Source organism: Nakamurella flavida (assembly GCF_030811475.1).
Lineage (GTDB): Bacteria > Actinomycetota > Actinomycetes > Mycobacteriales > Nakamurellaceae > Nakamurella > Nakamurella flavida.
The window spans coordinates 2,479,023-2,535,931 of sequence record NZ_JAUSQV010000001.1 but is presented as its reverse complement, the minus strand read 5'-3'; the positions used below and the strand labels follow the sequence as shown (position 1 = coordinate 2,535,931).

Genomic DNA, 56,909 nt, shown 5'->3' with positions numbered 1-56,909 from the left:
CGCGAGGTGATCGTGCAGGGCGGGCCGGCCGGGACGACGCTGCTCACCTCGCAGGAGTTCGCCCAGTACCAGGGCGGCACCGTGCCCGCCTCCACCCTGGCCACCGTCGTCTCCGCCGGTGAGCCGGTGCAGCAGAGCATCCCGACCGAGCTGCTGGGCGTGCCCGTCGAGGACCTGCGCGGCCTGCCCGTCGACCAGTCGCACCGCATCGTCTACACCGAGGAGCAGGTCGGTCAGGACTACCGGTTCCTGCTCAACGGGAAGGTGTTCGATCCCGACCGGGTCGACGAGACCATGCACCTGGGCGAGGTCAACGAGTGGACGCTGGTCAACGACAGCGACGAGTGGCACACGTTCCACGTCCACGCCTACGACTTCCAGGTCACCGACATCGACCTGCGCGACGTCCCCGACGTCACCGCCGGGACCGACGAGGACGTGACGGACGCACCGCTGGACCTGCAGGACACCGTGAAGATGCCGCCGCGGTCGACCGTCGTCTTCCGGGTCCGGCCCACCGACATCACCGGGAAGATGGTCTTCCACTGCCACATGCTCGACCACGAGGACCGCGGGATGATGGGCGTGCTGGAGGTCCTGCCCTGACGACTCCGGCGTGCCGCCCGGCCCGGCGGGGTGGGCGCCCGGGGGCCGCATAGGGTTCGCCCTGTCGGTGATCGGCCGGCTCGACGGGGGAGGACTGCACCGTGCCCATACCTGAGCGGCCCGCGAACGACAGGCGCCCGCTGCGCCTGAGGTTGGTCAGCATGGCGGTGACGGGGGTGCTCGTCGTGCCGTCGCTCGCCGCGTGCAGCAGCAACGGCGGGGAGGACCAGACCGCCTACTGCGTCAACGCCGAGAACCAGGTCGTCGACGACACCAACTGCGACGAGAGCCGCGGCTACGGCGGCGGGTCGTTCTTCCTCTTCATGGCGGCCGGCAGCTTCGGGCGCGGCTCCTACATCCCGACCGGCGGCGGCACCCGGATCAACCCGGCCGACGGTGCGGCCCGGGCGAGTGCGGGCCTGCCGAGCACCGGCAAGGCGGCCGGCACCACCGTCAAGTCCGGCGGCGTCGGGAAGGGCTCCGGCGGCAACACGGGCGGGTCCGGCAGCTGATGCGCCGACACGAGGACGGTGTGCTGCGCCCGGGGTGGCAGGCGCAGATCGCCACCGACGGGCTCGTCTACAACGAGACCCAGACCAACCGCGGGGCGTTCTCCTACTGGCGGGAGGCGCAGTACTACTCGCTGACCACCGCGGAGACCGATCTGCTCGCCGCGTCCGCGAACACCCTGCTCGGGCGCATGTTCGTCGAGGCCGGCGACCACGTCATCGCCGAGAAGCTCTACGACAAGCTGGCCATCCCCGCGTGGGCGATCCCGGCCATCGAGAAGTCGTGGAACGAGGAAGCGCCCAGCGTCTACGGCCGCTTCGACATCCGCTTCGGCCGGCCGGAGAGATCCGACGACGCCTCCCTGGACGTCCCCAAGCTGCTGGAGTTCAACGCGGACACCCCCACCAGCCTGCTGGAAACTGCTGTGGTGCAGTGGAACTGGCTGCTCGGGAACAACGCGGCCGCCCACCGCGACCAGTGGAACAACGTCTACGACGCGCTGGTGCAGGCCTGGACGCGCAACATGGCCCAGTTCACCAAGCGCACCGGCCGGGCCGTCCCCGCGATCCATTTCTCCTGGAGCTCGCTGGACCAGTCCGGCGAGGACAAGTTCACCGTGCTGTGCCTGGCCGACTCCGCCCGCGAGGCCGGCTTCGAGGTGAAGCTCATCCACACCGAGGACATCCAGCTCGCCGAGAGCCCGGAGCAGGTGCCGCTCAACGGGATCGCGGTGCACCCCGGCCGGGTGCTCGACCAGGAGAACCACCCCATCGACATGATCTTCAAGCTGTACCCGTGGGAGGACCTGGCCCGCGACCCGTTCGGCAAGTCGATCCTGTGGAACACCCTGCAGGCCGACGGCACCACCTGGATCCAGCCGCCCTACTCCATGCTCTGGAGCAACAAGGGCATCCTCGCCGTGCTGTGGGAGCTCTTCGGGGACGACCCGGAGCTCTCCCGCCTGCTGCTCCCCACGTACTTCGCCGGCGAGGAGCCCGCCGGGTTCACCAGCTACGCCGAGAAGCCGCTGCTGTCCCGCGAGGGCGCCAACGTCCGGCTCGTGCGCGACGGCGAGACCCTCGCCTCCCGCGGCGGCCCGTACGGCAGCGAGGGCAGCATCCGCCAGGAGCTCGCCCCGCTGCCCGACTTCCACGGCGTCGACGGCCCGCACCACCCCGTGCTCGGGGTGTGGATGGTCGACGGCGAGGCCGCGGGCCTGGGCATCCGGGAGAGCGACGGCCTCATCACCGACAATCTCAGCTGCTTCGCGCCGCACGTCATCCTCGATCCCGCCCCGTCTCTGATTAAGCCCGACCGACAGGACCGCCGATGAACCTCGACCAGTACGCCTCCGTGCCCACCTGGGGGGAGTACGGGCTGGCCGCGCTGAAGGTGCTCGTCTTCGTGCTGCTGCTCGTCGCGCTGTGGGAACTGATCAACGCGCTCACCCGGTTCGACGACGAGCACGAGCTCTTCGAGAAGCGCAACGCGCCCTACGCCGTCGTCCGCGTCTCCATCGTCCTCGGGCAGGCGTTCGCGATGACCCCGCTGCTCGGCGTCACCGCCGGCGGCTGGTCGGACGTGGGCACCCTGCTCGCCTGGGGCGTCGGCGTGCTCGTCGCCCTGCTGCTGGTCAACCTGGTCGTCGACCGGGTCGTGAAGCATCCGGGCGGCCTGTCCGCCGTGCACCAGTCGTCGATGGCCGCCGCGGTGGTCAAGGGCGGGGTGCTGCTGGCCTCCGGGCTAGTCTTCCGCTCCGCGCTCAGCGGGACGGCGCCGTCGATCGGCATCGCCGTCGCGTCCACCGCGGTGTTCGCCGTCCTCGGCCTGGCCGGGCTCGTCCTCGCGTACTGGGTGCTGGGCTTCCTCGGCCCGTTCCGCCGGCGCGGCCAGCAGGACGACGGCTCCGACCTGGCCGCCGCCATCATCAGCGCGGGCGTGCTCGTCGGGCTCGGCCTGGTCATGAACACCGCCATCGCCGGCGACTTCACCGGCTGGACGGACGGCCTCCTCGGCTTCGCCGTCACCTTCGTCGCCGGGTTCGTGCTGCTGGTCGCGGTGGTGTGGGTGATCGACCTGCTCATCATCCGCAGCCGGCACATGAACCAGATCGTGCAGAACAACGAGGTGCTGCCCGCCGTCGTGATGAGCGCGATGGTCGTCGCCGTGGCCCTCGGCGTCGGCTCCGTCGTCCTCTAGGGGACGCCTGCTCACACCGGCTCGGTGTGGGCGAGCAGGTCGTCGAAGATGTTGATCGGCACCACCCCGACGGCCCGACCCTCCTCGTCCAGCAGTCGGCCCATCCGCTTGACCTGCCGCAGCACGATCAGCCGGTCGATGATGTCCACGTAGGGCAGCCGGGCGGTGATCGCCACCTCCAGCCGGTGCACCTCCTCGACCGTCTGCAGCCAGGAGCACAGCGCCAGGCTCGGGCTGGCGGCCACCGTGGCGCACAGCCGGGCCTGCCGGAACCCGCTGAGCGTGCGGGCGGTCTCGGCCAGCTTGTCCACCGGGGTGTTCGCCCACAGGTACACCTGCACCGGCCAGCCGACGGCGGGCGCGCAGACGTCGGTCCGCAGGATGACGCTGCCCGAGCCCAACAGCCGGGAGACGATCCGCCGGGCCGTGGTCGGGCTGGTGTCCGCCCGGTCGGCGAGGTCGGTGTACGAGGCGCGGCCGTCCAGCGCGAGCTCGGTGAGCACGGCCTTCACCGCGTCCGTCGGGGCCAGCGCGGCCGGCTGCCGGTCGGCGGCCAGCTGCTCGTGACGCACCCGCTCGAGGCGGGCCACCTGGGCCGGGTCCAGTTCCCGGATGCGCCAGGCCGACCCCTCGGTGTAGACGCGGGTACCGAACCGCGCGCGGCTGCTGACGATCCCGTCGACCTGGCCGAGATGCCGCAACAGGTAGTGCGACAACGTGGTCAGGTCCGCGGCGGCCACGGTGACCAGCAGGTCGGCGCTGCCGCTGGTCACCTCGACGGTCAGCACCGGGGAGTGCCGGGCCAACGCGTCGGCCACCCGGAGCACGTCCGCCGGACGGCAGGTGATCTCCACGTACGCCATGCACTGGGCGTTGCGCTGCACCATGCCCGGGGCCGCCGTCACCCAGGCCAGGCCGGCGTCCACCAGGTTCTGCCAGCGCCGGGCCGCGGTCACCGCGCCCATGCCGAGGATCTCGCCGACAGCGGCCCACGGGGCCCGGGGGGCGACCTGCAGGGCGTCGACCAGTAGCCGGTCCTCCGCGGACGAGATGGCGGAATCCTTCACCACAGCCCCATTCCGGGTGGAATCCACCTCTGTCATCGCGTCGAAACACGTGAATCCTAGCGTCGCTCCTGGTTGTACGGAATACACACAGCAGGCCGACGGACGCAGGACGCCCGGCGCGGCCGGCCCGCCCGGACGTCCCCGGCACCCGACCCCGGACGTTTACCCGCTGACCCCAGGAGCCACCCGTGACCGCAGCAGTGCTGTTCACCAACGCCACGGTGATCACGCTCGACCCCGCCGCACCGGCGGACGGGGCGGACTCGATCGGGGTGGTGGACGGCCGGATCGCCTGGGTGGGTGCGCGCGCGGATGCGCGCTCCGGGTTCGACATCGCCGCCCGCGAGGTGGATCTCGGCGGCGCGACCGTGGTGCCGGGCTTCATCGACGCGCACCACCACCTGATGACGCTGGGCTTCTGGATGGCCCAGATCGACTGCGCCGCACCGGCGGTCGCGTCCATCGCCGAGATCGTCACCGCGGTGGGGGAGCGGGCCGCGGTGACCGAGCCGGGCGGGTGGATCCGCGGGCGCGGTTACGACGACAACAAACTCGCCGAACGGCGCCACCTGACCCGTCACGACCTCGACGCGGTGAGCCCGAACCACCCGGTGATGATCCGCAACGCCAGCGGGCACATGAGCGTGGTCAATTCGTTCGCCCTGCGCGCGGCCGGCATCGTCCGCGGGACGGCGAGCCCGTTCGGCGGTCACGTGGCCGTCGACGAGCAGGGCGAGCCGACCGGCCTGCTGCAGGAGACGGCCCAGGAGCTCCTCGGCCTGCCGTTCCTGCCGCACGACAAGGCCGAGCTGCACGGCTACCTGCGCACCGCCGGGCAGGCGTACCTGTCCGCCGGGGTGACCAGCGGACACGAGGCCGGCATCTTCGACCCGGCGGAATTCGCGGTGCTGCAGGAGGCCTGGGCCGCCGGCACCCTGGACCTGCGCACGTACATGATGATCCGCAACCCCATGCTGGCCGCCCTGGAGGGCGTCGGCCTGTCCACCGGGTTCGGCGACGACCGGCTCCGCGTCGGCTCCATCAAGATCATCTCGGACGGTTCGCTCATCGGCCGGACCGCGGCCGTCTGCTCCCCGTACGAGCACGCCGCGGACCCGGACGACCTCGGCCTGGCCATGTTCGAGCAGGCCGAGCTGGACGACCTGGTGTGGCGGGGCCACCGCGCGGGCTGGCAGATGGCGATCCACGCCATCGGCGACCGGGCCATCGGGATGTGCCTGGACGCCTTCGCCGCCGCGCTGGCCCGGATGCCGCGGGCCGACCACCGGCACCGCATCGAGCACTGCGGGGTGATGCGGCCGGACATCATCGCCCGGATGGCCGCGATGGGCGTCATCCCGGTGGGTCAGCCGCCGTTCATCCACGAGTTCGGGGACGGCTTCCTGCACCACCTGGGCCGCGAGCGCGCCCAGCTCACCTACCCGCTGCGCTCGCTGCTGGACGCCGGCATCCCGGTGGCCGGCAGCTCGGACTCGCCGGTGTCCTCGTTCGCCCCGCTCATCGGCGTGCAGGCCGCGGTCAACCAGCTCACCCGGGACGGCCAGGACTTCGCCCCGGCCGAGGCGCTGACCGTCGAGGAGGCGCTGACGATCTACACCCGCAACGCCGCGTTCGCCGCCTTCGACGAGAACCGCAAGGGCACCCTCACCCCCGGCAAGTACGCCGACCTCGCCGTCCTCGGCGCCGACCCGCGGCTCGTCCCGCCCACCGAGATCTCCCGGATCCCGATCCTGGCCACCGTTCTCGGCGGCGAGACGGTGTTCCAGGCCGCGTCATGACCGGCCCCGATCCCGGCTCCCGCCCCGGACGTCGCCGCAGCACCACCCCGCACACCGTCCCCGTCCGACCGTCCCGAAGGAGCGCACGATGACCACACCCGCCCCGACCCCCGGCACCGCCGGCAACCGGAAGGTCGCCGTCGCCCTGACCTTCGACTTCGACGCCGAGTCCGCGTGGCTCGGCTCGTTCAAGGTCGACACCCCGTCCGCACTGTCCCGTGGGGCCTACGGCGCCAACGAGGGCGTCCCGCGCATCCTCAAGCTGCTCGACAAGTACGACCTGCCCGCGACGTTCTTCATCCCCGGGGACACCGCCGACCGGCACCCCGCGGAGACCAAGGACATCGCCGCGGCCGGTCACGAGCTCGGCCACCACGGCTACCTGCACGAGCCCCCGCCCGGTCTCACCCTGGAGCAGGAGCGGGAGATGCTGGAACGCGGTTTCGACGCGCTCGATCGGCAGACCGGGCAGCGACCGCGCGGGTACCGCTCGCCGGCCTGGGAGCTCTCGCACAACACCTTCGCGCTGCTCGGCGAGATGGGCATCGAGTACGACGCCAGTCAGCTCGCCGCCGACCGCCCCTACTGGGTGCACGACCAGGGCGAGCGGACCGACATCGTGGAGATCCCCGGTGCCTGGGAACTCTGCGACTCCTCGCTCTTCATGTTCGCCTTCAGCCCGAGCTACCTGACGGGCCTGGCCGCGCCGTCCAAGGCGGAGGAGATCTGGCGCGGGGACTTCGACGGGATGCTCGCCGAGGAGTCCGACGCCGCCTTCGTGCTGACCATGCACCCGCAGATCATCGGCCGGCACCACCGGCTGCAGCTGCTGGAGCGGCTGATCGTGCACATGCTCGAGCAGGACGGCGTCTGGTTCGCGCAGATGGGCGAGATCGCCGACGACTTCCGGGCCCGGCAGGGCGTGACCGGCGATGCCTGATCTTCCCGAGATGCACAGCGTCGCACTGTTTCCCGACGGCACCCCCGCCGCCCGGGCCCCGATCCCGACCGCCGAACCCGTAGGAGCACAGCATGGCTGAACATATCGACGCCACCGCCCGGGCGGAGGCCCTGGCCCAGGGTTTCCTGGCCGGGCGCATCGACCGCCGCCGCCTGCTCCGCTCGGCGATGACCCTGGGTGGTGCGGCCGTGGCCGCGACCACCCTCGGCCCGTTGCTCGTCGCGTGCGGTGCCGGCGGGACCACCGCGAGCTCGGGCGCCGGCGGCGCCTCGAGTGCGGCGGCCGGGGAGCCCGTCGCCGGCGGCACCCTCACGGTGGCCCTCACCGGCAACCCGACCACCATGGACCCGGCCAGCGCCGGGGTGTACACCAGCCTGCAGGTCATCGACAACATCTTCGACAAGCTGCTGACCATGGACGAGAACGGCGAGTTGGTCGGTGTTCTCGCCTCGTCCTGGAAGCAGGACGACCCCAAGACCTACACCTTCGACCTGGTGACCACCACGTTCCACAACGGTGAGGCGTTCACCGCCGACGACGTGAAGTACACCTTCGAACGGATCCTGGACCCGGCGACGGCTTCGTCCTACGCCTCGGCCTACGCCGCGGTGGACACCATCGAGGTGGCCTCGCCGACCCAGGTCGTCTTCCACCTGAAGGACGCGTACGCCCCGTTCCTGACCAACCTGGCCCAGAACGGCGAGATCGTGAACCGCAAGGCCGTCGAGGCCGCCGACCCGACCCGCGCGCCCGTCGGCACCGGGCCGTTCACCTTCGTGGAATGGCTGGACGGGGATCACGTCACGCTGGCCAAGAACCCGAACTACCACCAGGCCGGCAAGCCCTACCTCGACCAGATCACCTTCCGGTTCCTGGACGTGGACACCAGCCGGATCGAGTCGCTGCAGTCCGGGGAGCTCGACTGGGTCGACGCCGTCCCGCTCAACCAGCTGACCACGCTCAAGGCGGATCCGAGCTACACCTACGCGACCTCGACCCGGGCCGGTATCCCGGACTTCCTGGCCCTGAACACCTCTCGTGCCCCGTTCGACAACCTGGCCCTGCGTCAGGCGGTGGCGGCCGCGGTGGGCCGACCGGACGTGCTGAGCCTGGCGTACTTCGGGGCGGGGGAGCAGGGCGTGATGGAGGTGCCCAGCGGTTCGGAGTGGTTCGGCGGGGAGCCGCCGTACTCCACCGGGCCCGACCTGGAGCTGGCCAAGAAGAAGATGATCGAGGCGGGCTACCCGGACGGGCTCACCGTCACCTATCTCGCGCTGCCGCAGTACCCCGAGCTGGCCAAGACGGGGGTGGTGCTGCGGGATCAGCTCAAGAACATCGGCATCACGGTGGAGATCGAGCAGCTCGAGGTCACCGTCTGGTTCGGCCGGTACGCCGACGCGGACTACGACATGACCTCGGCCTACTGGTCCGGGACGCTGGACCCGGACAACTTCTACTCCACCCAGCTGGTGAGCGGGTCGGCCAACAACACCACCAAGTACGCCAACCCGGACCTGGACGCCCTGGTCACCCAGGCCGCGCAGTCCTCGGACGATGCGGCCCGCAAGGAGCTGTACATCAAGATCCGCGACATCGTCTGGGAGGACGCCCCGCTGGTGTTCCTGCACTACGAGACGATCAACTACCTGATGCGGCCCGACGTGCAGGGCTCGGTCGTGAACCCGTTGCTGGAGTTGAACTTCAAGAACGTCTGGAAGACGGCCTGACCCCGGACGGTGAAGAGCCCGCCGACCGTGAAGACGGTCGACGGGCTCCTCGGGGGGGACCGGGTCACCGGTCCGAGCTCAGGTTCGTGCTGGGTGGTGCGGGTGCTGCCGATCGGTCAGTGGCCGAGGATCTCGCGGGCCTGCAGGCTGTAGCCGCCGTCGACCTCGACGATGTACCGCTCGGCCTCCAGGGCGCGGACGCTGCTGAAGTCGCGACGACCGCCGGTGGCCAAGTGGCCGACGTAGCCGAACACCGCGCCCCACAGGGCACCGATGGCCAGGCCGAAGACGAGCAGGCCGAACCAGTTGCCGCTGATGGAGAACAGCCCGAAGAAGAGCCCCAGGAACAGACCGAACCACGCACCGGACGCGGCGCCGGCCAGAGCGGCCTTGCCCTTGGTCATCCGGCCGGTCACCTGCTCCACGCTGCGGATGCCGGTGCCGACGATGCGGACGTGCTCGACCGGGAAGCCGGCGTCGGAGAGCCGGTCGACGACGGACTCGGCCTCCTTGTAGCTGCGGGTCTCGAGCAGGTGCGTGCGGCCCTCGACGGGGGACTGCGGGGTGGGGGCGGATTCGAAGCTGGTCATCATCTCTCCTGGTGTTGTGATCTGGGATCAGTCTACGACAACTGGTTGGAGCACTCCATGTGAATAGGTGGAGTATTCTCACCATATGGCCGATCACGGTGGGGTGACCCACTCGAGCGTCGTCGTGCACGAGGCGCTGTCCGCGATCCTGCGCTGGGGCAGTCGCCCCGACGTGCACAAGTCGCTGACCAGCGGTCCCGGAGCCGGATTGTCCTCCACCGATGTGTGGCTGCTGTCCGCCGTCCATGATCACGGGCCGCTGCGGATGCGCGATCTGGCCGCCTGGCAGGGCGTCGACAAGTCGACCGTCTCCACGCAGATCCGTCGGCTGGAGCAGCGCGACCTCATCACCCGGGCGCCCGACCCGACCGACGGTCGGGCCACCCTGCTCTCGGTCACCGCCACCGGCCGGACCCTCTCCGAGGGGCTGACCCGGACCGGCGCCGACGCGGTCGACGGGGTGCTGTCGGCCTGGACCCCGGACGATCGGCACCGGCTCGCCGAGCTGCTGGGGCGGCTGTCCGCCGCGCTCACCCAGGCGCCGCAGCCCCCCGACCGCGGTCGCGCGGGCTACCACCGGCCGGAATCCACCGGGCCCGATCCCGCCGCCCCGAGTCCCGCCGGCCCCGGTCCCGTCTGAGTCCCTCCCGCCGGCCCTCCGGTCGGCACCGCCTGATCGGGTGATCATCACCGGCACTCTCCCGGGACGTTCCGCCCCGCCACCTGCCCGGTTACTTTCGGTCAATGCCCGGTGTGCCCAGTGTGATCAGGTCGGTCCGGGGACGCCCCCGGGTGCGCATCCTGCTGCTGCTGTGCTCCGCGCAGATGATGCTGGGCATCGACCTGACCGTGGTGAACGTGGCCCTGGCCGCCATCGGGCGCGATCTCGGCGCCGGGGTCTCCTCGCTGCAGTGGACGATCGACACGTACGCGGTCGCCGTGGGCAGCCTGCTCATGCTCACCGGCTCGCTGGCCGACCGGCTCGGCCGGCGCCGGGTGCTGATCGCCGGCATCGTCGTCTTCGGGATCGGATCGGCCCTGTGCAGCGCGGCGTGGTCGGTCCCCAGCCTGGTGGTGGCCCGGGCGATCCAGGGCGCCGGTGCGGCGATGATCAGCCCCGTCGCCCTCGCCCTGGTCGCGGTGACCTTCCCGGTCGCCCGGGACCGGGCCCGCGCGCTGGGACTCTGGGGCGTGATCGTCGGCCTGGGGCTCGGACTCGGGCCGGTCGTCGGCGGGGTGCTCCTGCAGACGGTCGGCTGGCGAGGCATCTTCTGGATCAACGTGCCGCTGTGCGCCGCCCTGGCCGTCGCCATCGCGCGAAAGGTTCCGGAGTCGCGTCCCTCGACGGTCCACCGGGCCGATCCGGCCGGTCAGATCCTGGTCGCACTCGGCCTGGCCGGCCTGGTCTACGCCCTCATCGAGGGGCCCGCGCTCGGCTGGACCTCGGCCCCCATCCTGGCCGTGCTCACCGGCGTGGCGATCACGGTGCCCGTCCTGGTCGGGTACCAGCTGCGGCGGGTCGACCCGTTGATCGATCTCCGGTTCCTGCGCAGCGTCCCGTTCGCGGCCGCGATGATGCTGGGCGCGCTGGCGTTCGCGCTGCTGGGGGCATTCCTGTTCGTGATCCCGCTGATCCTGCAGGCGGCCCACGATCGTTCCGCCCTGGTCACCGGACTGTGCCTGGCTCCGTTCGCAGTGGGCATCGTGGGCGGGTCGCTGCTGGCCGGCCGACTCATCGCCCGGCACGGCATCCGCCCGTCGATCTGCCTGTCCGCGCTCTGCCTGTGCGTCGCCACCGCGATCATGGCGGACGTCGACATCACCGTGCCCCTGCCGGCCCTGCTCGTGGCCTTCGTGCTGTTCGGTCTGGGCTTCAGCCTGGTGCACGTCCCGGTGAACGCCGAGGTGGTGGTGGGGCTGCCGGCGCACCGCACCGGGCAGGCCGCGGCCATGGCTGCGACGAGCAAGCAGATCGGCCTGGCCGTGGGGGTCGCCGTGGCCGGCGGCATCGCCGGGACGGGCGGGACCGGCCCGCCCGGGACCGACTTCGATCTCGCCGCCCGCCCGGTCTGGTTCGTCCTGGCCGGGGTGGGCGTCACCGTGCTGATCGTCGGGCTCGTCGCGTCCTCGGCCTGGGCGCGCGGGACCACCGAGGCCATCGCGCACCTGTTCGACCATCCCGACCCGCGCCACCCCGAGCCGCGCCCCCGGCACCCGGCCACCGGACCCGCCGTGCCCACCGGCGCCGCGGTCGCCGCCCCCGCGCGACGCTGACTCCCGGAGCCCACCGCCCGGCGGCGCGGGAGCCGGGGCCCGGGCAGGCGAGAATGGTCCCCAGTCGGCACCGATCTCGCGGGGCCCCGGCTCGACCGAGGGAGTGGCCGTGGAGTCCGACGGGAACGGCTGGATCCACTGCGACCAGGGGCACCGCCACTGGGGGGTGCACGGCGCGGCCGGCCTGCTGCTGGTCCGCGGTGAGGCGAACGCGACCGAGGTGCTGCTGCAGCACCGGGCTCCCTGGACCGCCAACGGCGACACCTGGGCCCTGCCCGGTGGCGCGCGCGACTCCCACGAGACCCCGGCCCTGGCCGCGCTGCGCGAGGCCCACGAGGAGGCCGGGGTGGACCCGTCCACCGTCGAGCTGGGCGTCGAATTCGTCGACGACCACGGCGGCTGGTCCTACACCACCGTGCTGGCCCGGGCGCTGGCGCCGATCACGCTCGTGCCCAACGACGAGTCGCTGGAGCTGCGGTGGGTCGGCGTCGGCGCCGTCACCGATCTCGTCCTGCACGCGGGGTTCTCGCGGACGTGGCCGGTGCTCCGCGAGCGCGGCCTGCTCTGATCCGGCGCCGCTGAGCCGATGCCCAGGGACGGGCTCAGCCGTAGACGGTGAAGTGCACCCGCGGCGGGTCGGCGTCCGGGCCGCCGGTGGCCCGCACCACCTGTGCGCGGGCCTGCTCGTGCACCGGGTCGCCACTGAGCGCCTCGAGGTATTTCCGGTGCTCGGCCAGCGAGGCCACCGCCGCCTCGATCCCGTCGGCGACGTCGACGTGCCGGTCCCCGCCCGGGTGGTTGACCGCCGTCCATCGCACCCCGGCCCACGGCTCGAGCCCCTGCTGCGTCAGCTCGGGGAAGATCCACTCGTTGGCCGCGTCGCCCACCGCGTCCACCACCGCCCGGCCCAGGGCCCGGTGGTCGGCGCTGTTCCACGCCCCGGGGAACCAGGTGTCGCCGAAGTGCATGGTGACGACCAGCTCCGGCCGGTGCCGGCGGATCGCCGCGGCCAGGTCCCGGCGCAGGGCCACGCCGTACTCGATCCGGCCGTCGGGGTGGTCGAGGAACTCCAGTTCCCGCACGCCGACGTGATCGATGGCCCGCCGCTGCTCCCGCTCGCGCTCGGGCCCGCTCTCCGCGGGAGCCAGTCCGGCGATACCGGCCTCGCCGCGGGTGGCGAGCACGTAGCGGACGTCCCTGCCGGCCGCCGTCCACACCGCCACCGCGGCGGCCACCCCGTACTCGGGGTCGTCCGGGTGGGCCATCAGCACCAGGGCGCGCTGCCAGTCATCGGGCATGGGGGAGGTGGACACCGGTTCGGCCTGCATCGGGCCAGCGTCCCACCGGGGCGGTCGGATCGCGCGCACGGTCGCCGCCGGGACGGGCAGGCCGGCCTCAGCTCCGGCGGCGGCCGCCCCGCAGCCGGGTGAGGTGAGTGCCGGCGGCCAGCACGCGGGTGTACCCGACGGGCAGCAGGCGGGCCAGCAGGTCGAGCGCCTGCGCATCGCGGCCGACGACCACGCGGCCCCGGCGGCGCTGCACGGCCCGCAGGATGATCCGGGCCGCGTCCGCGGGCGGCATCCGGAGCAGGGTCTGCATGCCGGCCAGCCCGTCCCGCCAGCCGGCCTCGTCCAGACCGGCCCCGACCCGGGCGTGGGTGGCGATGTTCGTCGCGATGCCGCCGGGGTGGACCACGGTGACGCCGATGCCCAGCGGCGCGAGTTCCGCGCGCATCGCCTCGCTGAATCCGCGGACGGCGAACTTGCTCGTGGCGTAGGCGACCTGGCCGGCCGGGGCGACCAGCCCGAACAGGCTGGACAGGTTCACCAGGTGCGAGCCGGGGGAGGCGCGCAGGGCCGGTAGGAAGGCCCGGGTCATCGCGATCACCGCGTGCAGGTTGACGGTCAGCACGGCGTCGACGTCCTCCGCCGACACCTGGTCGAACGTGCCGCCCAACGCGATCCCGGCGTTGTTGATCAGTAGGGTCACCCGCGGATGCGCGGCCAGCACCGTCCGCGCGAGGGCCGGGATGGCATCGATGTCGGCGAGATCAGCGGTGTGGCCGGTGATCTCGACCCGGGGAAACCGGGTGCGCAGCTCGTCGACCCGGGCGGACAGCGCGTCGGCGTCCCGGTCGATCAGGGCCAGCGAGCAGCCCGACGCGGCCAGCCGGGTGGCCAGGGCGGCGCCGATGCCGCCGGCCGCCCCGGTCACCACTGCGACGCCGCCGGCGAAATCCAGATCACGCATGGTCGGCCTCCCGGTGCACGTGGTACTCGGTCAGATCCAGCCGGCGCACGCTGCGGGCGAACCTCCAGGCGCGATGCGGCCACAGCGTGCTGTTGCGGCCGGTGTCGTCCAGGTAGTAGCTGGTGCAGCCGCCGGTCACCCACACCGACCGGCGCAGCGCCCGTTGCAGCTTCTCGCTGTATGCCTGCTGCGCCGGTGCCCGGGCCTCCAGGGCGGTGACACCCGCGCCGGACAGTGCCGTCAGGGCCTGCAGCACGTACCGGACCTGAGCCTCGATGATGGCCACGATGCTGTTGTGCCCGAGGGCGGTGTTCGGCCCGACCAGCAGGAACAGGTTGGGGAATCCGGCCACCGCGGTGCCGTGCAGCGCGGACATGTGCGGGGTCCAGTGCTCGGCCAGGGTGCGCCCGTCCGCCCCGGTCAGCAGCCGGGCCACCGGTGGGTGGGTGGCGTCGAAACCCGTGCCGGCGATCAGCACGTCCGCGGGGTGGTGCCGGCCGTCGACGGTGACCACCCCGTCGGCGACCACCCGCTCGATGGGCGAGGTGACCACGTCGACGGTCGCCCGGTCCAGGGCCGGATACCAGTCGTCGGAGACGAGGATGCGCTTGCAGCCGATCCGGAACGACGGGGTGACCTGCTCGCGGAGTTCGGGATCGCTGAGCCGGCGGCGGATGACCCGCCGGGCTACGGTCTGGACGACCCGACCGACCACCCGGTGGCGGAACACGGTGAACTGCAGCTCGTTCCGCGCGAACACCGCGCCCCGGGCGATCCGCTGCAGTACGGGCAGCCGCCGGAACCACGTCTGGCGCCGGGCCGAGGTCGGCCGGTCCCCGCGCGGCAGCACCCAGGGTGCGGACCGCTGGAACACGGTGAGACCTGCGGTGAACGGGGCGATCTCGGGGACGAACTGGATGGCCGAGGCACCGGTGCCGATGACGGCGACCCGGCGGCCGGTCAGGTCCACGTCGTGGTCCCACCGGGCGGAGTGGAACTGCGGCCCGGCGAAGTCGGCCAAGCCGGGGATGTCCGGCCACCGCGGGCTGATCAGCGGACCGTGCCCGGACACCAGCACGCGGGCCCGGAAGTCCCCCCGCGAGGTGTGCACGTGCCAGCGCGCGTCGGCGGTGTTCCACCGCGCGTCGAGCAGCTCGTGGTGGAAGCGGATGTGCCGCCGGACGCCGAACCGGTCGGTGGTGCGTTCCAGATAGGCCCGGATCTCCGGCTGCCGGGCGTACCGGTGCGTCCAGTCCGGGTTGGGGGCGAAGGAGAACGAGTACAGATCGCTGCGGATGTCGCAGGCGCAGCCCGGGTAGGTGTTGTCCCGCCAGGTGCCGCCGACGGCCGACGACCGTTCCAGCACGACGAAGTCGTGCCGGCCGGCTCGCTTGAGCTCGCAGGCCATGGCCAGCCCGGCGAACCCGGCCCCGAGGACCAGCACCCCCACGTCCTCCGAGCGCCTCACGGGAGCTCGGCCACGAAGTCGGCGACGAGCGCGGCGACCTCGTCCGGGCGTTCGATCTGCGGCATGTGCCCGCAGTCGGGCAGCAGCCGGGTGGTGGCGTGGGGGAGGGCGGCCGCGGCCGCGGCGAGGTGCGCGGCGGGCAGGATGCGATCCCGCGCGCCCCAGACCAGCAGGGTCGGCAACGCGGCGGCCGCCACCTTCGTGAGCAGGGCGCGGCGCCAGGGACCACGCACTCCCCGCCAGTCCCCGAGGTCGTGCAGCACCTCGCCGAACACCGACGCTGCCCACGGGGCTTCCGCAGCGGTCAGGGCGGTGCGCACCCGGGCGGGGGTGGCCAACGCCGGGTCGTGGAACTGCGCCCGCTCCACGCGCGCGGCCACCGAGGGGTGCGGGGCGAGCAGGGCCCGACCCAGCCCGGGGACGGCCGCCAACCGCAGACCGGCCGTGGTGCGCCGGCCGAAGCCGGCGCTGCTGAGCAGGACCAGGCCCCGGCAGCGGTCCGGCCGGTCCAGCGAGGCCTGCATGGCCACGGCGCCGCCGAGGGAGTTGCCGACCAGCACGGCCGGTCCGTCCTGCGCCAGGGCGTCGAGGGTGCGCCACACCGCCCCGGCCAGGGCCGTCAGGGTGGTGGGAGGGGGGAGGCGGTCCGAGCCGCCGAAGCCGGGGAGATCCATGCTCACCACGCGGTGGCCGGCGGTCAGCCGGTCGTGCTGCTCGGCCCAGTCGGCCCCGGTTCGGCCCATGCCGTGCAGCAGCACCAGCAGCGGGCCGGAACCGCAGGTGCGGCACTGCATCACGGCGCCGCCGACGTCCACCCGGACGAACCGGTCCTCCGCCGCGGGGTCCTGCCGCGCGGCCTCGCGCTCCGTGCCGATCACGCCGACCACCCTAGCTCCGGCGGTCCGGCCGGAGCCGGGAGCCGCCGGGCGGGGGGACGGTTCCCGCGCCGACCGGTGCGACACCGGGCGCGTGTTGCGCGTTTGTAAATAACGCTGGCAAACCTTGCCGAGTGTTAGTTCGGGATGTTTACTAACCCGCATGCACCACACGTCGATCACACGAACCCCTGGCGAACAGGGGTGTGCGTGACCGGCGGTTCCGGGGGCAGCCACCGGCTGTTCCCGGACGCCCGCGTGCTGCGGCCGACCACCAAACGGCTGCCCCAGCACACCCGTTCGCACAACCGGGCGCTGGTGCTGCAGACGCTCTACAGCTCGGGGACGCAGAGCCGGGCGGACATCGCCCGCATCACCGGGCTGACCCGCGCGGCCATCTCGGACCTGGTCGGCGAGCTGATGCTCGAGGAGCTCGTCGTGGAGACGGGCCCGCGGGAGGAGACGCGCCCGGGCAAGCCCGCGACGCTGATCGAGTTGAACCGCACCCTGTTCCAGATCGTGGGGGTCGACCTGAGCGACGCCGACACCTTCACCGGCGGCCTGCTCGATCTCGACGGCACCATCCTGGACCGGGAGGAGATCGCTCTCGACGGCGGCACGGGGGAACGGGCGCTCGACCTGGTGCTGCAGCTCTGCGAACGCCTGGTCGCCCGGGCGTCGGCACCGCTGTTGGGCATCGGCGTCGGCTCGCCGGGCATCGTCGATTCACAGGGAAACGTCGAGACCGCACCGAATCTCGGCTGGACGGACCTGCCGCTGCGCACCCTGCTCGCGGAGAGGTTCGACCTCCCGGTCATCGTCTCCAACGACGCGGACGCCGCCCTGCTCGCGGAATTCTCGTTCGGCGACACCGACAACGACATGATGTTGGTCAAGGCGGGGCGCGGCGTGGGCGCCAGCCTGCTGCTCGGCGGCGCTCCGCTCGTGGGCACCATGAACGCCGCGGGCGAGATCGGGCACGTCGTCGCCGGTTCCGCCGGGGCACCGTGCGTGTGCGGGAAGAACGGGTGCCTGGAGACCTGGGTCGCCGTCCCCCGGCTCACCGCCGCGTTCGAGCACCGCGGCCTGGACTGGCGGACGGCCGACGGCCTGTCCGCCGGGCACGACATCCTGGCGGAGGCGGGGCGTCGGCTCGGCCTGGTGCTGGCCCCCGTCGTGGCCGCCCTCAACCTCACCGACGTGATCGTGAGCGGCCCGGAGCGGTTGCTCAGCGGGGCCTTCGTCGACGCCGCCGTCGAGACCGTCCAGCTCCGCACGATGCGCACCTACACCGGCGATCTCACCATGCGCATGACGACACTCGGCGAGGACATCGTCACCCGCGGGGCGGCGATGACCGTCGTCTCCCGCGTCCTCGGCTTCTCCTGACTTCCCGACCCCCTGACCACCGGCCCGTCCCGACCCCGGACGCCGCCCACCGCACTGCCGACCGTGGCCCCGCCACAGAGATGAGAACCATCATGCGACAAAGACTTCGGCTGGCCGCAGTGGTCGTGGCGGGAGCCCTGGCCCTGAGCAGCTGTGCCGGCTCGCAGGGCGGCACCGCAGCGTCCTCGGCACCCGCCGCCGGTTCCGACGCCGCCTCCGGGAGTGCCGTCGGGTCCCAGACCCTCGTCCTCGGCAACGCCGGGGACATCCCCACCTGGGATCCGGGGGAGATGAAGGAGGGCATGGTGATCCACTACGCCGAGGCCGTCTACGACCCGCTCCTGCGCAAGACCGCCGACTCGGAGATCGAGGGGAACCTGGCCACCGAGTTCACCTACAACGACGATCTGACCGAGCTCGACCTCACCCTGCAGGAGGGCATCACCTTCACCGACGGGCAGCCGTTCGACGCCGATGCGGTGAAGGCCAACCTGGAGGCCCGCAAGGCCGGGGCCGGCTCGGCCTCCGAGACGGCGAAGTCGATCTCGTCCGTCGAGGCGGTGGACGCGACCCACGTCAAGATCACCCTGAGCGAGCCCAATCCGGGCCTGCTGGCCGGTCTGGCCACCTACACCGGGTTCATGGTCTCCCCCGCGAGCATCACCGCCGGGACCGCCGGGACGGCGCCGGTGGGCACCGGGCCGTACACGCTCGACGCGGCCGCCACCCAGCAGGGGACGAGCTACCAGTTCGCCGCCCGCGCGGACTACTGGAACCGCGACGCCTTCCCGTTCGGCACGATCGTGATCAAGGTGATCGAGGACTTCACCGCCATGTTCAACGCGCTGAGCACCGGCCAGGTGCAGTTCATGTACGCCACGGCCGATCTGGTCGACCAGGCGAAGAGCGCCGGGCTGACCGTCGACACCGTCCCCGGCGAATGGCAGGGGATCATCCTGCAGGACCGGGCCGGTACCGTCGCCCCGGCGCTGGGTGAGGTCAAGGTGCGCCAGGCCATCAACTACGCGCTCGACCGCGAGGCCATCCTCAAGACCTTCTACGCCGGGCTTGGGCAGGTCTCCACGCAGACCTTCAACCCGTCCAGCGACGCCTGGGTCGACAGCCTGAACCAGGAGTACCCGTACGACCCCGCCAAGGCCAAGGCGCTCCTCGCCGAGGCCGGCTACCCGGACGGGTTCACCCTGCCGCTCTCCTACTCCGAGGGCTTCCAGACCCCGCTGATCCCGATCCTGGCGCAGTACCTCTCCGAGGTCGGCATCACCCTCGAGCCCATCTCGGTCGCCTCGTTCTCCAACGGCGGCCTCGACACCCTCGTCGGCGCACCGTCCTTCGTCCTGTCCTTCTCCACCAACATCCCGCCGTGGACGGACGTGCTGAACAAGCTGACCCCGACCTCGCTGTGGAACCACTTCGGGTACACCGACGACACGGTCGCGAAATTCATCGCGGACATCCCCAAGGCCTCCGGTGACGAGCAGAAGAAGCTCTACCAGGACTTCAACACCTACATCGTCGAGCAGGCCTGGTTCGCCCCGATCGCCACGCTCGAGAACATCTACCTGTCCGATCCCGCCATCAAGGTGACGATGCAGCAGGCGCAGCTGGTGCCCAGCCTCCGGTTCTTCGCCCCCGCGGCGTGAGCACGAGGGGGAGGCCGCCACGGGCTCGACGGTGAGCCCGCCGGCCTCCCCCTTCCCCCACCCCCCGCCCCCACGATCACGAGGACGCCATGATCCGTTTCATCGTCAAGCGCCTGCTGGGCGGCATCCTGCTGGCCTACGTGGTCGTCACGGGCATGTTCTTCTTCCTCAAGCTCACCGGCACCGACCCGGCTCGCGGCGCCCTCGGGCTGTACGCCACCGCCGAGCAGGTGGCCACCAAGCGCATCCAGCTCGGGCTCGACCGCCCGATCCTCGTGCAGTACCTCGACTGGCTCGGCCACGCGGTGACCGGCGACTTCGGTGTCTCCTCGGCCACCAACGCCCCGGTGATCGACCTCGTCGTGCAGAGCCTGCCGGTGACGGTGTCCCTGGCCATCGGCGCCGTGGTGGTGGCCGGGGTGCTGGGCACCCTGCTCGGAGTGCTGGCCGCGGTGAACCCGGGGCCGCTGGACAAGGTGCTGCAGATCGTCATGGTGCTGGGCTTCGCGCTGCCGAACTTCTGGGTCGCGATCATCCTGGCGCTGAAGTTCGGCGTGGAGCTCCGCTGGTTCCCGGCCACCGGCTACACCTCGTTCCTGTCCTCGCCGGGCGGCTGGCTGCAGACCATCACGCTGCCGGTCACCGCCCTGGCCATCGGCTCGATCGCGGCCATCGCCCAACAGCTCCGCAACTCCGTGGTCACCGTGTCCGGTCAGGACTTCGTCCGCACCCTGCGGAGCCGGGGCCTGTCCCGCACCGACATCCTGCTCACCCACGTGCTGCGCAATGCCGCGCCGCCGGCCCTCACCATGCTGTCGCTGCAGTTCATCGCCGCGCTCAGCGGCGCCGCCATCGTGGAACGGGTCTTCGCCCTGAAGGGCATCGGCTCGGTGGCCATCGCAGCCAGCGGGGCCAGCGACATCCAGGTGATCATGGGCGTCCTGCTCTTCACCGTGCTGATCGTGGTCGGCGTCAACCTCGTGGTCGACATCCTTTACGGCGCACTGAATCCGAAGGTGAGGGTCCGATGACCACGCTCCCCGCGGAGGCCGCGACCCTGCCCGCCTCGCCCGCCCGGCTCAAGCGGTTCCTGCGCAACCCGCTCGGCATGACGGCCGCGGTGATCCTGCTGCTCATCGTGCTGTCGGCCCTGTTCGCGCCGCTCATCGCGCCGTACGACCCGAACCAGGTGTCCCTCGGCGACGCGCTGCTGCCGGCGGGCGCCGACCACCTGCTCGGGACGGACGCCAGCGGCCGGGACCAGTGGAGCCGCCTGCTGTGGGCCGGCCGGACGAGCCTGGAGGCCGGGCTCATCATGGTCGTCACCGCGATCCTGGTCGGTGTGCCGTCGGGCCTGCTCGCCGGGTACGCGGCCGGCTGGTTCGACGGGCTGGCCTCCTGGATCGCCAACCTGCTGATGTCGCTGCCGCAGATCCTCATCCTGGTCGTGATCATCACCTCGCTGGGCAACGGGCTGTACCCGACGATGATCACCCTGGGCATCCTGTCCTCGCCCGACCTGTTCCGGCTCACCCGCAGCGTGGTGGTGAACGTGCGGAACGAGCTGTACATCGACGCGGCCCGGGTCTCCGGGCTCTCGCCCGCGCGCATCGTCTTCCGGCACGTGCTGCTGGTCGTCCTCGGCCCGGTGCTCGTGCGGTCCTCGCTCGTCTTCGGGCTCGCCATCATCGTCCAGTCCGGGCTGGAGTTCCTCGGGTTCGGCCAGTCCGATCGGCCGTCCTGGGGGCGGATGCTCAGCGAGGCGTTCCAGACCTTCTACCGGGCACCGGATCTGGTCTACCCGCCCGGTGTCGCCATCGGTCTGACCGCGGTGTGCCTGGTCATCGTGGCCGCCGCCGCGGCGGACACCCTGGGCGCGGACCGCGCGCGCCGTCGCCGCGGTCGGCGCGGAGCGGTGGCCCCCGGCACGATCGCCGGCCCGGTGGTCGGCGACGCCGTCTCCGACACAGCCGTCCCCGACACCGCCGGGGCCGACGTGCCCGAGCACCCCGCCGGCGGGGCGGTCGTCGCGCCCTCCGTGGGGGTCGACGGGGACGTGCCCGAGGCGGCCGTGCTCCGCGTGGAAGGGCTGACCATCGCCTACCCGACCCAGAGCGGCGACGACCGTGTCGTGGTGGACGGGGTGAGCCTGCACCTGGAGCGCGGTGAGGTGCTCGGCATCGTGGGGGAGTCGGGGTCGGGCAAGTCGCAGACCTCGTTCGGCATCCTGGGCCTGCTGCCGCCCGGCGCCCGCATCGATGCGGACCGCCTGGAACTGTCCGGCATGGACCTGCGCAGCGCCGGGGAACGGGAACTGCAGGGCCTGCGGGGCAGCCGGATGGCCTACATCCCGCAGGAACCGCTCTCCAACCTCGATCCCTCGTTCACCGTCGGGCACCAACTGGTGAAACCGATGGTGCGCAAGCTGAAGGTCTCCCGCGCGCAGGCCCGGGCGACCGCCGTCGAGCTGCTCGACCGGGTCGGCATCGCCGACCCGCGCCGGGTGATGGCGTCCTATCCGCACCAGCTGAGCGGGGGCATGGCCCAGCGGGTGCTCATCGCCGGCGCGGTCTCCTGCGACCCGGAGATCGTCATCGCCGACGAGCCGACCACGGCCCTGGACGTGACCGTGCAGGCCGAGGTCCTCGACCTGCTCCGCGGACTGCAACGGGAACGGAACATGGGCATGATCCTGGTGACCCACAACCTGGGCGTCGTCGCCGACATCTGCGACCGGGTCGCAGTCATGCGTGACGGTCGCATCGTGGAGCAGGCCCCGGTGGGTCGGCTGTTCGCCGATCCGCGCCACGAGTACACCCGCAGCCTGCTGGCCGCGACCCTGGAGGGCGCGCCCTCCCGGGTCGAGCGCGACCGCGCCGGGGTCTCCCGATGACCGCCACGACCGCCGCCCCCCTGCTCGAGGTCTCCGCGCTGGACGTCTCCTACCCGGCCAAGGGCTTCCGGGCACCACCGTTCCGGGCCCTGCGGGACGTCTCCATCCGCATCGAGCGCGGCGAGACCCTGGGCCTGGTCGGCGAATCGGGCTCGGGCAAGTCCACCCTGGGCAAGGCCATCCTGGGGCTGACGCCGGTCGCCTCCGGCACCGTCCGGTTCGACGGGCGGGACATCACCCATCTCAAGGGGCGGGCGCGCCGGGCCCTGAGCCGCGACATCCAGGTCGTCTTCCAGGATCCGTACTCCTCGCTCAACCCGGCCATGACGGTGGAGGCGATCCTCGCCGAGCCGCTGCGCGCCGCCGGTGCGTCCGGGCCGGACGCGTCGAAGCGGATCCGCGCCCTGCTGGACCAGGTCAACATGCCCGCCGGGTCCTCGGCCCGCTACCCGGGGGAGTTCTCCGGCGGCCAGCGGCAGCGGGTGGCCATCGCCCGCGCGCTCGCGCTGGAACCCAAGCTCATCGTCTGCGACGAACCGGTCAGCGCCCTGGACCTGTCGACCCAGGCGCGGGTGCTCGATCTGTTCGTGGACCTGCAGCGGCAGACCGGGGTCGCGTACCTGTTCGTCACCCACGACCTCGGCGTCGTCCGGTACGTCAGCCACCGGGTCGCCGTCATGTACGGCGGGGAGATCGTCGAGTCCGGTGACGCCGACCGGGTCACCAGCACACCCGCCGAGCCCTACACGAGGAAGCTGCTGCTCGCCTCACCGGTGCCCGATCCGGTGGAACAGGCCGAGAGGCGCAGGCAGTACGCGACTCTCGCCGGCCGGGCCGGCCCCTGACCGTCGTCCACCACCGCTCACCGCCACGAGAAAAGGAAACACCGTGCAGTTCGGATTCAGTTCCTACAGCTTCTACCAGCGGCTCCGCACCGGGGACATGACCATGTTCGACGTGATCGACTGGGTCGCCGCCAGCGAGGGCGAGCACCTGGAGATCGCGACCGTGTCGCTATCCCAGGACATGACCAACGACACCTCGACGCTGGTGTCCGACCCGGACTTCGTCGCCGCCCTCGGCGCCAAGGCCCGCGCGGCCGAGGTGCCGCTGAGCAACCTGGTCATCCCGGCGAACTTCCTCACCGACACCCCCGAGGACTACGAGCGCGAGATGCGCCGCGTGCAGGACCACATCCGGGTCGCCGACGCGCTGGACATCCGGCTCTTCCGCCACGACGTGGTCACCTGGGCCCACCGGGACACCGACATCGCCGACTACGAACGCTGCCTGCCGATCATCGTGGACGCCTGCGGCGAGATCGCCCGGTTCGCCGCCGGGTACGGCATCACCACCAGCGTGGAGAACCACGGCAACATGGTCAACGCCAGCGAGCGGGTCCGGCGGCTGATCCACCTCGTCGACGAGCCGAACTTCCGGACCACCCTGGACGTCGGCAACTTCCTGGTGGTCGACGAGGACCCGGTCTCCGCGACGATGCAGAACATGCCGTACGCCTCCATCGTGCATCTGAAGGACTTCTACATCCGTCCGGTCCGGCAGGACCCGGGCCCGGGCTGGCTGACCACCGCGGCGGGCAACCACCTGCTGGGTTCCATCGTCGGGTACGGCGACATGGACATGCGCGGAGTGCTGGGGGCGGTGGCCGCCTCGGGCTTCGACGGCTACGTCTCGATCGAGTTCGAGGGCATCGAGGACTGCCTGCTCGGCGCGGAACGCGGCCTGGCCAACACCCTGCGCATCCTCGCGGAGATCCGATGAGCGCCGAGCCGGTGCGGGTCGCGGTGATCGGCGCGGGCACCATCGCCGGTCTCCACCTCACCGCGTACGCCGCGAACCCCGGGGTGCACATCGTGGGCATCCACGACATCAACGTGGCGCGGGCGCGCGCCGTGGCGCAGGAGTACGGCGCGGACCGCGTGTACGAGTCGCTGGACGACCTGCTGACCGACACCACGGTGGAGGCCGTGAGCATCTGCACGTGGAACGACTCGCACTCGAAGCTGGCCGTGGCCGTACTGGACGCCGGCAAGCACGTGCTGGTGGAGAAACCGCTGAGCCGGACCGTCGCCGAGGCGGAGGACGTGCAGCGTGCCGTGGAACGCAGCGGCAAGCACCTGCAGGTCGGCTTCGTCCGCCGGTTCGGCCAGAACGCCCTGACCCTCAAGCGTTTCGTCGACGGTGGCACGCTGGGTGACGTCTACTTCGCCAAGGCGACCAACATCCGCCGGATCGGCAACCCCGGCGGTTGGTTCGCGGACTCGGCGCGGTCCGGCGGCGGCCCGCTGGTCGACATCGGTGTCCACGTCGTCGATCTGTGCTGGTACATGATGGGCACCCCCCGCCCGGTGACCGTCTCGGCGAACTCTTACACCCGGCTCGGCAACCGGGCCAACGTCACCAACCTCAAGCGGTACCGGGCGGCGGACGACGATCCGGACGTGAACACCGTGGAGGACATGGTGAACGCCCTGGTGCGCTTCGAGGACGGCTCGTCGCTGCTGCTGGACACCAGCTACTCGTTGCACGCCGTGGACGACGACCTGCACATCAGCGTGTTCGGCGAACGCGGTGGCGCCGAGCTCGAGCCCTCGCTCCGCCTGGTCACCGAGGAGAACGACACGATCCTGCGCATCGAGCCGCAGATCGACCACCCGACGTTCGGGATGACCGAGGGGTTCACCAACGAACTGGCGCACTTCGTGGAGCTGTGCCGCGACCGGGTGCCGGACGTGGCCACCGCGGCGCAGGGCGTCGAGGTCATGAGGATGATCACGGCGATGTACGAGTCAGCCCGCCTGGGGCGCGAGATCGACCTGCGATGACGGACCCCGCCGACGGGCCACTGACCGTGGGCGTCGACATCGGCGGGACCAAGACGGACGCGGTGGTCCTGGACGGCGCCGGCCGGATCCTCGAGCGGCACCGCACGGCGACCGTCGGGGGGTCGGCCGGGGTGCTCGGGACGGCGACCGGGGTGGTGGACACCCTGGCCGCGGCCACCCGCCGCCATCCGGCGGAGTTCGGCTCCATCGGGGTGGGGATCCCGGGGCGCGTCGACCCCGGCACCGGGATGGTCGCCCACGCCGTGCACCTCGGCCTGGAGAACCTGGCCCTGGGCCCGCTGCTGGCCGACCGGTTCGGGGTCCCGGTGCGGATCGAGAACGACGTCAACGCCGCCGCCGTCGGTGCCTTCCACGTGCTGGGGATGGACGCCGACCGGTCGATGGCCTACCTGAACTTCGGGACCGGGGTGGCGGCGGGCATCGTCCGCGAGGGCGCGCTGTGGCGGGGATCCGGCGGGAACGCCGGGGAGGTCGGGCACATCCCGATCGACCCGCTCGGGCCGATCTGCAAGTGCGGTCAGCGCGGCTGCCTGGAGATGTCGGCGTCCGGGTCGGCCGTCGCGCGGCTGTGGCCCACGGCGCACCCCCGCCCGGTGCAGGACCTGATGGACCGCGCGGCGGAAGGCGACGAGCGGGCCCGTCGGGTGTGGAACGGGGTGATCACCGGGATCGCCTCGGCCGTCCGCATCCTCGTGCTGTCCGTGGACGTCGACGTGGTCGTGCTGGGCGGCGGGCTGGTCTCGGCCGGCGACCCGGTGCTCCGGGCCGTGCGCAGCAGACTGGGGGAATGGGGCCGGGAGTCGTCCTTCCTGTCCTCACTGGCCCTGCCCGCCCGGGTACGGCTGCTGGACGGGGCCGGCCCGCCGGACGAGACGTCCGGCCAGCCCGTCGCCGCCCTCGGGGCCGCCTACCTGGGGCGGTCCGCCCGTCCGGTCCCGGCCACCAGCGGGTGACCGGTGCGGCGGTGACGGAAGGGTCGGTCGTCGGTGCGTGGTCGGTGGCGGATGATCGGCCGAGGACGGTACTTGCCGCGCGGACGGCTCGAACGCCGCCCGGGGAGGACGGCCCACGTGCGCACCGGACCTGACGACCTGTCCGACGTCCTGATCATCGGCAGCGGACTGCTCGGCGCGTCGGTCGCCCGGCTGGTCCGCGAGGCCCGACCGGACGCGACCGTGACGATGGCGGCCGGCGGCCCGCGGATGGGTGCGATCCCCGGCCAGCACCTGCACGACAGTCCCGAGGCGTCCCTGAGCCGGCAGTTCGCCGCCGGCGCCGCGGTGAACCAGCAGAACCTCTACACCGGGGCTGCGCGGCGGACCTCGCCGGCCGCGTCCCGCCACGAACTGGCCCCCGGGCTGTACGGCATCGGGGCCGTCGGCAACGGACCCGGTGACCTGCCGGGAGCCGCGGTCGCCTGGAACGAGGGCGGCATGGGCGTCCACTGGGCGGCGGGGACCCCGCCGCCCTTCGGGGACGAGGTCCCCGGTGTCGTCGACGACGCGTCCTGGCCGGGGGACCTGCGCCGGGCCCAGGACATCCTCGGGGTGCGCAGCGACGCGTTCCCCGCTGACGACCGCTCGGCGGCCATCCTGCGCGTCCTGACCGAAGAACTCGGCGGGGCGGGCGACGCCGCCCCCCGGGCCATGCCGATGGCCATCGCGCGCCGGGCGGACGGAACGCTCGTCCGCACCGGGCCGAACCGGGTGTGGCCACCGCTGGCCGACGGGTCCGATCCCGGCTTCACCCTGCTGGACGCCACCGTCTGCACCGGCCTGCTGCACCGCGACGGGCAGGTGCAGGGGGTCACCCTGAGTTCCCTGCGCGACGGGACGGACACCGTCGTGCGGGCCCGGCAGGTGGTGGTGGCCGCGGACGCGCTGCGCACCCCGCAGCTGTTGTTCGCCTCCGGGATCCGGCCGCCCGCGCTCGGCCGGTACCTCGACGAGCACGCCTTCCTGTCCGGGGCGGTCACCGTCACGCCCGACATGCTCGACCTGCCCGCCCGTCCGGCGGACGAGAAGTCCGACGAGCCGTTCCGGCACGCGCTCTGGGTGCCCTACCGCGGGGCCGACCGACCGTTCCACGGCGGGGTGCTGTGCCGGCCCACCGACGCGGGCCCGGCCGGGTCCCTGCTGGTCACCCTGTCCTGGTACGTGCCCGCCGAGGTGTCCGCCGACAACCGCCTGCACTTCGACGACGACGCCACCGATGCGACGGGCCTGCCCCGGTTCTCGGTGCGCTTCGTCCGCAGTCCGGCCGATCTGCGGCGGATCGCCGACGCGCAGGACGTGCTGCTGCAGGTCGCCTCGGCCCTCACCCGCGGGAAGTCGGCGACCCCCTGCGCGCTGCTCGAGCCCGGTTCGTCCCTGCACTACACGGGCACCGTGCGGATGAGCGCGGCGGACGACGGCACCGGCGTGTGCGACGCGACCGGCCGGGTGTGGGGCTTCGACAACCTCTTCCTCGCCGGGAACGGCGTCATCCCCTCCGCGCTGGCGGCCAACTCGACCCTCACCGCCGTCGCCGTGGCCGTCCGCACCGTCCGGCGCCTGGTGGCCGAGCTGCGCTGAGCGGATGCTCCGCCCGCAGGGGGCGGGGTCGGTCAGCGTCGGTCAGCGTGGCCGGCGGGTGGGGACGAGCGAGGGCCGGACGGCCACCAGCACCCCCAGGATCGCCACCACGACCATGCCGACGGTGCCGACCCGACCGAAGGTGGCGGCGAAGTCGTCGGACAGTGCGCCGGCGATCGCGCCCACGGCGGCGACCAGCACGGTCCCCAGGCCGATCACCACCAGCGTCGAGGTCAGCGGACTGCTGGCGGGTCGGTCGGTCATCGGTCCTCCGGACGGGCGGCGGGTCGGTGCGGTGACCTGTCCCATCCTGCCGGACGCGGGTGCGCGGGTCACCCGTCAGCCGGGGAGAACGGCAGGTCAGCGGCGCTGTCGGTGGTCGCTGGCACAGTGATCGGGTGACCCTGCTGCCGACCCCACCCTCCATCGCCGACGGTGCGAGCACCGACGACGTCATCGCCTGGGTCTCCACCCACCTGGGCGATCTGACCCGGGAGGGCCCGGACGGGGTGCGCGCCGGAGCCTTCCGGGGCGGGCAGAGTGCCGCGGACGCCGCGCTCGACGCCCTGGACGTGACGGGGTACGCCCGCACCCGCAGCACCGTGCTGCCCGTCGCCCGCCGGGGGGCCAGCCGGATGTCGCCGTACATCCGGTACGGGTTGACCCCGCTGCCGCAGGTCTGGGCGGCCGTCGCCGACGCGCCCACCGGCGACCGCGGGAAGTACCGCGACGAGCTGCTCTGGCAGGAGTACGCGCGGCACCTGTACTCCCGGGTGGGCACCGCGAACGGGGAGGCCCTGCGGCGTCGGCAACCCGAGCCGGACCCGGCGTGGTCGGCCGATCCCTGGCCGATGGAGATGGCGTGCATGGCCGCCGTCACCGGGGAGCTCCACGAGGACGGCTGGCTCGTCAACCAGACCCGGATGTGGCTGGCCTCCCAGTGGGCGGTGCGGGCCGGCGCCGACTGGCGCCGCGGCGAGGACGAGATGTTCGCCCACCTGCTCGACGGGTCCCGCGCCGCCAACCGCCTCGGCTGGCAGTGGACGGTCGGCACCGGCAGCGGCAAGGCCTACGGGTTCAGCCGGTGGCAGGTGGAGAAGCGTGCTCCCCAGCTGTGCCGCACGTGCCCGCTGAACAGGGCCTGCCCGATCCAGGACTGGCCGCCGGGCGAGCTCGGCTCCTCCGTCGACGGGCCGCCGTTGACCGGGGCCATCCCCGCCGGCCCAGCCGAGCAGGAGGGCGGCGGAGCGGACACCGTGTGGCTGACCGCGGAGAGCCTGGGCACCGCGGACCCGGCCCTGGCCGCGGACGTGGAACGGCCGGCCGTCTTCGTGTTCGACGAGCCCCTGCTGCGCCGGCTCGCGCTGTCCGGCAAGCGCCTGGTGTTCCTGGCCGAGACCCTCGGTGAGCTGGCCGCGCTGCGCCCGCTCGAGGTGCGGCGCGGCGTCGTCGCCGACGAGCTCGCCGGCCGGTCGCTGGCCGCGACGTGGACGCCCGTCCCGGGGTGGCGGCGGATCTCCCGCACCGTGCAGCCCACCGAGGTGCACCCCTGGCCCTGGCTCGTCCGGCCGGGAACGGCGTCCCTGCGCTCGTTCTCGTCCTGGCGGCGGGACCTGCGCGTCGGCCGCTGATCCGCCCGACATCTCCTGATTGATCCCGATCGGCCCGGGGTACTCGCAGCGGGCGCGCCGCGAGGCGCACCCCGGTGCAAGTACGGCCGGGTCGGCCCGGCCCGCCGCGGCCCACCCCACCTCCAGCACCGAGAACGACTGGCACACGAGAGGTTTCCCATGAGCACACCCCTGACCGGCCGCACCATCGCCTTCCTGGTCGCCAACTCCGGCGTCGAGCAGGTCGAACTGACCTCCCCCTGGAAGGACCTGCAGGACGCAGGGGCGACGACCGTGCTGATCGCCCCGAAGAAGGACTCCGTGCAGGCGATGAACAACGACGTGGAGCCGGGCGACACCTTCACTCCCGACCTGGCGGTCGCGGACGCCTCCGCCGCCGACTACGACGGCCTCGTGCTGCCGGGCGGCACCACCAACCCCGACCAGCTCCGCCTCGAGCCCGACGCCGTCGCGCTGGTCAAGGCCTTCGTGGACGCCCGGAAGCCCGTCGCCGCGATCTGCCACGGCCCGTGGATGCTCGTCGAGGCCGATGTGCTGCGGGGCAAGAACCTGGCCAGCTTCCCCAGCATCCGCACCGACGTGCGCAACGCCGGCGGCACCTGGCACGACGAGGAGGCCGTCACCTGCACCGCGGGCGGCTGGACCCTGGTGACCAGCCGCAACCCCGACGACCTGCCCGCCTTCGGGCAGGCCGCGGTCGCGGCGTTCAGCTCCTGAACCGCCTTCGCTGAGTCCGACCGCTCAGACACCTGGCCACGACCGCCCCGCCCGATCATCGGGCTGCAGTCGAGCCGACAACGACGTCCTGGCCGGATGCCCCGGCAGGTGTTCACGCACCGGTCGGGGCATCGCCGTGTCCGGGTGGGTCAGGCGGGTGTGCCGTCCTCGATGACGTCGATGAGCACCTTGCCGACGACCGAATCCTCGACGGCGGTGTGGGCCCGCGCGGTCTCGGCCAGTGGGAAGTGGTGCAGCGCGAGGCCCGCGTCGGCCCCGACCCGGAGGACCCCGGCGGCCACCGCGGCGGTCACGTCCGTCACCGCCTGGCGCTTCGCCCTGTGCGGCATCGTGTAGGTCAGCACGAACTGCCACCGGATGTTGGGCCCCATGGACGGGCGGATGGGCACGACGAGATCCGAACCGCCGTCATCGGCATAGATCGCGACACTCGCGTCGTGGGCCGCGACGGCGACGTCCAACCGGGCGTTCTGCGCGGCGGACACCTCCACGATGGTGTGCACACCGCGCGGGGCGACACGGCGGATCTGCTCGGCGGCGTCGTCGTCCCGGTAGTTCACGACGTGGTCGGCGCCGGCCGCGACCGCGAGCTGGGCCTTGGCCGGGCTGCTGACGGTGCTGATGACCGTCGCGTCGGACCACCGCGCCAGCTGGATCGCCGCGTTGCCGACGGCGCCGGCACCGCCGGCCACCAGCACCACGCGGTCCTGCAGCGTCCCGGGGCCGAGCCGGGTGGGACCACCGTCGGTGACGGTGAGGCAGCGGTGGGCGGTCAGGAACGGGATGCCCAGGCTGGCGCCGAGATCGAACGACGCGTCGTCGGGGAGTGGGACCACCTGGGTGGCGGGCACCGTGCCCACCTCCTGCGCGGTGCCCTCGGATCGGCGGAAGGCCGCGTCCCACACCCACACCCGCTGCCCGACCAGGGCCGCGTCCACCCCGGCGCCGACGGCGGTGACCACCCCGGCACCGTCCTGCCCCGGCACCTGCGGAGGATCCACGGGTCCGCCGTCGCGGCGGGACTTCCAGTCCGTGGGGTTGACACCACTGCGGTGGTAACGGATCTGGGCCTCACCCGGCCCGGGGGCCGTGGCGGCCCGGTCGATCACGGTCAGGACATCGGGGTCTCCGCGGTGGGAGTAGACGACGGCGCGCATCTCCCGAACCTAGCCCCGCACCCGATGTCGGCCGGGTGTCAGCCCTCCGTGGGTCGGGAAGCCGATCCCTGCGAGTCGGCCGGCACGACCCCGGCGGTGCAGTCGTCGACGAAGGCGGCGATCCGGTCCAGGCTCGCCCGGCCGTCGTCGTTCGACAGGTCGAACTGGTACTCGTGGTTGAGCGGCGGCTCGTGCGTGGGCGGGTAGAACAGGGTCTCGGTCTCCACGCCCAGCTCGACCAGCCGGGCCGCCAACCGCTCCGACTCGTGCCGGAGCGGGTCGATGTTCCCGACGGTCAGCAGGGTCCGCGGGAAGTCGGCGGTCGCCTGGAGGCCCGTGTCCATCTGCTCCACGCGGGGATCGCGGCGATGGTCCGCAGCGCCCCAGTACGCCCAGGCGACCCGCTCGGCGACCCAGGCGATCGCCCGGGGCGCGCCGTCGCCCACGTGCAGGCGGTAGGTGCCGCAGGCCAGCACGACCCCGCGCAGCTGCGCCGGATCCACCGGGGCGGGCCGGTCCATCGCGGCGGCGAGCTGCGGGTTGGTGACCAGGGCCGCGACCTGGCTGGCCAGTTGGGCTCCGGCGGAGTCGCCGGCGAGCACCATGCGGTCACGGTCCACGCCCCACCGCTCGGCATGGCGGGAGACGTAGGCCAGGGCGTCCGCGAGCTGGTGCACGGGCGTCGGATAGCTGCTGGTCGGCGGGAGGCCGTAGTCGACCGCCACGGTGACGAACCCCCGGGCGGCCAGGATCTGCAGATAGGGCGCGAGGTCGCTGCGGCCGCCGGAGACCCACCCGCCGCCGTGCGCCCAGATCACCACCGGGAGGGCGCCCGTGCGGTCGTCGGGACGGTAGACGTCCAGCAGGGCGTCCGCCCGGTACCGCACGCCGAGGTCCGCGGTGATCCCGGACGGCACCAGGGGTCGCAGGCCGGCGGCGGTGGCCCGGTTCCCCCGTTCGAACGCCCAGCGCACCAGCTTCACGGTTGGCCGCGGGGTGAGCCGCCCGACGACCAGGAAGGCCCCGGCCGCGCCGACCACGGTCGACACCACCGTCCCTGCCACTGCGAGCACGCGCACGGCCGTTGCCTCTCGTCGTCCCGATCGGGCGCATCCCAGCACGGGGCCGGGCGCGATGGTCACCCCAGCCTGCCAGGTGGGATCACCGGCCCCGGGTCGGCCGGGCGGCCCCCGCAGGGCGGCAGCCATACTGGACGGATCACCGGGCGCCCGGGCACCGCAGGGCCCGTCGGGTCCTGGCCGTGGCGCCGGCCACGAAGGAGATCCCATGAGCGAGCAGAGCAACCCCGAGCCCACGCAGCAGGAGCAGCAGGACGTCGCCGGCATGGGCAGCTACGTCGGCACCCCGGTCAGCGAGGAGGAGATCTCCGACGTGTGGCTGGCCGGCGACGAGGCCGAGCAGAAGACCGAGGGCGAGACCCCCGACGCACAGCAGCCCCCGTCCGGCTCCTGATCACCCGACTCCCGAGCACCCGCGTCCTGGCCGTTCCGGAGTCCTGATCCCCGCCGGCCCCCGGTCGACCGCCCGGCCCGTCGCCGGCGGTCCCGGGGCCGGCCGCCCGACAGGGTGGCGGGCCGCGCCCCGCCCGATACCCTCGGCGGCGTGACCGTTCCCGTGCTCGGAGTCCATGTCGGTGCCCGCGAGGACGACGCCGATCCCGTCGCCGAGGCCCGGGCGGCGGGCGCCGATGCGGTGCAGATCTTCCTGGCCGACCCGCAGGGGTGGAAGGCGCCCAAGGAGCACCCGCACGCCGCGGAGCTGCGGGACGGCGACCTGCAGGTCTTCGTCCACGCGCCCTACATCATCAACGTGGCGTCGACGAACAACCGGATCCGCATCCCGAGCCGCAAGCTGATCACCACCCACGCCACCGCCGCGGCCGCGCTCGGTGCGAAGGGTCTGGTCGTGCACGGCGGTCACGTGGCCGGTGACGACGATCCCGCCGTCGGATTCGACAACTGGCGCAAGACCTTCGAGCGGCAGGCCGCCGAGGGCGGTTTCGCGGTGCCCGTGTTCATCGAGAACACCGCGGGCGGGGACAAGGCGATGGCCCGGCAGCTGGAGGCCATCGCAAGGCTGTGGGACGCGGTCGGCGAGTTCGGGGCCGGGTTCGTCCTGGACACCTGCCACGCCCATGCCGGCGGACTCGACCTGGCCACCGTCGTCGACGACGTCCTGGCCATCACCGGGCGCATCGACCTGGTGCACTGCAACAACTCCCGGGACGGGGCCGACTCCGGCCGGGACCGGCACGCCCCGCTCGTCGGCGGGGAGATCTCCACCGCCGCCCTCGTCGAGGTGGTGCGGCGCGCCCAGGCGCCGGTCATCCTGGAGACGCCGGGTGACGCGGAGTCCCGCGCGAGCGAGATCGCGTTGCTGCGGGACGCTCTCGGCTGAGTCTTCCGTCCCGCCCGCCCGCCGAACCCGGTGCCCCGGTCAGTCGCGGAAGGCGGTGACCACCGCAGCCATGTCCTGCTCGCCGTGTCCGGCCTCGCTCGCCCGGTCGTACAGGGTGGACACCGCGCCCAGGATCTCCCCGGACACGCCGGCACGGTCGGCCGCGGCCCGGATCAGGCCGAGATCCTTGCGGGCCCCGTCCAGGGCGAAGGACGGGTCGAAGTCACCGCTGAGCATGGCCCTGCCCTTGACGTGGGCGTACGGGGTGTCGGTGGCGCCGCCCGCGATGGCCTGCAGGAACAGGTCCGGGTCCACCCCGAGACCGTCGGCCAGGGAGAGCGACTGACCGACCAGCGCGGTCAACGAGGCGACCCAGGCGTTGGCGGCCAGCTTGAGCGCGGTGGCCGCGCCGAGGTCGGGGCCGGCGGCCACCGTCCGGACGGACACGGCGTCGAACACCGGGGTGAGGCGATCCAGGGTGGCCGGGTCCCCCGCGGTGAGCAGGACCAGCTTCCCCTGCTCAGCCGGCGCCCGGGTGCCCAGCATCATCGCCTCGACCAGGGTCAGGCCGCGCTCCGCGGCCAGGGCGGCCACCGCCTGCGTGCCGTCCAGCCCGATGGTCGACATCTGCACCCAGATCGTCCGTGCCGCCGCGGACCCGGCCGCCTCGCCCAGCACGTCGAGGACGGAGGCGGTGTCGTAGAGCACGGCGAGCACGACCTCGGCGTCGGCGACCGCCTCGGTGGGCGTGTCGGCCACGGTGGCGCCGTCGCTGGTGAGCGGTTCGGCCCTGGCCCGGTTGCGGTTCCACACCACGACCTGGTGGCCGGCGCGCAGCAGGGAACGGGTGACCCCGGCGCCCATGATCCCGGTACCCAGCACGGCAACGCGCACGACGACCCTCGTTCCTCCGGCGCGCCGACGGCGGCACGCGATCGGCACCAGCATGCCCCGGCGCGGGCGGCGGGCTCCGGGGTGGGTCGCCCGGTCCCCGGGAACAGCCACCGGTGCCGTCGTGTTGGTTCCCGGCATGACCTCCACCAGCACCACCGCGATCGACACCACTGCGATCGATGTCGCCGCCGCCGGCACCTTCGACATCCCCGATCTGGGGCCCGTCCGACGCCTGGGCTACGGCGCCATGCGCATCACCGGCCCGGGCATCTGGGGGGAGCCGGCCGATCGGGACACCGCCATCGCCGTCGTCCGCCGCGCCGTCGAGCTGGGCGTTGACTTCATCGACACCGCCGACTCCTACGGGCCGGGCACCAGCGAGGAGATCATCGGCGATGCCTTCGGGGAGTACCCCGCGGGGCTGCGGATCGCGACCAAGGCCGGGCTGACCCGCACCGGACCGAACGAGTGGATCCCGCTGGGTCGACCGGAGTACCTGCGGCAGCAGGCCGAGCTCAGCCTGCACCGCCTGCACGTGGACGTGCTGGATCTCTGGCAGCTGCACCGCATCGACCCGGCCGTCGACCGGGCTGAGCAGTTCGGGACGCTGCGCGCCCTGCAGGACGAGGGGAAGGTCCGGGCCCTGGGCCTGTCGCAGGTGTCGGTCGACGAGATCAAGGCCGCCCAGGAGGTCTTCACCGTCGCCACCGTGCAGAACCGCTACAACCTCACCGACCGCTCGTCGGCCGACGTCCTGGAGTACTGCGAGCAGCAGGGCATCGGGTTCATCCCGTGGGCGCCGGTGTCCGCGGGCGAACTGGCGCGCCCGGGCGGCCCGGTGGACACCGCGGCCAAGGAACTCGGCGCCACCCCGTCCCAGGTCGCCCTGGCCTGGGTGCTGCAGCGCTCGCCGGTCATGCTGCCCATCCCCGGCACCGGGTCGATCGCCCACCTCGAGGACAACCTGGCCGCCGCCACGCTGACCCTGCCGGCGGACGTCGTCGCCGCGCTGGACGCGGCCGCCTGACCCGGTGAGCCGCCCGGCCCGGTGAGCCGCCCGGCCCGGTGATCCGGCCCCGGGCGGGCCGGGGACGGGCGCGGCCACCCGGTCAGGCCTCGCGGAACAGGCTCGGTTCGGGCTCGTCCTCCTCGTCGAACAGGGTCAGGTCCAGCACCCGGTCCACCAGGACCGTGGGCGCCCGACGGACCCGGGGCACCGCGGACGCCGGGGCCGGGTCGGCGTCCGCCACGACCCCACCCGGCGCCTGGCGCGGGATGGGCTCCAGCAGGATCCGCTCCGACCAGCGGGTGATCCGGCCGCCGGCGATGCCGGCCGGCCGGGAGATCTCCGCCCGGATCCACCCCGGCTCGAGGTGGAAGAGCAGCAGCCAGGTCTGCAGCACGGCCGCTCCGGTCGCGATGCCCCGGTGCCGCTCGAGCGGGCCGAGATCGAGCACGAGCTGCCCGTTCGCCTGGACGGCCAGTTCGGTGGCCCAGCCCTTCGGGTGCCGGGTGCCGGGCTCGCCGTCCGGCAGCGCGGTGTACTCGTCGCCGGCCGTCACCACGATGGCCAGATCGCCCGACGGATGGATGGTGCGGGCCAGGTTGCGCGGGTTGTCCCACGTCCACCCGCTGCGCACCAGCTCCTCGCGCAGATGCCGCGTGGTGCGTCCCCACCGCATCAGCCCCTGCAGGATCGGCGGATCCAGGTCCGTGCACTCCTCGGTCTCGCCGTCCGCCCGGAGCAGCACCCGGGTGATCAACTCGGCCGTCAGTCCCATCGCCGTCAGGCGGTCCGCGTCCCACATCTGGGTCGTCGTCACGACGACCTCCCTCCCCTGCCCGGGCCTGCACCGCGCCGCCCCGCAGGCGGCGCGGTCACCCGGTCGTTCCGGATCCCCGCTCCTGTGAAGCCTGCCATCCGGGACCGACAGTGACCGTCCGTCACCCGATCTCGAGCACCGGACGGGTCGTACTACCGGGCCGGGGACCGGGTCGAGGGGCGGCGTCGGCCTGTGCACCCGCCCGTCCGCCGGGCCCGTCCGGGGGCGTGGCAATCTGGCGGTATGACGGATCTCGACGGTGCCCATGTCCTGCTGGTCGGCGCGACCGGAGGGCTGGGATCGGCCCTGGCCACCGCGTTCGCGGCCGCCGGCGCGCGGCTCAGCCTGGCCGGTCGGTCCGCGGAGTCGCTGGCCGCGCTGACCGATGCCCTGCCCGACGGCACCGTCCTCGGGACCAGCCAGGGCGACCTGACCGACGCGGCAACCCCGGCCCGCTTCGTCACCGAGGCGGGCGAGCGGGGCGAGCTCACCGGCGTGGTCTACGCCGCGGGTGTCGTCGCGTTCGGCGAGGTGGTCGACCTGCCGCCGGAGGTGCTGGAGACGCTCATCGCCGTCAACCTCGTCGCTCCCATCCGGCTGGCCGCCGCAGCCGTCCCGGTGCTGCCCGCCGGCTCGTTCCTGGTCAACCTCAGCGCCATCGTCTCCGAGATGCCGATGAAGGGGATGGCGGCCTACAGCGCGACCAAGACCGGGCTCACCGGCTTCGACCGGGCGCTGTCCGGGGAGCTGCGCCGCCGCAACATCCGCGTGGTGGACGCCCGTCCGCCGCATACCGAGACCGGGCTGGTCGACCGCGCGCTGGCCGGCACGGCGCCGCGGCTCGGCCAGGGGCTCACCGCAGAGGCCGTCGCGCAGCGGATCGTCCGCGCCGTGAAGGAGGACACCGGCGAGCTACCCGCCGCCGCCTTCTCCGCCGAGGGCTGACCCGACCGCTGCCCCGGTCCGATCGGGCCGGGCAGGTGGGGTCGGAACCCGCCCGGGAGGTCAGAACCCGCCCGGGGGGAGCGGTTGCAGGTCGTACCCGGCAGCCCGCAGGCCGGAGATGATCATCGGCAGGGCGGCCAGGGTCTGGTCCCGGTCGGCCCCGCCCGCGTCGTGCAGCAGGATCACCGCGCCGGGCCGCACGGTGGTGAGCACGGTGTCGACGATCTGCTGGACGCCCGGCTTGCGCCAGTCCTGGGAGTCGACCGCCCAGCCGAGCGGGATCAGGTCGTTCGCCTGCGCCACCTGGCGCAGGGTGGGGTCGTCGGGGCCGAACGAGCCGCCCGGGGCCCGGAAGTACCGCGACGTCACCCCGAACCGGGCGAGAGCGTCCTGGGTGCGGGTCATCTCGTCCGCGATGGCCGGGGCGCCCGCCGTGTCCAGCCGGGTCGGATGGCTCCAGCTGTGGTTGCACAGGGTGTGCCCGGCGGCGATGAGCCGGCGTTCGGTGTCCGGATGGCCGTCGATCTGGTTCCCGACCTGGCAGAAGGTGGCCCGCACGCCGGCGGCGTCCAGGATGTCCAGCACGGCCGGGGTGTGCGGGCCGGGTCCGTCGTCGAACGTCAGGTAGGCGACCCGTCCGGAATCGGCTCCGTGCTCGCCCTGCACCCGGTCGTAGGGGGCGACCAGTTCGGGCAGCCCGGGGGTCGGGGTGGGTTCGGTCGGCGGGACCGGTTCGGGGGCCACCGGTTCGGGGGCCACCGATGCCGGAGAAGCGGGTGCCTCGGGGGACGGCGCCGGGGCGGCCTCCGGTGATGGGGGCGGATCCGGGAGGGGCGCGTTCGTCGACGCAGGCGCTGGGTCGGGCGTGGCTTCCACGGGGGACGGCGCCGGGGCGGGTGCTGCGGTGGTCAGCGGCGGCACGGTGACCACCGGGCCGGCGTCGGTCGGCGTGGTGGTCGACGGCTGCGCGGGGACGCTGCGCACGGCGTCCGCGTCCGCCACCGGCTTCCCGCTGATCGGGCGGAGCGGGCCGGCGCCGACGAGCAGCAGGGTGGCCAGCAGCAGAGCGACCACGCTGAGCGCGCTCAGGGCGGTGAGGACGGTGCGGGCGGTCAGGCGGCTGCGCCCCCGACGAGCCATCCCGCCCCCTGTGCGCCCCGGGGCGCACCCGCCCATGATCGTCCGGCCACTGTAGGTCAGCTGCGTCAGCGGGCTGTGAGGGGCGCGCCGGGCGTGGGCGACCGTCGGCGGGTGGATCCACCCTGCTCATCGGTCCGGGCGGGACGTCAGTGGTCGGTGGGCCCGATGGGAATCGCCCGCCACCGCCCGGCGGTGAACTCGGCCAGCCCCGCCTCGGCGAAGGCGATCAACCAGCCCTCCATCGGCCAGAAGCCCCACCGGTCGAAGAAGATCCCGGCATTGGTCACGATGTCGTCGAGGTGCTGCACCGGCGGGCTCTGCGTGGGGTGGTACTGGTGGAATGCGTCCGCCCCGCCGGTCCAGCTGATCGGCACCCCCGCCCGGACCACCGCCCGGTAACCGAGGTCGGTGTCCTCGGCCCCGTAACCGGTGTAGCCCTCGTCGAACCCGCCGACCCGGTGCCATGTCGCCGGCGATACGGCGAAGGACAGGGACCAGAACAGTTGCCACTGCTCGGAGCGCTGCACCTCACCCGCCGCCGGCACCGGGCGGGCGGCATGGGGCTCACCGGACAGATCGGCGGGATGAACTGCACCGGCGTCGATCTCGGGACGGAGGTAGCGGACGACGCCACAGTGCAGCGTCGGCTCCGCCTCGTCGGCCACGGCCCGGGCGTACGTGTCGACCAGCGTCGGCGAGGGGACGCAGTCGACGTCGAGGAAGACGACGACGTCGGCCCCGGCGGCCAGGGCGGCTGCCGCCCCGGCATTGCGGGCGGCGGCGAGCGGGAGCCCGGAGGTCACCGGGACGGAGACGCAGCGGATCTCCGTCGCCGTCCCGGCCAGCGGGCCGGAGCGGGTGAGGGCGGCCGCCTCCGGGTCGTCCATGTCGACCACGACACACACATCGGGCACCCGGGTGCCGGCGGCCAGCCCCCGTTGCTGGTTGACCAGGTGGCGGTGGCGCCCGGTGACGATGGTGACGGTCGCGACCCGCGGCCCGGCCGGGGTGGCGACCGGTCGTCCGGCAACGGCTTCGGGTCGACGGACCTCCCGTGCGGCCCCGTCGATCACGGCGGCGGCGTCCCGGGCGGCGGAGTCCGGTGCCCACCGGGACCAGCCCTGGGGATCGATGGCGACGGCGCGGTCGAGCAGATCGGCCCAGCGGGCGGGCTCGGGCCAGCCGGTGACGGTGACGGCCAGTCCGGCGCCGGACAGCGCACGGGCCGTCGCCTCCTGCTCACCGTGCGGCCGGTCGTCGGCGAGCACGACAGCGGGGCGGCGGGATGCGGCGACCTCGGCCACGGCGTTCTGCCCGCCGTGGGTGACGACGACATCGGCCCAGGCCAGCAGCTCCCAGACGTCGGCGCCGGCGTCCGCACCCACCCCGGCAATGCGCCACTGCGCATCCGGCGTGGCGGCCCGGGCCGCGGACACCGCGGGGCCGACCTCGTCCGCGTCCCCACCGGTGCCCCAGAGCACCAGGACCCGCCTCGGGCCGGCGTGTGGGACGACCGGAGCGGCCGCGCGTCCGGCGAAGCGGGAGATCGCCCCGGTGTGCACGGCTCTGGAGAGCCACTCCGCCGGCCAGTCCGGTTCGGAGAACTCCGCCGACCACGGCGCGAGGAGGAGGTGGGCGGCGTCGTAGGCGAGCCGGTGCGGCCGGTCGGACCGGTCACCGCGCATCGCGACGACCACCGTCGGCACCCCCAGGAGGCGGACCAGGGCGGCGATCTCGACCGAGACGTCGACGACGAACAGATCGGGATCGTGCTCGCCGATCCAGGCCGCGATCCGCGCCATCCGTTCGCGGAGCCCCGCGTCGTGTCGGGGTGCCCAGTGCAGCGTGCCCTGCGCGGTGGGGTCCACCGGCGTCGCGCCGGTGTCCCGGACGTCGAGCGGCAGCTGCACCCACGGCGGGTCGCCCTCGCCGGGCGGCAACGAGCTGAACACGGTGACCGGTGTGTCCAGGTGGGCCAGCACGGAGCGCATCCGGCGGCGGTGGCCGCTGCCGTGGTGGTGGACGTACCAGCCGATCACCGGCGCGATGGGGTGCAGCGTACGGGGTGGGCGGACACGCTCATGCGGCCCAGCGACGCACGAAACCCTGGTAGACGGCCTCGTAGTCGTCGAGCATGCGGTCGGAGCTGCAGCGGCGCAACGCCTGTCCGCGCACGCCGGCCCGATCCAGCCGCACGGCCTCCCCGATCGCGGTCACCGCGGCGGCCATCTCGGCGGCATCCAGGCCGCGGGCGTCGGCCGGGGCGAGCAGTCGTCCGGAGAACCCGTCGAGGATCTCCGGGATGCCCCCGCGGGCCAGCGCCACCACGGGGGTGCCACAGGCCATCGCCTCGGCCACGACCATGCCGTACGGCTCGTCCCACACCGGGGTGACCAGGGCGACGGCACTGCTGCCGACCAGCTCGACCAGGTCCTCCTGGGTGAGATGGCCGATGTGCCGGACGGTCCCGTCCAGGTGGGGACGGATCTGCCGGTCGTAGTAGTGGTGGTCGATGACGGGGCCGGCCAGGGTCAGCGGCAGGCCGGCGGCGCGGGCCATGGCGATGGCCAGGTGTGGCGCCTTCTCCGGGGCGATCCGTCCGGTCCACACCGCCCCGGGGCCGCCCGGGCCCAGGGCCCAGGCGTCCATGTCCACCCCGTTGTGCACGACGCCGGGGTGGATGAGTGGCTGCCAGGCGCGGGCGGTCGCCCCGCTGACCGCGAGGAACTCGACGTCCCGTTCCCGGGAGAGCCCGCTCAGCACCCGTTCCGCCCAGGGCAGCGGCGGGGTGTGCAGGGTGGTGACCATCGGGCACGGCAGCCCGGGCGCGCGCTGGACGGGCAGCGGGTGCAGGGAATTGTTGTGGATCAGGTCGAACGAGCCGAGCATGCCGGTCGCCAGTCGCCCCATGAGCGTCTCGAACAGGGCGTCCTCGGCGGCCTGGAACGCTGGGTCCTGCGAGGTGTCGGGGCGTTCGCCGTTCGTCGGGTGGGGCAGGGACCCGATGGTGACGTCCACCAGGGAGGGATCGCTGCCCTGGGCGCCGACCACGACGACGGAGTGTCCACGGCGACGCAGGCCTTGGGCGAGGGCGGCCGTGTGGGCCTCCAACCCGCCGATGAAGGGCTCCCGGATGGGATAGCGCAACCCCGCGATGATGAGGATCTTGAGGGTGTTTCCGGCACCGATCTCAGCGGTCGACGCCAGGGGTCGCATGGACATTGCCCTCCGTCTCGGGTTCGCGACGAACACCCGTCGACAGCTTTACGGTACAAGATGCCCAGCTCACAGCGCCACGACGGTGTAAAGGGGGGTCTCACCGTCCGGTCGGGTGATCATCTCCCGGACCGTCGGATGTGTGCTCGGTGTGTGGTGGCAGTGCCTCCCACCTGGCCCGACGCTCCTGCGGGGTCTGCTCCCACCAGGGGGTGCCGCGTTCACCGAGGGCGACCTTGGCGGCCTGCACCCGGTCGCGGGCGGACCGTTCGGCCCCCGGGTCCCCGGCCTTGAGGGCCGCTCCCACGGCGCGACGCGCCGACATCAGGGCGCGCCGCAGCTCGGCGGCGACGTCCTCCGGGATGTCCGGATCGGTGGCCCGCCACCGCCGCCCCTCGATGATCACGAAGTGACCGTCGGGGGTGCGCTCGGGGCCCTGGTCGTCCTCGGTCATGCCCGGCCCAGGGCGCGGCGGTAGACGGCGGCATGGGCACGGGCGATCTCCCGGCGCTGCCCCCGACGGTCGGGTCGCGGCGGCCCGGCCACCGCCCGGTCGGCCGACACCCGTCGGAGGGTGTCGGTGAGGGCCTCGGCGTCCACGCCGCCGTCGGCGAGCCGGTGCAGGGTGGGGTGGCCGTGCTGGCCGGCGTAGTGGCCCACGTCGGGGACGATCACCCCCACACCGAGGTCGACGCAGGCCTCCAGCCACCCGGAGTGGGTGCCGAACCCGTAGGGCAGCACGCACACGTCGACCGACGTGAGCGCCGTCCACAGTTCCTCGTCGTCGTACCGGTCGTGGGTGAGCACCGTCCAGGCCGGGTCGGCGGCGCGGTCGGCGAGGAACGCGGTGAGCGCACGGGCCCGGTCGTCGGTGCGGGTGGCCAGATCCGGGTGCCGGTGGACCTGCACCCGCAGATCCGGCAGCTGCCCGGTGGACACCAGCAGGGCCTGCAGCACCGGCAGCGGATCCAGGTTTGCGCGCAGGCTCTTCGCGTGCACACCCACCGTCAGGGTCGGCCGCGGCGGAACGGGGTCACGCAGTTGCGCGAGGGGTACGACATGGGGGTGCGGGACGACGGTGGCCGTGCGCCCCCAGCCCCGGGCGATCTCCGCGGCCGCCCCGGCGGTGAGGGTGATCAGTTCGGTCGCCGCCGGGACGAGCACGTCGAGGTGGGCCAGGTGGCCGCGTTGATCGGCGAAGTGCGGGTTGACCAGATCGTGCACCGTCATCACCAGCGGGATCCGATGCGTGTCCAGTGCGGCGACCCAGTCGCGCAGACCGGCCGGATCGGCCGCATCGAAGCCGAAATGCAGGTGGACGAGGTCGATCTCGGCCGCATGGGCGTCGATCCAGCCGGGTTCGAGCACGCGCGGCGGCCACCACTGACCGGGCAGGGGATCGGCCACGTCGGGCGGCGGGTCGGGCAGCCGGACGATGCCGCGGCCGCCCTCGTCGGTGTCGTCGAGGTGGTCCGGGTCGGTCAGGTGCTCGACGTACGGGTGGGCGGCCGGGACGGATGCGACCCGGATCGGCGGGGACGGGTTCACCCCTGGATCCTCCCGCGCTCGGTGGGTCTGTGCTGATCGGTGGTCGGACGGGCCGGCCGGTAGCGTCCCGGCCATGAGCACCGCGGGCACCACGGAACCAGACGGCCGCACCCGACACTACGGGGGGTTCTACGGCCTCGACGAGAGTGGTCCGTCGGCCTCGTCCGACGACCGGCCGTTGCTCGTGGTGTGGGGCAACTGCCAGGCCGAGTCCGTCCGCGTGCTGTTGGCCGGGTCGGGGGAGAACGCCGTCCGCACCGTCCGCGTCCCGCCCGTGTTCGAGCTGGTGGAGAGCGATCTGGGGTACCTGCGCGGCCTGATGGCGCGAGCCGACATCCTGGTCTCCCAGCCGGTGAAGGACGGCTACCGCGACATGCCGCTGGGCACCGGGCAGGTCGCCGCGCTGATGCCGGCCGGGGGTCGGGTGCTGCGCTGGCCGGTGCTGCGCTGCTCGTCCCTGCACCCGTTCCAGGCCATCGTCCGGGATCCGTGGGACCCGTCCCGGGACCCTCCGGTCGTGCCGTACCACGACCTCCGCACCATCGCCTCGGTGCAGACCGGCCGCGACCTGCTCGATGCGCCGGTGCCGGCGGCTGTGTGCGCGGAGGTGGCCCGCGCGTCGGTGGCTGAGCTGGCCCGCCGGGAGGCGGCGGGCTGCGACGTGGCCGTCTCCGATCTGCTGGCCCAGCCGCAGCTGGGCGACATGCACACCCTGAACCACCCGGGCAACCGGATCCTCATCACCCTCGTCCGGCGGATCCAGGCGGCCCTGGGGCTGCCGGTGGATGCGGCCGACCCCGGACGGGAACTGCTCGGCGGGACGCGCGCCCCGGTCGCCGCCGCGGCCGCGGAGGCACTCGGGCTGGACGTCGACGACGAACGGGTGGCCCGGGTGCCCAGTGCCTCCCACTGGCGGGTCGGAGCCGAGTCGGTGGCCACCCGGCACATCCACGACGTGCAGGCCCGGTGGTACCGCGAGAACCCCTGGCTGCTGGACGCCGCGGAGCAGCGGCACGGGCCGTTGCTCGACGCCCTGGGGCTGCGGTGACGGATCCCGTCCTCGCGTGGGCGGTGTGCGGTCCGGTCGACCACGGGGTCGTCGAGGTCGCCGACCGCATCGCCCGGGCGGACGGCGGCGGGATCGTCGAGCCCGACCCGGCGCGCCTGGCGTCGCTGGCCGACCGCCTGCCTCCCGGGACCCGGGTGCTGCACCTGCATGTCACCGACTGGCTGTTCGGTGGGTCGGCGGCAGCCGCGCGGGTGGGCGAGCTGGCCGACCGGCTGACCGCACGGGGCGTGCAGCTCACGCTGACCCTGCACGACCTGCCCCAGCCGTCCGACGGGGCGGAGCTGTTCGACCGCCGCACCAGCACCTACCGCGAGCTCGTGGCACGGGCCGCCGCCGTCGTGGTGAGCAGCGACCACGAGCGCCGGCTCCTCGCCGAGATCGGTGTGCCGGTCGAGGATGTCGCGGTGATCCCGCTGGCGATCGACCCGCTGCCGACCGTCGACGTCGCGGTCGAGAGCGGAACCGTCGGGGTGTTCGGCTATCTGTACCCCGGCAAGGGGCACGCCGAGGTGCTCGAGGCGCTGCTGCGCCGGGGGTCCGGGACGCTGGTCGCCGTCGGCCGTCCGTCGGATCGGCACGCCGACCTGGTCGACGAGCTGGCCGGGGCGGCCCACGCCGGTGGGGTCGGCTTCCGCTGCACCGGGTACGTCCCCGCCGATCGGGTCGCCACGGAGCTGCGCCGGGTGGCCGTGCCCGTCGCCCCGCACACCCATGTGTCCGCGTCCGGGTCGATCAACTCCTGGCTGGCGGCCGGACGGCGGCCCCTGGTGCCGGCCGGTCGGTACGTGCGGGAGCTCGCCGACCGGCTGCCCGGCTCCCTCACCCTGTACGACCCGGCCGATCTCGACGGCGCGCTGGAGCGGGCGTTCGCCGAACCCGGGAGCACCTGGCTCGCCGGGGATCTCGCGGTGGGCCCGTCCACGGCGGAGGTCGCCGGGCGGTACCGGGCGTGGTCGATCGGGCGGCTCGGATGACCGGCCCCCTCGCCCTCGGCGGCGGACGGTTCGCCGTCCCGGGCAACCGCTGGGATCTGCTGGCCGGCGAGGAACGGGAGCCGGTCGAGGTCAGCGTGGTCGTCCCGTACTACCAGGAGCAGGCCGCGCTGGACCTGGTGCTGGCCGGGCTGGCCGTGCAGACCCACCCGGCGGCCCGGCTGCAGGTGGTGATCGCCGACGACGGCTCGGCCCGCCCGCCGGTGATCCCGGACTGCGCGCGTGCCCTGGAGCCCGTCGTGCTGCGCCAGGAGGACCACGGATTCCGCGCCGCGGCCGCCCGCAATCTCGGGCTCTCCCGGTGCGACGGTGAGGTGATCGTCTTCCTCGACGGCGACACCGTCCCCGGACCGGACTACATCCGGCACATCAGCCGGCTCCCCGCGCTGCTCCCGGATGCGATGGTCGGTGGTCGTCGTCGGCACGTCGACCTGGCCGGCTGGACCCCGGAGGCGCTGCAGGAGTGGTTCGCCGGGTCGCGGGCCGCGCCCCGGGAATGGCCGGAGCCGGAATGGCTGCTGCAGGAGTACGGGCGGACCGGTGACCTGCTGCAGCTGAACCCGCGGTCCTTCACCTTCCTGATCGGGGCCGTGCTGGCCGGACACCGCGATCTCGTCGAGGCCATCGGCGGCTTCGACGGGACGTTCGTCGGGTACGGCGGTGAGGACTACGACTTCACCTATCGGGCCTGGGCCGCGGGCGGGGTGCTCGCCCACGTTCCCGACGCCGTGGCGTGGCACCACGGCCCGGAATGGGCGGTGCGCGAACAGGATCCGGCGCACAAGCGGGAACAGAAGAACCGCGAGGCGATGCTGCTGGCCCGGCGCATCCCCGAACCCGGCACCCGCGGCACCGGGCAGATCTACGCCGTCCCGGACGTGGTGGTGCGGATCGCGATGGCCGGCTGGGCGCTGGGCGACGCGGTGCTCACCGTGCGCGGGCTGCTGGCCGGGCTGGACGCCGGCGTGTGGCTGACCGGCCCGGACGCCGCCGCGGTGGCCGACGTGTTCACCGAGGATCCGCGGGTGCACCTCGAACAGGTCCCGGGCCCGGTGGCGTTCCGGGCGCGTGCGGATGTCGAGGTGTTCGGGCCCCTCCTGGCCGGGCCGGACCTGCCGACGGTGGTCCGCGGGCTCGTCGACGCCGACGCCGGCCGCCTCACCCTGACCGGGCCGGACGGCGTGTGGGTGGTCGTGACCACCTCCCGCGCCCTGCACCGCGCCGGCCGGCATGCCGACGCGCTCGGACTGTCGGTGGACGCCGCCGTCGAGCTGTTGTTCGGCGCGACGGACCGGGCGGCGACGGAGACCGAGCTGCAGCCGACCCGGCCCGGGGCGTCATTGCCCGCGGTGTTCGGTGGGTGGGGCTGACCGTCGATCGACCGGAACCGAACCCCATGGGCGACAATGAACGGGATGAGCGCACCCGAGCACGCACCGCCGGTCGAGGCCCTGGCCCCGACCGAGCCGCAGCTCCGCGCCGCCGCCAGCACGTTCGCCATGCTGTCGTCGCCGGTCCGCCTGCATCTGGTGTGGCTGGCCGCGCAGGGCACCCACTCCGTCGGTGAGCTGGCCGACCGCGCCGGGGTGACCACCGCCGCGGCCAGCCAGCACCTGACCAAGCTCCGCCTGGCCGGCTTGGTCAGCGTCCGGCAGTCGGGCCGCCAGCACTTCTACGAGGTCGACGACCCGCACGTGCTCACCTTGATCGGGCAGATCTTCGACCACATCGCGCCGGACGGGACGCTGGCTCCCGACCCGCCGATGCCGCGACCCTGACGGGTCGACCGACACCCGCCTGACACGGCCGCCCGTACCCTCCGCACCGGGGCGAGGGGGATGACATGGCGGACAGCCTGACGTCGGGCTACACGGTGGCCGACTACCTGATGGACCGATTGGTCGAGATCGGAGTCGACCGGGTCTTCGGGGTGCCGGGGGACTTCACCCTGGGTCTGCTCGACCACGTCACGGCCCACCGCGGGCTGACCTGGACGGGCTGCGCCAACGAGCTGAACGCCGGGTACGCAGCCGACGGGTACGGCCGGATGCGGGGCATGGCGGCGTTGTGCACCACTTTCGGGGTGGGCGAGCTCAGTGCGATCAACGCGCTGGCCGGCAGCTACGCCGAGCACGTCCCGGTGATCGAGATCGTCGGCGCCCCGGCCACCAGCGCGCAGGCCGCGCACCGGATCCTGCACCACTCGCTGGGCGACGGGGTGTTCACCCACTTCATGGATCTACACGCCGACGTGACCTGCGCGCGGGCCTCGCTGACCGCGGCCGACGCGGAGGCGGAGATCGACCGGGTGCTGCTGACCGCCCGCGACCGCCGGCTGCCGGGCTACCTGCTGCTGCCGGTGGACGTGGCCGGTGCGCCGGCCACTCCGCCCGCCGGCGCCCTGCCGCCGCCCCAGGACGCCACCGACCCGACCGCGCTGGACGCCTTCACGCGGGCCGCCGCCCGCCTGCTGCAGGACGTGCCGAACCGGGACATCAGCGTGCTGGGCGGTGTTCTCGTCCACCGCACGGGCGGCAGCGCCGCCTTCGCCGGCCTGATCACCGCCGGTGGGCTGGACCACGCGACGACGTTGTGGGGCAAGAGCCTGTTCGACGAGAGCGACCCCACCTACCGCGGCATCTACGCCGGCGCGGCCAGTGACCCGGCCGTGCGCGGCGTGATCGAGGACGCCGGGGCGCTGGTGGTGGCCGGGGTGCAGTTCACCGACCTGACCAGTGGCTTCTTCTCCCAGCACCTGCCCCGGGCGCGGACCGTCGAACTGGGGGCCGGATCGGCGAGCGTCGGCGACGAGCTGTTCGAGCCGGTCACCCTGCCGGCCGCGCTGCGGGCACTCACCGCCCTGATCGCCGCCCGCGGCGAGGCCGGCGCCGACCCGACACCTGAAGTGGCGCAACCCGTTCCTGCCGCGGACGACCGGGCGCAGGTGCTGGGCCAGCGGAGCCTGTGGGACCAGGTGGCCGGCTTCGTCCGCCCGGGGGACATCGTGGTCGCCGACCAGGGCACCGCGTTCTACGGGATGGCCACGCACCGGCTGCCGACCGGGGTCACCTTCCTCGGGCAGCCGCTGTGGGCGTCCATCGGGTACTCCGTCCCGGCCGTGCTCGGCGCCTGCCTGGCCGGTCCCGGCCGGCGGGGTGTCCTGCTCGTCGGCGACGGCGCGGCGCAGATGACGCTGACCGAACTGGCCACCGTGCTGCGCCACGGGCTCCCCGCGGTGGTGATCGTCGTCGACAACGACGGGTACACCATCGAACGGGCCATCCACGGACCGGACGAGCCCTACAACGACATCGCCCGCCTGGACTGGGCGGCGCTGCCGGCGACGTTCGGGCCGGATGCCGACGCGCGGGGGGTCCGGGTGGACACGGTGGGGGAGCTGGCCGACGCCCTGGCCGACGCCACGGCCCACCCCGGCCGGTTCACCCTCATCCAGGCGGTCGTCCCACGGGATGACATCCCGCCCCTGTTGGACACCCTCGCCCGGGCGGCGGCCGGCGCCAACCGGGTCCCCGGCTGAGCCGGTCAGTCGACCGGCCCGGCCCACGACCAGTGCGGCACGGCGAGACCGGCAGGCACGTCCCCGGGATCGTCCGGGTGCTGTGCGTACGCGGCCGTCATCCACGCGAACCAGTCGTGCAGGGTCCGGCGAAGTCGTTCGTCGTCGGCCAGCCCGGTGTCCACCAGGGCCTGGTCGAAGCAGGCGACCGCCCCGACGATCCATCTCGGCGTGCACCCCGTTGCCGCTGTGCAGGCGCCGCACGGTGGTCTCGTCGCCCAGTGACCGGGAGAAGGTGTCCGACCCACCGAGGGCCTCGGCCCAGTGGGCGGCCAGACGTTCGACGTGGTCCGCCCGGTAGCCGTGGCTGAACGCGTGTCCGACGATCTCGTCCGCCACGACCCGCGCGTGCCAGGCCGCGGCCAGCCGCTCGAGACCGGCCGTCCCACCCGCCGCCGAGTACACCGTCCGCACTCGCTCCACACTGGCACCGTCGGCGCACGGGGGGAAGACCCGGCGTCGACGGGTCAGTCGTGGACCTCCCACGACGGGTAGCGCGGGCGGATGCTGCGCAGGAAGTACCGGCCCAGGCTGTCGGCGGCCATCAGCTCCCGGTGCACCCGGGCCGGCACCGAGTAGCGGTAGATCCCGCCCTCGGTGAACTCCAGCTCGAGCTCGTTGGTGGCCGGATCGAAACCCACGGACCGCAGCGCGTTCGAGCTGACGGGGATGCGGCGCATCCGTCCAGCATCACCCCGGCGTGCCGCCGTCGCCCGGTGACTCCGCCGCGTGTCCGGCGAAGTGGGCCCGCACCTCGTCCTGGTAGGCGTCCTTGACGGCCCGGTCCAGGAAGCAGGACTCGAACGAGTTCAGGGCCAGCTGCTCGAGCTGCGCCGCCGTCATGCCGAGCTCGGTGCGGAGCGCCGCGTAGTTCCGGTCCACGTACCCACCGAAGTAGGGCGGGTCGTCGCTGTTCACGCCGACCAGCAGGCCGTCGGCCAGCATCCCCGGCAACGGGTGGTCGGCCAGGGTGTCCACGGTGCGCAGGGCGACGTTGGACAGCGGGCACACGGTGAGCGGGACCTGCTCGTCCCGGAGCCGGCGCACCAGATCCGGATCCTCCACCGAGCGGATGCCGTGATCGACCCGCTCGACGTGCAGCAGGTCCAGGGCCGCGGTGACCGTCTCCGGCCCGCCCTCCTCGCCCGCGTGCGCGACCAGGTGCAGTCCCTCGGCCGCCGCCCGGGCGTACACGTCGACGAAGAGCTCGGGCGGGAACCCGATCTCGGTGGAGTCCAGACCGACGCCGATGATCGCGTCGCGGAACGGCAGGATCGCGGTGAGCATCTCGTCGGCGGCCGCGGCGCCGCGGTCCCGCAGGAAGCACATGATCAGGTCGGTGGAGATGCCGTGCGTGCGCTCGCTGTCGGCCAGCGCGCCGGTGATACCGGCCATCACCGCGCCGACGGGGACGCCGTTGCCCAGGTGGGTCTGCGGGTCGAAGAAGATCTCCGCCCGGCGGATGTTCGCCGCCCGGGCGCGGTCCAGGTAGCCGGTGGCCAGCTCGAAGAAGTCCTGCTCGGTGCGCAGCACGGTCAGGTTCGCGTAGTGCAGATCCAGGAACGACTGCAGATCGGCGAACGAGTACCGGGAGAGCAGCTCGTCGAGATCGGCGGCCGGGGCCGGAACCCCGTTGCGGCGGGCCATCTCGATCACCGCGGCCGGCTCGATCGTCCCCTCGAGGTGGATGTGCAACTCGGCCGTGGGCGGCGAGGTCAGCGGGAACACGGGCACTCCTGTCCTGGGGGCGGTCCGGCCACCGCGGTGATCCCAGCAGAGCACTGTGACGAGCGGGTTGCGGCCCTCGCGGGGCGGCCCGACCGATGACCGGGGAGGGGCTGCGCCGGTGGGGGCCGGCCGACCCGGCTCCGGTCGGGTCCGGCGTCGGCGAGCCCCACCGCGGTGATCACCCTCCGAGGTCGGTCTGCACACCATCTTGCCGACCGACCCGCCCGTGGCTAACTTGTAAGCGCTTACAGATCGCTGCGAACGGTTCGCACTGCCACGACGAGGTGGAGGTGATCAGCACATGCCCGAGCCCGACCCCGGTTCCGCCGCCCGACCAGACGGCGACCCGGTGGATCCGGCCCGACCGGCCACCATCTACTCGGTGGCCGAGCGGGCCGGCGTGTCCATCGCGTCGGTGTCCCGCGTGCTGCAGGGCAGCACGGCCACCTCCGCCCGGACCCGGGACAAGGTGCTGACCGCCGTTCGCGAGCTGGAGTACCTGCCGCAGACCGCCGCGCGCAGCCTGGCCGTGCGCCGGTCGGAGGCGCACGGGGTGGTGCTCGGGGATCTGGGCGGTCCCTACTACTCCGAACTGATGCTCGGCTACCAGAGCGTCGCCGCCCGGCACGGGCAGAGCGTGGTGCTGCGGCTGCTGAGCGCGGCCGACAGCGCCGAGGACGCCGTCCGGGAGTTGGCCGGCCGGGTCGACGGCATGACGATCGCCGCGCCGGACGTCGCGGACGAGACGGTGGCCGCGCTGGCCCGTAGCCTGCCCATCGTGCTCGTCGGCCGGGACCCGGTGCCCGGCTGCCAGACCCTGACCACCGAGAACGTGGACACCGCAGAGGTTCTCGCGCGGCACCTGCTGGACCACGGTCGGCGGCGCCTGCTCTTCGTCGGGGAGCCGGCGGGATCGCACGACGTGACCGGGCGGTACGCGGGCTTCCGGCGGGCCGTCCAGCTCGCCGGGTTGGCCGAGCCGGGCCCGTTGGCCGTCGCGCAGACCGAGGCGTCGGGGCGGGCCGTGGTGGCCGACCGGGCCGACCGGTGGCGTGAGGCGGATGCGCTGGTCTGCGCCAACGACGAGCTGGCCCTGGCCATCCAGGACTCGCTGCTGCGCCGGGGAGTACGCGTTCCGGACGACATCGCCGTGGTCGGGTGGGACGACGTGCGCACCGCCCGGTACGTGCGGCCCGGTCTGACCACCGTCGCCCAGCCGGTCCACGAGCTCGGCGAGCTCGCCGCCCAGTGGGTGCACGACCGGGTCGCCGGCGACGTCGGCAGCCCCACCGCGCTGACCCTGCCGACCCGGCCGGTGTACCGGCAATCCTGCGGCTGCCCCGACGCGGCCCCGACGGAGCGTGCGGCATGACGGGGCGACCGACCACCGAGCTCACCCCGGACGAGCGCGATCTGCTGACCCGCTGGGCCAGGGACACCTGGCGCAGCCTGATGGCGATGACCGACCCGGCCACCGGGCTGCCGTCCGACGGGATCGACGCCGACCTCGATGCCCGCTCGCGCAGTGGCTACACCTCACCGACCAACATCGGCGGCCTGCTGTGGAGCACGGCGCTCGCCGGGCGGCTCGGGTTCCTCGCCCCCGACGTCTGCCGCTCCCGGCTGCGTCGCACGCTGGCCACGGTCGCGCGGCTGCACCGGCACGCGCCCAGCGGGATGTTCGTCAACTGGTACGGCGAGGCCGACGGGGCGGCCCTGACCGCCATGCCCGACGGCGAACCGATCCGGCCGTTCCTGTCCAGCGTGGACAACGGCTGGCTCGCCGTGGCCCTGATGGTGGTCGGGCGGGCCGACCCCGCGCTGGCCGCGCCGTGCCGGGAGGTGCTGCGGGACATGGACTTCGGCTTCTTCCACGACCCGGCGGCCGACCTGCTGCGTGGCGGCTGCTGGATCGACGAGCCTGACGGTGAGGCCGTACGCGGCCGGTACCGCGGCGACGGCCCCGACGTGTGGTTCACCCCGCACCACTACGCCACGCTGAACTCGGAGTCGCGGATCGGCAGCTATGTGGGCCTGGCCCTCGGGCAGCTGCCGGCCGGTCACTACGCGGCCATGCAGCGCGGCTCCGTCACCCATCGCGGCACCACCCTGGTGCCGACCTTCGGCGGGAGCATGTTCGAGGCCCTGATGCCGGAGCTGTTCGTCGACGAGACCGTCTGGGGGCCGACCTCCTGGGGGCACAACCACCCGGGCACCGTCGCCGCCCAGCGGGATTTCGGCCTGCTCGAAGCGGGGTACGGCAGCTGGGGGTTCTCCCCGGCCGCCCGGCCCGGCGGCGGGTACAGCGAATGGGGTGTGGAGGCGATCAGCGTGCTCGACGGTGGCTACCCGTCGGACCTGCAGCGCACCACGGCGGCAGAGGCCGCCGAGCGGGGCTGGGGCGACGGGGTGGTCACCCCGCACGCCCTGGCGCTCGCCCTGGCCCATGATCGGCCCGCGGCCCTGGCCGCGCTGGCCGACCTCGAGAACCGTTACGGCGCCTACGGTCCCGGCGGCTTCCACGATGCCGTGGCCGTGGGATCGGGTCTGCGGGCCGAACGCCATCTGGCCCTGGATCAGTCGATCCTGCTGGCCGCCCTGGGCAACGTGCTCACCGGCGGGCAGCTGCGCACCTGGTTCGCCGATCCGACCACCGAACTCCGACTCCGACCCCTGATGAGCGCCGAGGTGTTCCCCGGAGCGGGACACCCTGACGAGAGGACGCGATGAGCCCCGACAGCACCGACCCCACCGGGCGGGCGGCCGACGCCGCCAAGCAGGACTGGGACGCCCGCATCTCCACCCGGACCCGGACCGACGGGCCCGGCGGCATCCCCCATCTGCCGGCACCCGCCGACCTGCGCGCCGAGGACGGGGTGGCCCAGGTGACGCTCTCCTGGGAGCCGGTGGACGGCGCGGTCGGTTATCTGGTGCACGCCGCCGACACCGCCGACGGGCCGTTCGCCCCGGTCGACCACGGCGGCCAGGACGTGTTGTCCGTCCCGCACCCGCCGTATGTCGACACCACCGGCGCGCCGGGGCGCACCCGCTGGTACGCGGTCGCCGCCGTCCCCGAGGTCACCGTGGTCGGCGAGCTCAGCGATCCCGTGGAGGCGACGCCGCTGCACCCTGCCCACGATGCCCCGCTGGTCACCGTGCAGGTGGCGGTGGACGCGCCCGGCCGATCGCTCGACACGCCCTGGCGGCCGATGATCGGCAGCGAGCGGCTCTCCCAGCTGCTGTGCACCGACCTGTCCGGCGGGCGCGAGATCGGCGTCGAGCTGCACGCGGCGCTGCGCCGACTGCACGACGAGATCGGGGTGCGCACCGTCCGCGCGCACGCGATCTTCCACGACGACACGAACGTCTACCGCGAGGTGGACGGAGAAGCGTTGTACGACTTCTCCGTCGTCGACCGCATCTACGACACGGTCCTGGAGATCGGGCTGCGCCCGGTCGTCGAGGTCGGGTTCATGCCCACCGACCTGGCCGCCGACCCGTCGACGACGGTGTTCGAGTACGGCGCGCACATCTCCCCGCCCCGCGACATGGATCGCTGGGTCGAGCTGGTCACCCGCTTCACCCGGCACCTGATCGACCGGTACGGGGCCGACGAGGTCATCGGCTGGGACTTCGAGGTGTGGAACGAGGCCAACCTCGAGGTCTTCTGGTCCGGGACGAAGGAGGAGTGGTTCGCGCTGTACGACGCCACCGCCCGGGCGATCAAGGCCGTCGACCCGCGCATCCCGGTCGGCGGGCCGTCGTCCGCCGCGGCCGGGTGGGTGGACGACCTGCTTGCCCACTGCCGCGCCTCGGGTGCCGCCGTCGACTTCGTCTCCACGCACACGTACGGCAGCCCGCCGCTGGACGTGCGGGCGAGTCTCGTGCGATGGGGCTACGGGGACGCCCGGGTGCTGTGGACCGAGTGGGGCGTCACCCCGACGCACTTCAAGCCGGTCAACGACAGCGTGTTCTCGGCGATGTTCCTGCTTCGCGGGATGCGCTCGTCGGCCGGGCGCATCGAGGCGCTGTCGTACTGGGTGGCCAGCGACCACTTCGAGGAGCTGGGCCGTCCGCCCCGGTTGCTGCACGGCGGGTTCGGCCTGATCACCGTGGGCGGGTTGGCCAAGCCCCGCTTCCATGCGTTGTCCCTGCTGGCCGCGCTGGGGGAGACGGAACTGCCCGGCATGGCGATCGGCGACGGCGCCGATTCGCTCGTGGAGCACTGGGCCACCCGGCACGAGGACGGGCGCATCTCGGTCCTGCTCTGGAACCTCACCCTGGACCAGTCCAAGGTCGACGGGGATGCCGCCCTGACCCGCCGGGTCGCCCTGCAGCTCACCGGCGTCGCCGACGGTGACTGGTCGGTGGAACAACGCCGGATCGCCGTCGGTGTCGGCGATCTCGTCGCCGCGGCCGCCGAGCTCAAGGTGGGCGACTGGCCGACCGACGAGCAGTGGGCCGAGCTCGCCGACGCGTCCGCCCCCGGTGTCAGCCGGCAACGGCTCACCGCCGACGGCGGTCTGCGACTGGATCTCGAACTGACCATGCCGTCGGCGGTGCTGGTGGAGCTCACTCCACCCACTGCCGCCTGACACCCCCGACCGCCGGGCCGGCGGCCGCACCACCGACGACGACCGATGACGACGAGGTCATGTGATGAGGAAGAGAGCAGGGCTGATCACCGCACTGACGGTGGTCACCGCACTGGTCGCCGGCGGGTGCGCGAGCATCGGCCGGGACCCCGCCCCGGCGGCACCGCCCGGGTACATCCAGGAGCTGATCCTGCCGGCGGAGCAGCCGAACTCGGTGCAGGGGCTGGAGAACTTCAACCCCTACGCACCGGCGCCGCTCACCGCCACCTGGCTGTACGAGCCGCTGATGATCCGCGACCTGTTCAGCTGCGAACTCGTGCCGTGGCTGGCCACCGGGTACTCCTGGCCCGACCCGCAGACCCTGGTCCTCGACATCCGGCAGGGTGTCAGCTGGGGGGACGGGGTGCCGTTCACCGCGAAGGACGTGGCGTTCACGTTCAACGCGGCCAAGACCTATCCCGGCGCCGACAAGGCCGGTCTGTGGGGTGAGCTGTTCGGCGCCCCGGCCACCGAGGTGGTCGCCACCGACGACGCCACCGTGCGGATCACCTTCGCCGGGCCGGCGGCCAGCAAGCTCGACGCCCTGGTCAACACCATGAAGATCGTCCCCGAGCACATCTACGGTGCGGGCGGGGACATCACCACCTACGTCGACAAGACCCCGGTGGGCACCGGGCCGTACCAGGTCGGGGAGTTCAACGGACGGCGGCTGACCCTCGTCCGCAAGACCGACTACTGGCAGCCCGACGCCTACAAGGTGCAGCAGATCTCGCTGGAGGGCGCCTACGACGCCAACTCCGGTGCACTCAAGCTGCGCAACGGCGACCTGGACTACTACACCGGCGACATCCCCAACCCGGAGCGTTCGGTGGCCCGCAACAACGCCACCGACTTCTACTACTCCCCGGCCGGCACCACGGTGCTGGCCCCGAACAACGAACGGTTCCCGACCAGCGACCCGGCCTTCCGCACGGCCATGGCCTACGGTATCGACAAGGCCCAGCTCGCCCGCAAGGCCAGCTTCGGGGTGATGGAGCCGGCCAGCCAGACGATGGTCAAACTGCCCGTCCAGCAGGACCTGCTGCCCGGGAAGTACCAGGCCGACGGCGGCTACCTGACCTACGACCCGGCGAAGGCGGCCCAGCTGCTGGACGACGCCGGGTACCGGATGGGCCCGGACGGCCTGCGGACCGGGCCGAACGGCGAACCGATCTCGCTGGTCTTCAGCGTGCAGGCCGGGTTCGTCGACTACCTGGCCATGGGCGATGTGATCGTCCGGAACCTCAAGGCGCTGGGCATCGACATCCGGCTCATCGCCACCGATCCCAACGCGGTGGACGCGCAGAAGAAGAGCGGCGACTTCGACATGCTGCTCGACTACGTCAACGGTGGCTGTGTCCGGGCCAAGGACCTGGGCGGGAAGCTGGTCAGCAGCCAGATCTCCACCGGCGACGACCTGCTGCTCAACGTGGCCCGATACCGCAACCCCGACGTGGACGCCCTGGTCGCGCAGTACGAGGCGACCACCGACGAGGCCGAGCAGGCCGACTACGCCGCGCAGCTGATCGACATCTACTACGAGCAGGTCCCGTACATCGCCCTGCAGTACGCCCCGTCCCGGCTGATCTACAACACCGACGCCGCCTCGGGCTGGCCGTCGACCGAGAACCCCTATCCCACCGACAACCCGCTGTACGTGCTCCCGCACCTGCGGCCCGTGTCCTGAGAG

At 73.1% G+C, this 56,909-nt stretch carries 53 protein-coding genes (1 of these 53 only partly in view); 34 read left to right on the top strand and 19 right to left on the bottom strand.

The window, feature by feature from the left end; translation table 11 throughout:
- The 4 genes from J2S58_RS11355 to J2S58_RS11340 all read left to right on the top strand — a co-directional run.
- Positions 1-606, top strand: the end of a protein-coding gene (locus J2S58_RS11355) for a multicopper oxidase family protein (protein WP_205258256.1). The gene continues 1,053 nt to the left of window position 1, outside the view; the window shows 606 of its 1,659 coding nt (coding positions 1,054-1,659); the start codon falls outside the window, past its left edge; its stop codon occupies positions 604-606.
- Between the two features lie 161 nt (positions 607-767).
- Positions 768-1,118, top strand: a complete 351-nt coding sequence (locus J2S58_RS11350; RefSeq protein WP_205258257.1) for a hypothetical protein — start codon at positions 768-770, stop codon at positions 1,116-1,118.
- Positions 1,118-2,449, top strand: coding sequence for a glutathionylspermidine synthase family protein (locus tag J2S58_RS11345; RefSeq protein ID WP_205258258.1), 1,332 nt, complete (start codon positions 1,118-1,120; stop codon positions 2,447-2,449). Before J2S58_RS11350 ends, J2S58_RS11345 begins: the two co-directional genes overlap by 1 nt.
- Positions 2,446-3,315, top strand: a complete 870-nt coding sequence (locus J2S58_RS11340; protein ID WP_205258259.1) for a DUF350 domain-containing protein — start codon at positions 2,446-2,448, stop codon at positions 3,313-3,315. The genes J2S58_RS11345 and J2S58_RS11340 overlap by 4 nt, the downstream gene beginning before the upstream one ends.
- 11 nt (positions 3,316-3,326) lie before the next feature.
- Here the strand turns inward: J2S58_RS11340 and J2S58_RS11335 are convergent, their stop codons facing one another.
- The gene (locus tag J2S58_RS11335; RefSeq protein WP_205258260.1) at positions 3,327-4,382 is read right to left on the bottom strand and encodes an Lrp/AsnC family transcriptional regulator; all 1,056 of its coding nucleotides are present in this window, start codon (positions 4,380-4,382) and stop codon (positions 3,327-3,329) included.
- A 188-nt stretch (positions 4,383-4,570) separates the two neighbouring features.
- Here J2S58_RS11335 and J2S58_RS11330 point away from each other — a divergent pair, with 188 nt between their 5' ends.
- From J2S58_RS11330 to J2S58_RS11320, 3 genes are all read left to right on the top strand, one after another.
- Positions 4,571-6,181, top strand: a complete 1,611-nt coding sequence (locus J2S58_RS11330) for an amidohydrolase (protein WP_205258261.1) — start codon at positions 4,571-4,573, stop codon at positions 6,179-6,181.
- Positions 6,182-6,269: 88 nt separating this feature from the next.
- The gene (locus J2S58_RS11325) at positions 6,270-7,121 is read left to right on the top strand and encodes a polysaccharide deacetylase family protein (protein WP_205258262.1); all 852 of its coding nucleotides are present in this window, start codon (positions 6,270-6,272) and stop codon (positions 7,119-7,121) included.
- Between the two features lie 92 nt (positions 7,122-7,213).
- On the top strand, positions 7,214-8,869 hold the full coding sequence (locus tag J2S58_RS11320) for an ABC transporter substrate-binding protein (protein ID WP_205258263.1): 1,656 nt from the start codon (positions 7,214-7,216) through the stop codon (positions 8,867-8,869).
- Positions 8,870-8,985: 116 nt separating this feature from the next.
- Here the strand turns inward: J2S58_RS11320 and J2S58_RS11315 are convergent, their stop codons facing one another.
- The gene (locus J2S58_RS11315; protein WP_205258264.1) at positions 8,986-9,459 is read right to left on the bottom strand and encodes a general stress protein; all 474 of its coding nucleotides are present in this window, start codon (positions 9,457-9,459) and stop codon (positions 8,986-8,988) included.
- A gap of 103 nt (positions 9,460-9,562) precedes the next feature.
- Between J2S58_RS11315 and J2S58_RS11310 the strand changes: the two genes are divergently transcribed.
- The 3 genes from J2S58_RS11310 to J2S58_RS11300 all read left to right on the top strand — a co-directional run bounded on the left by J2S58_RS11310 (position 9,563) and on the right by J2S58_RS11300 (position 12,301).
- On the top strand, positions 9,563-10,099 hold the full coding sequence (locus J2S58_RS11310; RefSeq protein WP_205258265.1) for a MarR family winged helix-turn-helix transcriptional regulator: 537 nt from the start codon (positions 9,563-9,565) through the stop codon (positions 10,097-10,099).
- A gap of 152 nt (positions 10,100-10,251) precedes the next feature.
- Positions 10,252-11,733, top strand: coding sequence for an MFS transporter (locus J2S58_RS11305; protein ID WP_205258266.1), 1,482 nt, complete (start codon positions 10,252-10,254; stop codon positions 11,731-11,733).
- 109 nt (positions 11,734-11,842) lie between these two features.
- On the top strand, positions 11,843-12,301 hold the full coding sequence (locus J2S58_RS11300) for an NUDIX hydrolase (RefSeq protein ID WP_205258267.1): 459 nt from the start codon (positions 11,843-11,845) through the stop codon (positions 12,299-12,301).
- 34 nt (positions 12,302-12,335) lie between these two features.
- Here the strand turns inward: J2S58_RS11300 and J2S58_RS11295 are convergent, their stop codons facing one another.
- The 4 genes from J2S58_RS11295 to J2S58_RS11280 form a co-directional block, all read right to left on the bottom strand.
- Positions 12,336-13,061, bottom strand: coding sequence for a PIG-L deacetylase family protein (locus tag J2S58_RS11295; RefSeq protein WP_205258268.1), 726 nt, complete (start codon positions 13,059-13,061; stop codon positions 12,336-12,338).
- Positions 13,062-13,128: 67 nt separating this feature from the next.
- Entirely contained in the window at positions 13,129-13,983 is an 855-nt protein-coding gene (locus J2S58_RS11290; protein ID WP_205258269.1) for an SDR family NAD(P)-dependent oxidoreductase, read from the bottom strand.
- Positions 13,976-15,451 (bottom strand): flavin-containing monooxygenase, encoded by a 1,476-nt coding sequence (locus J2S58_RS11285; RefSeq protein WP_205258270.1) that lies wholly within the window; start codon positions 15,449-15,451, stop codon positions 13,976-13,978. Before J2S58_RS11285 ends, J2S58_RS11290 begins: the two co-directional genes overlap by 8 nt.
- Positions 15,448-16,329, bottom strand: coding sequence for an alpha/beta fold hydrolase (locus J2S58_RS11280; RefSeq protein ID WP_205258271.1), 882 nt, complete (start codon positions 16,327-16,329; stop codon positions 15,448-15,450). Before J2S58_RS11280 ends, J2S58_RS11285 begins: the two co-directional genes overlap by 4 nt.
- Positions 16,330-16,536: 207 nt before the next feature.
- On the opposite strand from J2S58_RS11280, the gene J2S58_RS11275 reads away from it, so the two are divergent.
- From J2S58_RS11275 to J2S58_RS11235, 9 genes are all read left to right on the top strand, one after another.
- Positions 16,537-17,715, top strand: a complete 1,179-nt coding sequence (locus tag J2S58_RS11275) for an ROK family protein (RefSeq protein ID WP_205258272.1) — start codon at positions 16,537-16,539, stop codon at positions 17,713-17,715.
- 92 nt (positions 17,716-17,807) lie between these two features.
- Positions 17,808-19,376, top strand: coding sequence for an ABC transporter substrate-binding protein (locus tag J2S58_RS11270; RefSeq protein WP_205258273.1), 1,569 nt, complete (start codon positions 17,808-17,810; stop codon positions 19,374-19,376).
- An 89-nt stretch (positions 19,377-19,465) separates the two neighbouring features.
- Positions 19,466-20,407, top strand: coding sequence for an ABC transporter permease (locus J2S58_RS11265; RefSeq protein WP_205258274.1), 942 nt, complete (start codon positions 19,466-19,468; stop codon positions 20,405-20,407).
- On the top strand, positions 20,404-22,269 hold the full coding sequence (locus tag J2S58_RS11260; protein WP_205258275.1) for a dipeptide/oligopeptide/nickel ABC transporter permease/ATP-binding protein: 1,866 nt from the start codon (positions 20,404-20,406) through the stop codon (positions 22,267-22,269). The genes J2S58_RS11265 and J2S58_RS11260 overlap by 4 nt, the downstream gene beginning before the upstream one ends.
- A complete protein-coding gene (locus J2S58_RS11255; protein WP_205258276.1) occupies positions 22,266-23,114 on the top strand; it encodes an ATP-binding cassette domain-containing protein in 849 nt (282 codons plus the stop codon). Before J2S58_RS11260 ends, J2S58_RS11255 begins: the two co-directional genes overlap by 4 nt.
- Positions 23,115-23,157: 43 nt before the next feature.
- A complete protein-coding gene (locus J2S58_RS11250; RefSeq protein WP_205258277.1) occupies positions 23,158-24,051 on the top strand; it encodes a sugar phosphate isomerase/epimerase family protein in 894 nt (297 codons plus the stop codon).
- Positions 24,048-25,115: a Gfo/Idh/MocA family protein gene (locus tag J2S58_RS11245; RefSeq protein WP_205258278.1), complete on the top strand. Its 1,068-nt coding sequence runs from the start codon at positions 24,048-24,050 to the stop codon at positions 25,113-25,115. The genes J2S58_RS11250 and J2S58_RS11245 overlap by 4 nt, the downstream gene beginning before the upstream one ends.
- Positions 25,112-26,089, top strand: a complete 978-nt coding sequence (locus J2S58_RS11240) for an ROK family protein (RefSeq protein ID WP_205258279.1) — start codon at positions 25,112-25,114, stop codon at positions 26,087-26,089. Before J2S58_RS11245 ends, J2S58_RS11240 begins: the two co-directional genes overlap by 4 nt.
- A 117-nt stretch (positions 26,090-26,206) precedes the next feature.
- Positions 26,207-27,709, top strand: a complete 1,503-nt coding sequence (locus J2S58_RS11235; RefSeq protein WP_205258280.1) for a GMC oxidoreductase — start codon at positions 26,207-26,209, stop codon at positions 27,707-27,709.
- A 42-nt stretch (positions 27,710-27,751) separates the two neighbouring features.
- On the opposite strand, the gene J2S58_RS11230 is transcribed toward J2S58_RS11235, so the two are convergent.
- Positions 27,752-27,973, bottom strand: a complete 222-nt coding sequence (locus J2S58_RS11230; RefSeq protein WP_205258281.1) for a hypothetical protein — start codon at positions 27,971-27,973, stop codon at positions 27,752-27,754.
- A gap of 134 nt (positions 27,974-28,107) precedes the next feature.
- Between J2S58_RS11230 and J2S58_RS11225 the strand changes: the two genes are divergently transcribed.
- Positions 28,108-29,340, top strand: a complete 1,233-nt coding sequence (locus J2S58_RS11225) for an FAD-binding domain-containing protein (RefSeq protein ID WP_205258282.1) — start codon at positions 28,108-28,110, stop codon at positions 29,338-29,340.
- Between the two features lie 159 nt (positions 29,341-29,499).
- Entirely contained in the window at positions 29,500-30,057 is a 558-nt protein-coding gene (locus tag J2S58_RS11220) for a type 1 glutamine amidotransferase domain-containing protein (protein ID WP_205258283.1), read from the top strand.
- Between the two features lie 149 nt (positions 30,058-30,206).
- Here J2S58_RS11220 and J2S58_RS11215 read toward each other — a convergent pair whose 3' ends face one another.
- The gene (locus J2S58_RS11215) at positions 30,207-31,235 is read right to left on the bottom strand and encodes an NADPH:quinone reductase (protein ID WP_205258284.1); all 1,029 of its coding nucleotides are present in this window, start codon (positions 31,233-31,235) and stop codon (positions 30,207-30,209) included.
- A gap of 38 nt (positions 31,236-31,273) precedes the next feature.
- A complete protein-coding gene (locus J2S58_RS11210) occupies positions 31,274-32,308 on the bottom strand; it encodes an alpha/beta hydrolase (RefSeq protein WP_205258285.1) in 1,035 nt (344 codons plus the stop codon).
- Positions 32,309-32,522: 214 nt separating this feature from the next.
- On the opposite strand from J2S58_RS11210, the gene J2S58_RS11205 reads away from it, so the two are divergent.
- Both J2S58_RS11205 and J2S58_RS11200 read left to right on the top strand, forming a co-directional pair.
- Positions 32,523-32,708, top strand: coding sequence for a hypothetical protein (locus J2S58_RS11205; protein WP_205258286.1), 186 nt, complete (start codon positions 32,523-32,525; stop codon positions 32,706-32,708).
- Between the two features lie 150 nt (positions 32,709-32,858).
- Positions 32,859-33,653, top strand: a complete 795-nt coding sequence (locus J2S58_RS11200; protein ID WP_205258287.1) for a deoxyribonuclease IV — start codon at positions 32,859-32,861, stop codon at positions 33,651-33,653.
- A gap of 39 nt (positions 33,654-33,692) precedes the next feature.
- On the opposite strand, the gene J2S58_RS11195 is transcribed toward J2S58_RS11200, so the two are convergent.
- Entirely contained in the window at positions 33,693-34,547 is an 855-nt protein-coding gene (locus J2S58_RS11195; protein WP_205258288.1) for an NAD(P)-dependent oxidoreductase, read from the bottom strand.
- A 136-nt stretch (positions 34,548-34,683) separates the two neighbouring features.
- Between J2S58_RS11195 and J2S58_RS11190 the strand changes: the two genes are divergently transcribed.
- On the top strand, positions 34,684-35,574 hold the full coding sequence (locus tag J2S58_RS11190; RefSeq protein WP_205258289.1) for an aldo/keto reductase: 891 nt from the start codon (positions 34,684-34,686) through the stop codon (positions 35,572-35,574).
- Positions 35,575-35,656: 82 nt separating this feature from the next.
- On the opposite strand, the gene J2S58_RS11185 is transcribed toward J2S58_RS11190, so the two are convergent.
- A complete protein-coding gene (locus J2S58_RS11185; RefSeq protein WP_205258290.1) occupies positions 35,657-36,370 on the bottom strand; it encodes a hypothetical protein in 714 nt (237 codons plus the stop codon).
- Positions 36,371-36,613: 243 nt separating this feature from the next.
- Between J2S58_RS11185 and J2S58_RS11180 the strand changes: the two genes are divergently transcribed.
- The gene (locus J2S58_RS11180; RefSeq protein WP_205258291.1) at positions 36,614-37,315 is read left to right on the top strand and encodes an SDR family NAD(P)-dependent oxidoreductase; all 702 of its coding nucleotides are present in this window, start codon (positions 36,614-36,616) and stop codon (positions 37,313-37,315) included.
- Positions 37,316-37,375: 60 nt separating this feature from the next.
- Here the strand turns inward: J2S58_RS11180 and J2S58_RS11175 are convergent, their stop codons facing one another.
- The 5 genes from J2S58_RS11175 to J2S58_RS11155 all read right to left on the bottom strand — a co-directional run bounded on the left by J2S58_RS11175 (position 37,376) and on the right by J2S58_RS11155 (position 43,219).
- Entirely contained in the window at positions 37,376-38,455 is a 1,080-nt protein-coding gene (locus J2S58_RS11175) for a polysaccharide deacetylase family protein (RefSeq protein ID WP_205258292.1), read from the bottom strand.
- A 146-nt stretch (positions 38,456-38,601) separates the two neighbouring features.
- Positions 38,602-40,494 carry a galactosyltransferase-related protein gene (locus J2S58_RS11170; RefSeq protein ID WP_205258293.1) on the bottom strand — a complete coding sequence of 631 codons (1,893 nt, stop codon included), beginning with the start codon at positions 40,492-40,494 and terminating at the stop codon, positions 38,602-38,604.
- Positions 40,495-40,534: 40 nt separating this feature from the next.
- Positions 40,535-41,677: a glycosyltransferase gene (locus J2S58_RS11165; protein WP_205258294.1), complete on the bottom strand. Its 1,143-nt coding sequence runs from the start codon at positions 41,675-41,677 to the stop codon at positions 40,535-40,537.
- A gap of 94 nt (positions 41,678-41,771) precedes the next feature.
- The gene (locus J2S58_RS11160; RefSeq protein ID WP_205258295.1) at positions 41,772-42,125 is read right to left on the bottom strand and encodes a hypothetical protein; all 354 of its coding nucleotides are present in this window, start codon (positions 42,123-42,125) and stop codon (positions 41,772-41,774) included.
- Entirely contained in the window at positions 42,122-43,219 is a 1,098-nt protein-coding gene (locus tag J2S58_RS11155) for a glycosyltransferase family protein (protein WP_205258296.1), read from the bottom strand. The genes J2S58_RS11160 and J2S58_RS11155 overlap by 4 nt, the downstream gene beginning before the upstream one ends.
- A gap of 73 nt (positions 43,220-43,292) precedes the next feature.
- Here J2S58_RS11155 and J2S58_RS11150 point away from each other — a divergent pair, with 73 nt between their 5' ends.
- From J2S58_RS11150 to J2S58_RS11130, 5 genes are all read left to right on the top strand, one after another.
- Positions 43,293-44,267 (top strand): WcbI family polysaccharide biosynthesis putative acetyltransferase, encoded by a 975-nt coding sequence (locus tag J2S58_RS11150; RefSeq protein WP_205258297.1) that lies wholly within the window; start codon positions 43,293-43,295, stop codon positions 44,265-44,267.
- Positions 44,264-45,262, top strand: a complete 999-nt coding sequence (locus J2S58_RS11145) for a glycosyltransferase (RefSeq protein WP_205258298.1) — start codon at positions 44,264-44,266, stop codon at positions 45,260-45,262. Before J2S58_RS11150 ends, J2S58_RS11145 begins: the two co-directional genes overlap by 4 nt.
- Entirely contained in the window at positions 45,259-46,650 is a 1,392-nt protein-coding gene (locus tag J2S58_RS11140) for a glycosyltransferase (protein ID WP_205258299.1), read from the top strand. The genes J2S58_RS11145 and J2S58_RS11140 overlap by 4 nt, the downstream gene beginning before the upstream one ends.
- Before the next feature lie 45 nt (positions 46,651-46,695).
- Positions 46,696-47,058 carry an ArsR/SmtB family transcription factor gene (locus tag J2S58_RS11135; protein ID WP_205258300.1) on the top strand — a complete coding sequence of 121 codons (363 nt, stop codon included), beginning with the start codon at positions 46,696-46,698 and terminating at the stop codon, positions 47,056-47,058.
- A gap of 65 nt (positions 47,059-47,123) precedes the next feature.
- Positions 47,124-48,818: an alpha-keto acid decarboxylase family protein gene (locus tag J2S58_RS11130; protein WP_205258301.1), complete on the top strand. Its 1,695-nt coding sequence runs from the start codon at positions 47,124-47,126 to the stop codon at positions 48,816-48,818.
- 5 nt (positions 48,819-48,823) lie between these two features.
- Here J2S58_RS11130 and J2S58_RS11125 read toward each other — a convergent pair whose 3' ends face one another.
- From J2S58_RS11125 to J2S58_RS11115, 3 genes are all read right to left on the bottom strand, one after another.
- On the bottom strand, positions 48,824-48,982 hold the full coding sequence (locus J2S58_RS11125) for a hypothetical protein (protein WP_205258302.1): 159 nt from the start codon (positions 48,980-48,982) through the stop codon (positions 48,824-48,826).
- Positions 48,983-49,324: 342 nt separating this feature from the next.
- Positions 49,325-49,537 carry a KTSC domain-containing protein gene (locus J2S58_RS11120; protein WP_205258303.1) on the bottom strand — a complete coding sequence of 71 codons (213 nt, stop codon included), beginning with the start codon at positions 49,535-49,537 and terminating at the stop codon, positions 49,325-49,327.
- Between the two features lie 10 nt (positions 49,538-49,547).
- On the bottom strand, positions 49,548-50,585 hold the full coding sequence (locus J2S58_RS11115; RefSeq protein WP_306828245.1) for an adenosine deaminase: 1,038 nt from the start codon (positions 50,583-50,585) through the stop codon (positions 49,548-49,550).
- A 301-nt stretch (positions 50,586-50,886) separates the two neighbouring features.
- On the opposite strand from J2S58_RS11115, the gene J2S58_RS11110 reads away from it, so the two are divergent.
- From J2S58_RS11110 to J2S58_RS11095, 4 genes are all read left to right on the top strand, one after another.
- Positions 50,887-51,957: a LacI family DNA-binding transcriptional regulator gene (locus J2S58_RS11110; protein WP_205258305.1), complete on the top strand. Its 1,071-nt coding sequence runs from the start codon at positions 50,887-50,889 to the stop codon at positions 51,955-51,957.
- Entirely contained in the window at positions 51,954-53,315 is a 1,362-nt protein-coding gene (locus J2S58_RS11105; RefSeq protein ID WP_205258306.1) for a glucoamylase family protein, read from the top strand. Before J2S58_RS11110 ends, J2S58_RS11105 begins: the two co-directional genes overlap by 4 nt.
- Entirely contained in the window at positions 53,312-55,180 is a 1,869-nt protein-coding gene (locus tag J2S58_RS11100; protein ID WP_205258307.1) for a GH39 family glycosyl hydrolase, read from the top strand. Before J2S58_RS11105 ends, J2S58_RS11100 begins: the two co-directional genes overlap by 4 nt.
- A gap of 64 nt (positions 55,181-55,244) precedes the next feature.
- Positions 55,245-56,906 (top strand): ABC transporter substrate-binding protein, encoded by a 1,662-nt coding sequence (locus tag J2S58_RS11095; protein ID WP_205258308.1) that lies wholly within the window; start codon positions 55,245-55,247, stop codon positions 56,904-56,906.
- Positions 56,907-56,909 lie beyond the last annotated feature (3 nt).

Bases quoted from the DNA above. Each gene is read 5' to 3' on its own strand.
- J2S58_RS11350 (WP_205258257.1), top strand. From the start codon at position 768: ATGGCGGTGACGGGGGTGCTCGTCGTGCCGTCGCTCGCCGCGTGCAGC.
- J2S58_RS11345 (WP_205258258.1), top strand. From the start codon at position 1,118: ATGCGCCGACACGAGGACGGTGTGCTGCGCCCGGGGTGGCAGGCGCAG.
- J2S58_RS11340 (WP_205258259.1), top strand. From the start codon at position 2,446: ATGAACCTCGACCAGTACGCCTCCGTGCCCACCTGGGGGGAGTACGGG.
- J2S58_RS11325 (WP_205258262.1), top strand. From the start codon at position 6,270: ATGACCACACCCGCCCCGACCCCCGGCACCGCCGGCAACCGGAAGGTC.
- J2S58_RS11320 (WP_205258263.1), top strand. From the start codon at position 7,214: ATGGCTGAACATATCGACGCCACCGCCCGGGCGGAGGCCCTGGCCCAG.
- J2S58_RS11315 (WP_205258264.1), bottom strand. From the start codon at position 9,459: ATGACCAGCTTCGAATCCGCCCCCACCCCGCAGTCCCCCGTCGAGGGC.
- J2S58_RS11295 (WP_205258268.1), bottom strand. From the start codon at position 13,061: ATGCAGGCCGAACCGGTGTCCACCTCCCCCATGCCCGATGACTGGCAG.
- J2S58_RS11290 (WP_205258269.1), bottom strand. From the start codon at position 13,983: ATGCGTGATCTGGATTTCGCCGGCGGCGTCGCAGTGGTGACCGGGGCG.
- J2S58_RS11270 (WP_205258273.1), top strand. From the start codon at position 17,808: ATGCGACAAAGACTTCGGCTGGCCGCAGTGGTCGTGGCGGGAGCCCTG.
- J2S58_RS11265 (WP_205258274.1), top strand. From the start codon at position 19,466: ATGATCCGTTTCATCGTCAAGCGCCTGCTGGGCGGCATCCTGCTGGCC.
- J2S58_RS11260 (WP_205258275.1), top strand. From the start codon at position 20,404: ATGACCACGCTCCCCGCGGAGGCCGCGACCCTGCCCGCCTCGCCCGCC.
- J2S58_RS11255 (WP_205258276.1), top strand. From the start codon at position 22,266: ATGACCGCCACGACCGCCGCCCCCCTGCTCGAGGTCTCCGCGCTGGAC.
- J2S58_RS11245 (WP_205258278.1), top strand. From the start codon at position 24,048: ATGAGCGCCGAGCCGGTGCGGGTCGCGGTGATCGGCGCGGGCACCATC.
- J2S58_RS11240 (WP_205258279.1), top strand. From the start codon at position 25,112: ATGACGGACCCCGCCGACGGGCCACTGACCGTGGGCGTCGACATCGGC.
- J2S58_RS11230 (WP_205258281.1), bottom strand. From the start codon at position 27,973: ATGACCGACCGACCCGCCAGCAGTCCGCTGACCTCGACGCTGGTGGTG.
- J2S58_RS11220 (WP_205258283.1), top strand. From the start codon at position 29,500: ATGAGCACACCCCTGACCGGCCGCACCATCGCCTTCCTGGTCGCCAAC.
- J2S58_RS11215 (WP_205258284.1), bottom strand. From the start codon at position 31,235: ATGCGCGCCGTCGTCTACTCCCACCGCGGAGACCCCGATGTCCTGACC.
- J2S58_RS11205 (WP_205258286.1), top strand. From the start codon at position 32,523: ATGAGCGAGCAGAGCAACCCCGAGCCCACGCAGCAGGAGCAGCAGGAC.
- J2S58_RS11190 (WP_205258289.1), top strand. From the start codon at position 34,684: ATGACCTCCACCAGCACCACCGCGATCGACACCACTGCGATCGATGTC.
- J2S58_RS11180 (WP_205258291.1), top strand. From the start codon at position 36,614: ATGACGGATCTCGACGGTGCCCATGTCCTGCTGGTCGGCGCGACCGGA.
- J2S58_RS11175 (WP_205258292.1), bottom strand. From the start codon at position 38,455: ATGGCTCGTCGGGGGCGCAGCCGCCTGACCGCCCGCACCGTCCTCACC.
- J2S58_RS11165 (WP_205258294.1), bottom strand. From the start codon at position 41,677: ATGTCCATGCGACCCCTGGCGTCGACCGCTGAGATCGGTGCCGGAAAC.
- J2S58_RS11160 (WP_205258295.1), bottom strand. From the start codon at position 42,125: ATGACCGAGGACGACCAGGGCCCCGAGCGCACCCCCGACGGTCACTTC.
- J2S58_RS11150 (WP_205258297.1), top strand. From the start codon at position 43,293: ATGAGCACCGCGGGCACCACGGAACCAGACGGCCGCACCCGACACTAC.
- J2S58_RS11140 (WP_205258299.1), top strand. From the start codon at position 45,259: ATGACCGGCCCCCTCGCCCTCGGCGGCGGACGGTTCGCCGTCCCGGGC.
- J2S58_RS11135 (WP_205258300.1), top strand. From the start codon at position 46,696: ATGAGCGCACCCGAGCACGCACCGCCGGTCGAGGCCCTGGCCCCGACC.
- J2S58_RS11130 (WP_205258301.1), top strand. From the start codon at position 47,124: ATGGCGGACAGCCTGACGTCGGGCTACACGGTGGCCGACTACCTGATG.
- J2S58_RS11120 (WP_205258303.1), bottom strand. From the start codon at position 49,537: ATGCGCCGCATCCCCGTCAGCTCGAACGCGCTGCGGTCCGTGGGTTTC.
- J2S58_RS11110 (WP_205258305.1), top strand. From the start codon at position 50,887: ATGCCCGAGCCCGACCCCGGTTCCGCCGCCCGACCAGACGGCGACCCG.
- J2S58_RS11105 (WP_205258306.1), top strand. From the start codon at position 51,954: ATGACGGGGCGACCGACCACCGAGCTCACCCCGGACGAGCGCGATCTG.
- J2S58_RS11100 (WP_205258307.1), top strand. From the start codon at position 53,312: ATGAGCCCCGACAGCACCGACCCCACCGGGCGGGCGGCCGACGCCGCC.
- J2S58_RS11095 (WP_205258308.1), top strand. From the start codon at position 55,245: ATGAGGAAGAGAGCAGGGCTGATCACCGCACTGACGGTGGTCACCGCA.